At 41.7% G+C, this 56,992-nt stretch carries 55 protein-coding genes, 2 tRNA genes and 2 pseudogenes; 8 read left to right on the top strand and 51 right to left on the bottom strand.

Annotated elements, in window-relative coordinates; translation table 11 throughout:
- The 15 genes and pseudogenes from SORDD15_RS10415 to gyrA form a co-directional block, all read right to left on the bottom strand.
- Positions 1-135: AAA family ATPase (locus tag SORDD15_RS10415; protein ID WP_231097639.1), on the bottom strand; the 135-nt coding region annotated here is incomplete at its 3' end.
- Positions 136-141: 6 nt separating this feature from the next.
- Positions 142-573 carry an arginine repressor gene (locus tag SORDD15_RS02025; RefSeq protein ID WP_001034390.1) on the bottom strand — a complete coding sequence of 144 codons (432 nt, stop codon included), beginning with the start codon at positions 571-573 and terminating at the stop codon, positions 142-144.
- Positions 566-1,381 (bottom strand): TlyA family RNA methyltransferase, encoded by an 816-nt coding sequence (locus tag SORDD15_RS02020; RefSeq protein ID WP_061413890.1) that lies wholly within the window; start codon positions 1,379-1,381, stop codon positions 566-568. Before SORDD15_RS02020 ends, SORDD15_RS02025 begins: the two co-directional genes overlap by 8 nt.
- Complete coding sequence (locus SORDD15_RS02015; protein WP_061413889.1) at positions 1,374-2,249, bottom strand: polyprenyl synthetase family protein; 876 nt, start codon at positions 2,247-2,249, stop codon at positions 1,374-1,376. The genes SORDD15_RS02020 and SORDD15_RS02015 overlap by 8 nt, the downstream gene beginning before the upstream one ends.
- A complete protein-coding gene (locus tag SORDD15_RS02010) occupies positions 2,246-2,458 on the bottom strand; it encodes an exodeoxyribonuclease VII small subunit (RefSeq protein WP_061413888.1) in 213 nt (70 codons plus the stop codon). Before SORDD15_RS02010 ends, SORDD15_RS02015 begins: the two co-directional genes overlap by 4 nt.
- Positions 2,436-3,775, bottom strand: a pseudogene (gene xseA / locus SORDD15_RS02005) (exodeoxyribonuclease VII large subunit). Before xseA ends, SORDD15_RS02010 begins: the two are co-directional and overlap by 23 nt.
- A gap of 128 nt (positions 3,776-3,903) precedes the next feature.
- On the bottom strand, positions 3,904-4,542 hold the full coding sequence (udk, locus tag SORDD15_RS02000; RefSeq protein ID WP_001181376.1) for a uridine kinase: 639 nt from the start codon (positions 4,540-4,542) through the stop codon (positions 3,904-3,906).
- Between the two features lie 114 nt (positions 4,543-4,656).
- A complete protein-coding gene (truB, locus tag SORDD15_RS01995; protein ID WP_061413887.1) occupies positions 4,657-5,535 on the bottom strand; it encodes a tRNA pseudouridine(55) synthase TruB in 879 nt (292 codons plus the stop codon).
- A 3-nt stretch (positions 5,536-5,538) separates the two neighbouring features.
- Positions 5,539-6,342 carry an alpha/beta fold hydrolase gene (locus SORDD15_RS01990; RefSeq protein WP_061413886.1) on the bottom strand — a complete coding sequence of 268 codons (804 nt, stop codon included), beginning with the start codon at positions 6,340-6,342 and terminating at the stop codon, positions 5,539-5,541.
- Positions 6,343-6,388: 46 nt separating this feature from the next.
- Positions 6,389-6,817, bottom strand: coding sequence for a GNAT family N-acetyltransferase (locus tag SORDD15_RS01985; protein WP_061413884.1), 429 nt, complete (start codon positions 6,815-6,817; stop codon positions 6,389-6,391).
- A gap of 9 nt (positions 6,818-6,826) precedes the next feature.
- Positions 6,827-8,101 carry a DUF2130 domain-containing protein gene (locus SORDD15_RS01980; RefSeq protein WP_061413882.1) on the bottom strand — a complete coding sequence of 425 codons (1,275 nt, stop codon included), beginning with the start codon at positions 8,099-8,101 and terminating at the stop codon, positions 6,827-6,829.
- A 94-nt stretch (positions 8,102-8,195) separates the two neighbouring features.
- Complete coding sequence (locus SORDD15_RS01975) at positions 8,196-9,476, bottom strand: O-acetylhomoserine aminocarboxypropyltransferase/cysteine synthase family protein (RefSeq protein ID WP_061413880.1); 1,281 nt, start codon at positions 9,474-9,476, stop codon at positions 8,196-8,198.
- Between the two features lie 150 nt (positions 9,477-9,626).
- Positions 9,627-10,424, bottom strand: a complete 798-nt coding sequence (locus tag SORDD15_RS01970) for a formate/nitrite transporter family protein (RefSeq protein ID WP_061413878.1) — start codon at positions 10,422-10,424, stop codon at positions 9,627-9,629.
- Between the two features lie 202 nt (positions 10,425-10,626).
- Positions 10,627-11,373 (bottom strand): class A sortase, encoded by a 747-nt coding sequence (locus SORDD15_RS01965; RefSeq protein WP_061413876.1) that lies wholly within the window; start codon positions 11,371-11,373, stop codon positions 10,627-10,629.
- Entirely contained in the window at positions 11,373-13,841 is a 2,469-nt protein-coding gene (gyrA, locus tag SORDD15_RS01960) for a DNA gyrase subunit A (RefSeq protein WP_061413874.1), read from the bottom strand. The genes SORDD15_RS01965 and gyrA overlap by 1 nt, the downstream gene beginning before the upstream one ends.
- Before the next feature lie 193 nt (positions 13,842-14,034).
- Here gyrA and SORDD15_RS01955 point away from each other — a divergent pair, with 193 nt between their 5' ends.
- On the top strand, positions 14,035-15,021 hold the full coding sequence (locus SORDD15_RS01955) for an L-lactate dehydrogenase (protein ID WP_000204722.1): 987 nt from the start codon (positions 14,035-14,037) through the stop codon (positions 15,019-15,021).
- 133 nt (positions 15,022-15,154) lie between these two features.
- Here SORDD15_RS01955 and SORDD15_RS01950 read toward each other — a convergent pair whose 3' ends face one another.
- Positions 15,155-15,430 (bottom strand): HU family DNA-binding protein, encoded by a 276-nt coding sequence (locus SORDD15_RS01950; RefSeq protein ID WP_001284636.1) that lies wholly within the window; start codon positions 15,428-15,430, stop codon positions 15,155-15,157.
- Between the two features lie 107 nt (positions 15,431-15,537).
- Entirely contained in the window at positions 15,538-16,374 is an 837-nt protein-coding gene (locus SORDD15_RS01945; RefSeq protein ID WP_061413872.1) for a DegV family protein, read from the bottom strand.
- A gap of 141 nt (positions 16,375-16,515) precedes the next feature.
- Here SORDD15_RS01945 and SORDD15_RS01940 point away from each other — a divergent pair, with 141 nt between their 5' ends.
- Positions 16,516-17,364 (top strand): YitT family protein, encoded by an 849-nt coding sequence (locus SORDD15_RS01940; protein WP_061413870.1) that lies wholly within the window; start codon positions 16,516-16,518, stop codon positions 17,362-17,364.
- A 22-nt stretch (positions 17,365-17,386) separates the two neighbouring features.
- Here the strand turns inward: SORDD15_RS01940 and SORDD15_RS01935 are convergent, their stop codons facing one another.
- The 20 genes and pseudogenes from SORDD15_RS01935 to parE form a co-directional block, all read right to left on the bottom strand.
- A complete protein-coding gene (locus SORDD15_RS01935; protein WP_061413868.1) occupies positions 17,387-18,784 on the bottom strand; it encodes an APC family permease in 1,398 nt (465 codons plus the stop codon).
- A 210-nt stretch (positions 18,785-18,994) separates the two neighbouring features.
- Positions 18,995-19,510: a hypothetical protein gene (locus SORDD15_RS01930; RefSeq protein WP_231097638.1), complete on the bottom strand. Its 516-nt coding sequence runs from the start codon at positions 19,508-19,510 to the stop codon at positions 18,995-18,997.
- Positions 19,511-19,583: 73 nt separating this feature from the next.
- A complete protein-coding gene (gene sufB / locus SORDD15_RS01925) occupies positions 19,584-20,996 on the bottom strand; it encodes a Fe-S cluster assembly protein SufB (RefSeq protein ID WP_061413865.1) in 1,413 nt (470 codons plus the stop codon).
- A gap of 57 nt (positions 20,997-21,053) precedes the next feature.
- Entirely contained in the window at positions 21,054-21,494 is a 441-nt protein-coding gene (gene sufU / locus SORDD15_RS01920; protein ID WP_061413863.1) for a Fe-S cluster assembly sulfur transfer protein SufU, read from the bottom strand.
- On the bottom strand, positions 21,481-22,707 hold the full coding sequence (locus SORDD15_RS01915) for a cysteine desulfurase (RefSeq protein WP_061413861.1): 1,227 nt from the start codon (positions 22,705-22,707) through the stop codon (positions 21,481-21,483). The genes sufU and SORDD15_RS01915 overlap by 14 nt, the downstream gene beginning before the upstream one ends.
- A 10-nt stretch (positions 22,708-22,717) precedes the next feature.
- Entirely contained in the window at positions 22,718-23,980 is a 1,263-nt protein-coding gene (gene sufD / locus SORDD15_RS01910; RefSeq protein WP_061413859.1) for a Fe-S cluster assembly protein SufD, read from the bottom strand.
- Between the two features lie 27 nt (positions 23,981-24,007).
- Positions 24,008-24,778 (bottom strand): Fe-S cluster assembly ATPase SufC, encoded by a 771-nt coding sequence (gene sufC / locus SORDD15_RS01905; protein WP_000114489.1) that lies wholly within the window; start codon positions 24,776-24,778, stop codon positions 24,008-24,010.
- A gap of 151 nt (positions 24,779-24,929) precedes the next feature.
- Entirely contained in the window at positions 24,930-25,124 is a 195-nt protein-coding gene (locus SORDD15_RS01900; RefSeq protein WP_061413857.1) for a DUF3272 family protein, read from the bottom strand.
- A 27-nt stretch (positions 25,125-25,151) separates the two neighbouring features.
- Positions 25,152-26,810: a DNA polymerase III subunit gamma/tau gene (gene dnaX, locus SORDD15_RS01895; RefSeq protein WP_061413855.1), complete on the bottom strand. Its 1,659-nt coding sequence runs from the start codon at positions 26,808-26,810 to the stop codon at positions 25,152-25,154.
- Entirely contained in the window at positions 26,810-27,307 is a 498-nt protein-coding gene (locus tag SORDD15_RS01890) for a GAF domain-containing protein (RefSeq protein ID WP_061413853.1), read from the bottom strand. The genes dnaX and SORDD15_RS01890 overlap by 1 nt, the downstream gene beginning before the upstream one ends.
- Positions 27,308-27,389: 82 nt before the next feature.
- Entirely contained in the window at positions 27,390-28,592 is a 1,203-nt protein-coding gene (gene rpsA / locus SORDD15_RS01885) for a 30S ribosomal protein S1 (protein ID WP_001001617.1), read from the bottom strand.
- 162 nt (positions 28,593-28,754) lie between these two features.
- A tRNA-Gln gene (locus SORDD15_RS01880) sits at positions 28,755-28,826 on the bottom strand.
- Between the two features lie 8 nt (positions 28,827-28,834).
- A tRNA-Tyr gene (locus SORDD15_RS01875) sits at positions 28,835-28,915 on the bottom strand.
- Positions 28,916-28,964: 49 nt separating this feature from the next.
- Entirely contained in the window at positions 28,965-29,195 is a 231-nt protein-coding gene (locus tag SORDD15_RS01870) for a DUF2969 domain-containing protein (protein ID WP_000037105.1), read from the bottom strand.
- A gap of 112 nt (positions 29,196-29,307) precedes the next feature.
- Entirely contained in the window at positions 29,308-30,345 is a 1,038-nt protein-coding gene (locus SORDD15_RS01865) for a branched-chain amino acid aminotransferase (RefSeq protein ID WP_330996575.1), read from the bottom strand.
- A gap of 115 nt (positions 30,346-30,460) precedes the next feature.
- Positions 30,461-32,941: a DNA topoisomerase IV subunit A gene (gene parC / locus SORDD15_RS01860; protein WP_081102340.1), complete on the bottom strand. Its 2,481-nt coding sequence runs from the start codon at positions 32,939-32,941 to the stop codon at positions 30,461-30,463.
- A gap of 205 nt (positions 32,942-33,146) precedes the next feature.
- Positions 33,147-34,001 (bottom strand): aminoglycoside 6-adenylyltransferase, encoded by an 855-nt coding sequence (locus SORDD15_RS01855; RefSeq protein WP_061413847.1) that lies wholly within the window; start codon positions 33,999-34,001, stop codon positions 33,147-33,149.
- Entirely contained in the window at positions 33,991-34,503 is a 513-nt protein-coding gene (locus SORDD15_RS01850) for a hypothetical protein (protein WP_061413845.1), read from the bottom strand. The genes SORDD15_RS01855 and SORDD15_RS01850 overlap by 11 nt, the downstream gene beginning before the upstream one ends.
- Positions 34,504-34,585: 82 nt before the next feature.
- Positions 34,586-34,705 (bottom strand): annotated as a pseudogene (locus tag SORDD15_RS10410) (cell filamentation protein Fic); the annotation flags it as partial.
- 691 nt (positions 34,706-35,396) lie between these two features.
- A complete protein-coding gene (gene parE / locus SORDD15_RS01840; RefSeq protein ID WP_061413843.1) occupies positions 35,397-37,340 on the bottom strand; it encodes a DNA topoisomerase IV subunit B in 1,944 nt (647 codons plus the stop codon).
- 135 nt (positions 37,341-37,475) lie between these two features.
- Here parE and plsY point away from each other — a divergent pair, with 135 nt between their 5' ends.
- Positions 37,476-38,117 (top strand): glycerol-3-phosphate 1-O-acyltransferase PlsY, encoded by a 642-nt coding sequence (gene plsY / locus SORDD15_RS01835; RefSeq protein WP_061413841.1) that lies wholly within the window; start codon positions 37,476-37,478, stop codon positions 38,115-38,117.
- A gap of 34 nt (positions 38,118-38,151) precedes the next feature.
- Here plsY and SORDD15_RS01830 read toward each other — a convergent pair whose 3' ends face one another.
- From SORDD15_RS01830 to SORDD15_RS01790, 9 genes are all read right to left on the bottom strand, one after another.
- Positions 38,152-39,108 (bottom strand): ABC transporter permease, encoded by a 957-nt coding sequence (locus SORDD15_RS01830; protein WP_061413839.1) that lies wholly within the window; start codon positions 39,106-39,108, stop codon positions 38,152-38,154.
- Positions 39,109-39,110: 2 nt separating this feature from the next.
- Complete coding sequence (locus SORDD15_RS01825) at positions 39,111-40,169, bottom strand: ABC transporter permease (RefSeq protein WP_061413836.1); 1,059 nt, start codon at positions 40,167-40,169, stop codon at positions 39,111-39,113.
- Complete coding sequence (locus SORDD15_RS01820; RefSeq protein WP_061413834.1) at positions 40,162-41,697, bottom strand: ABC transporter ATP-binding protein; 1,536 nt, start codon at positions 41,695-41,697, stop codon at positions 40,162-40,164. Before SORDD15_RS01820 ends, SORDD15_RS01825 begins: the two co-directional genes overlap by 8 nt.
- Before the next feature lie 136 nt (positions 41,698-41,833).
- Complete coding sequence (locus tag SORDD15_RS01815) at positions 41,834-42,886, bottom strand: BMP family lipoprotein (protein ID WP_061413832.1); 1,053 nt, start codon at positions 42,884-42,886, stop codon at positions 41,834-41,836.
- Positions 42,887-42,976: 90 nt separating this feature from the next.
- Positions 42,977-43,366 carry a cytidine deaminase gene (locus SORDD15_RS01810; protein WP_061413830.1) on the bottom strand — a complete coding sequence of 130 codons (390 nt, stop codon included), beginning with the start codon at positions 43,364-43,366 and terminating at the stop codon, positions 42,977-42,979.
- Positions 43,353-44,015, bottom strand: a complete 663-nt coding sequence (deoC, locus tag SORDD15_RS01805) for a deoxyribose-phosphate aldolase (protein ID WP_061413828.1) — start codon at positions 44,013-44,015, stop codon at positions 43,353-43,355. The genes SORDD15_RS01810 and deoC overlap by 14 nt, the downstream gene beginning before the upstream one ends.
- 19 nt (positions 44,016-44,034) lie before the next feature.
- On the bottom strand, positions 44,035-45,312 hold the full coding sequence (locus SORDD15_RS01800) for a pyrimidine-nucleoside phosphorylase (RefSeq protein WP_061413826.1): 1,278 nt from the start codon (positions 45,310-45,312) through the stop codon (positions 44,035-44,037).
- Entirely contained in the window at positions 45,309-45,899 is a 591-nt protein-coding gene (locus SORDD15_RS01795; protein WP_081102339.1) for a class I SAM-dependent methyltransferase, read from the bottom strand. Before SORDD15_RS01795 ends, SORDD15_RS01800 begins: the two co-directional genes overlap by 4 nt.
- Positions 45,900-46,129: 230 nt before the next feature.
- Positions 46,130-46,513, bottom strand: coding sequence for a hypothetical protein (locus SORDD15_RS01790; RefSeq protein WP_061413821.1), 384 nt, complete (start codon positions 46,511-46,513; stop codon positions 46,130-46,132).
- Positions 46,514-46,692: 179 nt separating this feature from the next.
- On the opposite strand from SORDD15_RS01790, the gene coaA reads away from it, so the two are divergent.
- The 3 genes from coaA to SORDD15_RS01775 all read left to right on the top strand — a co-directional run bounded on the left by coaA (position 46,693) and on the right by SORDD15_RS01775 (position 48,503).
- A complete protein-coding gene (gene coaA, locus SORDD15_RS01785) occupies positions 46,693-47,613 on the top strand; it encodes a type I pantothenate kinase (RefSeq protein ID WP_061413819.1) in 921 nt (306 codons plus the stop codon).
- Positions 47,614-47,680: 67 nt separating this feature from the next.
- Positions 47,681-47,917 carry a 30S ribosomal protein S20 gene (gene rpsT / locus SORDD15_RS01780; protein ID WP_001274000.1) on the top strand — a complete coding sequence of 79 codons (237 nt, stop codon included), beginning with the start codon at positions 47,681-47,683 and terminating at the stop codon, positions 47,915-47,917.
- A gap of 52 nt (positions 47,918-47,969) precedes the next feature.
- A complete protein-coding gene (locus tag SORDD15_RS01775) occupies positions 47,970-48,503 on the top strand; it encodes a DNA topology modulation protein (RefSeq protein ID WP_061413817.1) in 534 nt (177 codons plus the stop codon).
- A gap of 16 nt (positions 48,504-48,519) precedes the next feature.
- Here SORDD15_RS01775 and metG read toward each other — a convergent pair whose 3' ends face one another.
- The 4 genes from metG to SORDD15_RS01755 all read right to left on the bottom strand — a co-directional run bounded on the left by metG (position 48,520) and on the right by SORDD15_RS01755 (position 53,783).
- Positions 48,520-50,517 carry a methionine--tRNA ligase gene (gene metG, locus SORDD15_RS01770; protein ID WP_061413816.1) on the bottom strand — a complete coding sequence of 666 codons (1,998 nt, stop codon included), beginning with the start codon at positions 50,515-50,517 and terminating at the stop codon, positions 48,520-48,522.
- A 135-nt stretch (positions 50,518-50,652) separates the two neighbouring features.
- Entirely contained in the window at positions 50,653-51,912 is a 1,260-nt protein-coding gene (locus SORDD15_RS01765; RefSeq protein WP_061413814.1) for an ABC transporter permease, read from the bottom strand.
- Position 51,913: 1 nt separating this feature from the next.
- Positions 51,914-52,615, bottom strand: coding sequence for an ABC transporter ATP-binding protein (locus SORDD15_RS01760; RefSeq protein ID WP_061413812.1), 702 nt, complete (start codon positions 52,613-52,615; stop codon positions 51,914-51,916).
- Complete coding sequence (locus SORDD15_RS01755; RefSeq protein ID WP_061413810.1) at positions 52,599-53,783, bottom strand: efflux RND transporter periplasmic adaptor subunit; 1,185 nt, start codon at positions 53,781-53,783, stop codon at positions 52,599-52,601. The genes SORDD15_RS01760 and SORDD15_RS01755 overlap by 17 nt, the downstream gene beginning before the upstream one ends.
- A gap of 266 nt (positions 53,784-54,049) precedes the next feature.
- Here SORDD15_RS01755 and gor point away from each other — a divergent pair, with 266 nt between their 5' ends.
- Both gor and SORDD15_RS01745 read left to right on the top strand, forming a co-directional pair.
- Positions 54,050-55,396, top strand: a complete 1,347-nt coding sequence (gor, locus tag SORDD15_RS01750) for a glutathione-disulfide reductase (RefSeq protein WP_061413808.1) — start codon at positions 54,050-54,052, stop codon at positions 55,394-55,396.
- A 143-nt stretch (positions 55,397-55,539) separates the two neighbouring features.
- Entirely contained in the window at positions 55,540-56,076 is a 537-nt protein-coding gene (locus SORDD15_RS01745; protein ID WP_061413806.1) for a biotin transporter BioY, read from the top strand.
- A gap of 220 nt (positions 56,077-56,296) precedes the next feature.
- Here the strand turns inward: SORDD15_RS01745 and SORDD15_RS01740 are convergent.
- Positions 56,297-56,992: Cna B-type domain-containing protein (locus SORDD15_RS01740; protein WP_155718775.1), on the bottom strand; the 696-nt coding region annotated here is incomplete at its 5' end.

Genomic DNA, 56,992 nt, shown 5'->3' with positions numbered 1-56,992 from the left:
CATGAGATTCATAGCGTCGATAATGATAGACTTTCCAGCACCCGTTTCTCCGGTCAAAACAGTCATACCCTTTTCAAAATTGAGGGAAATCGCCTCAATAATGGCAAAGTTTTTTATCGAAATTTCAAGTAACATACTGACCTACCATTTTTTGACTTGTTCAACAATTTCTTCAGCTGCCTCTGCTGTTCTAGCTACAATTAAGATAGAATCATCATCAGCTAGACAGCTAAAAATCTGTTCAGAAAATGCTTCAACCAACTGACTCTTCACAAAAATGGTATTTCCAGGAATGACAGCAAGGTTGATCATATTTCCCATTAACTCAGAACTCACAATATTGTCCTCAGCCAACTGCAAACTTTTGACAATTGATTTCGGCAACTCATAGATATAGGTGTTGTTCTTCAAAGGAATTTTAACAATACCAAGCTCCTTGATGTCCCTTGAGACAGTGGCTTGAGTAGCAGAAATACCTGCTTCCTTCAAATGCTCAACGATTTCTTCCTGAGTCCCGATTTGATAATCCGTAACAAATCTTCTAATTTTTTCAAGTCTCTCTTTTTTATTCATCTTTAAATTCTCTATGCGCTCTCTCTACAACTTTTTCTATTTCAGGGGCAACTTGATTACTTGCTCCCTCTTCCTTTTTCAAATATGCCAGAAATTCGATGTTTCCATGTCCACCTTGGATGGGAGAAAAGTCCAAACCAAGGACTGAAAATCCTTCCTCTACTGCCATAGCTGTGACAGATTCAAGGACAGTTTGATGAACCTTGGCATCACGAATAATCCCATTTTTCCCAATCTGCTCACGACCTGCTTCAAACTGGGGCTTAACCAGAGCCACCACCTGCCCTTGATCTGCCAAGACACGGTGCAAGGCAGGTAGAATCAGACTGAGGGAAATGAAACTCACATCAATACTGGCAAAGATCGGTTCCGGCTCAAAATCAGTCTTTTCAGCATAACGAAAATTAAACTGCTCCATGCTGACAACCCGTGGGTCTTGGCGTAATTTCCAAGCCAACTGATTGGTACCAACATCGACTGCAAAGACCAACTCAGCACCATTTTGCAACATGACATCAGTAAATCCTCCAGTGGAAGCCCCAATATCAATCGTGGTTGCTCCATCCACTGATAAATCAAAGATCTGCAAGGCCTTCTCTAGTTTTAGACCACCTCGACTGACATACTTGAGTTTTTCACCCTTGAGTTTTAACTCGGTGTCATCTGAAATTTTCTCTCCTGGCTTGTCAAATCGTTCTCCATTGAGGACTGCTACGACAAGCCCAGCCATGACACCGCGCTTGGCCTGTTCTCGCGTTTCAAACAAGCCCTGTTTGTAAGCTAGTACGTCCACTCTTTCCTTAGCCATTGATTCTCAAACTTTCTACTACTTTCACAATCGGCGCTGTTTCAAAGCTGACTTGCTGGGCAATTTCTTCTAATTTAGCCTCGGCTTGATCCAGAGTTTGGTTACAAAAGGTAATAGCCTCTTCCAAGCCCAACAAGGCAGGATAGGTTGACTTTTCAGCTTGTAAATCCTTTTGTGGTGTTTTGCCGATTTCCTCAAAACTAGCTGTCACATCCAGTACATCATCTCGAACTTGAAATGCCAGCCCAATCAACTCACCAACAGTTTTCAGTTTTACCTGCATTTCAGGAGCCAACTCAGCTATGATAGCAGCTGCTTGAAAGGGATAAGCTAGCAATTTTCCAGTCTTATTGGCATGAATGGTCTGAAGTTCTTCCAAAGACAAATGCTGGTGTTCGCCTTCCATATCTAAAACCTGCCCGGCAACCATGCCTAGACTCCCTGAAGCAAGCGATAAGTTGGCAATCAAGTCCACCTTGATCTGACTTGGCAAATCCGCCTGCGCTATTAAGGCATAGGGATCTAGGAACAAGGCGTCTCCTGCCAATATTGCCATCGCTTCGCCAAATTTCTTATGATTGGTTAAACGCCCTCGACGGTAATCGTCATCATCCATAGCAGGAAGGTCATCGTGAATCAAGCTCCCTGTATGAATCATTTCCAAGGCCGCGGCCACCTGCGCGTGAGCAGGTTTAATAGCGACCTGCAAGGCTTCCAGAACTTCTAACAAGAGAAAAGGCCGAATACGCTTGCCACCAGCATGAATGGAATAGAGAACAGACTCTCGTAAACTAGAGGCAAACTGCTGGTCTCCATAAAAATCTTCCAAAGCCGATTTAACAAGAGCTAATTTTTCTTGCTTCTTCATTCAAAATCACTTTCTGTTCCGTCTTCTTGCATGACCTTGACCAAGGTTTTTTCAGCCTTGTCCAGCGTCGCTTGGAGCTCTTTTGACAAGACCATGCCCTTTTGAAAGGACGCAATCGCATCTTCCAGAGCGATTTCCCCATTTTCCAAACTTTGGACAATGGTTTCCAGTTCTGCTAGATTTTCCTCAAATTTCTTTTGTTTTGACATCTTTAACCTCTAATTCTACTTGACCATCTCGCATCAAAAGCGTCACTTGGTCTTTTTTCTTCAAACTCTCAACTGAATCTACTACGGACTCTTCCTTTTTGACAATAGCATAACCACGCGCCACGATTCGACTGGTATCCAACATCAGTAGAGCTTCTGAAAGTCTCTTGACTTCAGCAACCTTGGCATCATAAACCAGCGCCATTTGGCTACGTAGGAGCTTGTCCAACTGACCTAAACGGTCTTGAGAACGCTGGATTTTGGTTATAGGTGATAATTGGACTAGTTGATGCGTCCTTGCTTGGACTAGCTGTTTATTATCAGAAATCCGTGTTCGCAAACTTTGTTTTAATCGCAGTTGTAGTTGATCTAACCGTTGCAAATATCCATCGTACAAGCGCTCTGGTTGTCTAAAGATGACTGACTGACTGCATTTTTTCAAAGCTTCTTTTTTCTTGACAGGACATTCTGAACTGCTGTTGCCATCCGCTTTTCTTGATTTTGCAAATGAGTTAACACATCCAACTTGGTCACAGGCGTTGCCAGTTCAGCTGCAGCTGTTGGCGTTGCAGCCCGTCTATCTGCCACAAAATCCGCTAAGGTCACATCCGTCTCATGACCAACACTAGAGATGATGGGCAAACGAGATTCAAAAATAGCCCGTACCACAATTTCTTCGTTAAAGGCCCAGAGATCCTCGATGGAACCACCACCGCGACCAATGATGAGCAAATCTAAATCGTCACGTTGATTGGCACGCGCAATATTTCGAGCAATTTCCTCCGCAGCTCCATCACCTTGTACCTTAGTCGGATAGAGAAGGATATCAACACCTGGAAAGCGCCTGCTGACGGTCGTGATTATATCACGAATAACAGCTCCACTGCGACTGGTTACCACACCAATTCTCTTAGAAAACTGGGGAAGAGGTTGCTTGAATATCTCTTGAAATAAACCTTCTTCCGTCAATTTTTTCTTGAGTTGTTCAAACTGAATCGCGAGCGCCCCAACCCCATCAGGCTCAGCCTTTTCAATGATGATAGAGTAGCTCCCACTGGGTTCATAAACCTGCACACGCCCAATTACATTGATCTTCATACCTTCTTCCAGGTCGAAACCTAATTTCTGATAGATCCCTGACCAGATGGTCGCTTGAATAACTGCATGGTCATCTTTTAAGGAGAAATATTGGTGAGTAGGTCGTTTACGAAAGTTGGAAACTTGACCAGTTAAATAGACCCGTTCCAAGTAAGGGTCTTTATCGAATTTCATTTTCAGATACTTGGTCAAAGTTGTTATTGATAAATACTTTTCCATCTCCACCTACTATACATTTTCTTGCTTTTCCATGGGTATTATTATACCAAAAACATGCTTAAAAATCACCTTTTTCCTACTGAAACTAAAGGAAAAATAGAAAAAGGAGGCAAGGCCTCCTCATCTGATTATTTACTGTTTCGCGCTTCTTCCAAAATCTTTGCAATTTTTGTCGTCAAAAGGTCGATAGCAACTGTATTGCTGACCCCTTCAGGAATGACGATATCGGCATACCGTTTGGTCGGCTCGATGAACTGGTGATACATAGGTTTTACCACACCAAGATATTGGTCAATCACACTATCCAGACTACGACCACGCTCTTCCATATCACGCTTGATACGACGAATAATGCGCACATCATCATCCGTATCCACAAAAATCTTGATGTCCATCAAGTCGCGCAAGCGCTTGTCCTCCAAGACCAGAATCCCCTCAACGATAAAGACATCCTGAGGCTCCTGACGATAGGTCTTGCTACTCCGTGTATGCTCTGTATAGTCATAAGTTGGAATATCCACCGGGCGCCCTGCCAACAATTCCTTAATCTGCTCAATCATCAAGTCTGTATCAAAGGCAAATGGATGGTCGTAGTTGGTTTTGACCCGCTCTTCAAAGGTCAAATGAGACTGATCCTTGTAGTATGAATCATGCTCAATCATGGAAATCTTTTCATCAGGAAAGTGAGATAAAATGGCTCTTGAAACACTGGTCTTACCACCACCAGAACCACCTGTCACTCCGATAATGATTGGTCTATTTTGCATGCTATCCTCCGTTTTTTTATCCGTCGTCTATTCTATCACATTTTTTGCAAAATTTATAGTCTGATTTTGGATAGTCTAGGGGAAACATCAATCTATCCCCACAATCTAGTTAAACTAGCTAAAAACCTTTCTCGGTTTGTAGAAATTGTCCCTTTTTTCTAAAATGGCAAGCAATTTATCACCTTCAAAAGCAGCCAATTCTTGTTCTGTTTGGTCTAGCTCGATAAAACGACCAAAGCGCACTTCTGTAGCTTGTTCTGGAGTTAGGATAACTTTAACAAGGTCACCTGTACCAATCTCTAAAGGATGGAGAAAGTCCAGCTGACCAGCCTCCATTTTTGCAGCAATTTCGTCCAAGGTAAGAGCATCTTCTAGCTGCAAACCTGCAGCACTCATTCGAATCAGATGGGACATATGGGCCGCATAACCAAGCTTCTCTCCCAAGTCAACTGACAAGGTACGGATATAAGTCCCCTTACTGCATTTCACACGAAAGGTAAAACGCGCAAGTTCGCTCTCATAAGAAATCGGACTTGTCCGCTCAAATTGATAAATGGTCACCTGACGTTCTGGACGTTCCGCTTCCTGACCAGCACGCGCATACTCATAGAGCTTGCGACCATTAACCTTGACAGCCGAGTACATAGGCGGAATTTGAGTAATAGGCCCAGTCAGACTAGCAATCGCTTCATCGACAATGGTTTCATCCAAGGGCGACAAAACAGGGGTCTCTGCGACCACTTCTCCACTGGCATCCTCAGTCGTCGTTGAATAACCAAGAGTGATTTCCCCCTCATAGACCTTGCCCTCGTCCTGCATAAACTCGACCATGCGGGTCGCCTTACCAACCGCAATCGGCAAAACACCCACCACATCTGGATCCAAGGTCCCACCATGACCAATTTTCTTGGTTCCCAAAATCCTACGCAGCTTAAAAACCGCATCATGCGAAGTCATCCCCGCTTCTTTTTTTAAGTTGATAATACCGTTCATTCATTAACTTTCTAAAAATACTAAAACTCTCTTTTGGAAATCCTTATTCTGCTCATAAAGTGCATGGCCGCACTCTGGCAAAATAGTGAGCTGGCTATCTTTGATATGCTGATGCAATTCAAGTGAAGCTTCTACGCCTAGAACATCATCCTTTTCTGCTCCAATGATTAGCGTAGAACAGTTTATTTTTTCCAAAATGGTTAGGCTATCGTGTTTCAAACAAGATACAGCCTGAATAGCAATGCGTTGTTTATCTTTAATACGGCCAAAAATTCCCATTATTCGATAAAGGTATTTGAATTTTCCGAAGGATTTAGTTGTGTAAGAGTGACTAGCAATATCAACCATCAGTTCTTTATAAGTCCCTATTTGACTCAGGCTTAGCCAGCGTCTAATCCGCTCCATACCAAGCTCACTTAGTTTTGCAGTAGTAACAGCCAAAATCAAACTTTCAACCTTTTCTGGAAAATCTACAGCTACCCATTGAGCAATCATACCACCTTGGGAAATCCCCATGACGACAGAACTTTTTAAATTCAATACATCCATAGCTTCCGCTACATCAGCAGCCATATTTCGTGTTGTATAATTTTCTGGCAACTTATTGATGCGACTAAAAACATAAACTTTGTAACGTTCCGCAAGTATACGGTATATGATTGAAAGAGGTATAGCTATACCTTTCACGGTCTGAAGCCCATCCCCCAAGCCTGGTATAATTACTAGAGGATCCTTTCCTTTTCCAAATGTCACATAGTCCATGCTCTTTTCGTTAAAATGTAAGGTTTTCCATTTTGTTGAAGACATTACTTCGTTCCCTCTACTATTTTTTCATGATTTATTTATGTTGAATTTATAAATGCAAGGCAAAGCCAGCAGTCACTTTTTCAAATCCAACTGCCTGATAAAACTGATGTGCAGCATTTCGTTCAGCGGTTAATCCACTATTTAGAGCCAATGCCTTAACTCCTTCTTTTATCGCTTGTTTTTTCAATTCATCAATTAGCCTACTAGCAATTCCTTGTCGTCTTGTTTCTTTTGCAACTGACAAAGCTAAAATACGATAGTAAGATCCATCTGCTTCAAAAAAGAAGAGCTTTGCATAACCTAAGAAACCTAAAATTTCTCCGTTTCTTTCAGCTAGAAGACAACCATAATTTGGTTGAGAAAGAATTATTTCTAAACGTCGAGACAGCTTAGAAGCGGTCGTTGGATAGCCCAAATCTTCGTATAAAGACAGTAGGGCTTCAGCATCTTTCATGGTTGCTTTTCGTATCTGCATAGGATCCTCCTACTCCCCCTTCAACGCTTCAAACTTGGCTTTCATAGTTGGATTTTTTCGAGTCAATTTTTTGACTGAGACATCGTCCAACTTGTTGTTAGCCAAGCGAAGTTGGTTTTCAGATGTGGTTAGGAACTTTTTGACCTCTTCCATCCGCTTAATAGCCTTGTCGATTTCATCGATTGCTTTGCCAAAATTTGTCGAAGCAGACTTGTAGTTCTTAGCAAAAGCTAGTTTAAAGGCGTCCAAGTCTTCCTCAAAATGTGTAATATCGATATTCTGCTCCCGAACCAAGGCCAGTTCTTGCTTATACTGTAGCGAGTTAAGCGCTGCATTCCGTAGAAGACCAATCAACTGAATAAAGAATTGAGGACGAACCACATACATCTTTTCATACTCGTGGCTGACGTCCACAATTCCAGTGTTAAAGTAGTCGTTATCTGCTTCCAACATGGTCACCAAAACTGCATACTCACAGTTTTTCTCCCGCCGGTCCTTGTCCAATTCCTTGTAGAAGTCCGCATTCTTGTGCTTTTTCTCTGTTCCATCCGCTTCATTTTTCATCTCAAACATGATGGAAATGATTTCGACACCATTTTCATCACATTCACGGAAGATAAAGTCTCCCTTAGATCCACGCGCAGAGACCTTGTTATCCTTCTCAAAGTAGGCATTTGGAAAGGCAAAACTACGAACCTTGTTAAACTCACTCTCTGCATACTGTTCCAAACTTTCCCCGATAGCCTTGGTAGATTGTTGCGCTTTGAAATTCTTGTAAAATTCGACTTGCTCATTAGCCGCCTTGAGCTGGGCTTCGTAATTCTGCTTAACAGAAGCCAAAGACAACTCATTTTCCTTTTCTTGCAAAAGGAGCTGATTTTTGACCTGATCCCGTTCTTTTTCAAGGTCAGAAAGGGTCTTTTGCAGTTGATTTTCATGCTCCAAACGCAAGGTAGTCAATTGGTTTTCCAAGGCCTGCACTTCCTTGTCCTTAGCCAATAAGGCCTGGTGGCTTGTCTGTTCAACTTCTTTCTTGGCCAATTCCTTCTCTGTATCAAAGTTTTGGATTTGACTCTGCAGTTGCGCAATTTCTTGATCCTTCTGAGCCAGTTTAGACTGTTGATCATTCATGGCCTTCTGCTCAGCCAAGGCCAGTTCCTGCTTCATTCGATCGTGCAATTCCTTATCAAACTCTGCCGTTCTCACTTGAGACAAGAGTTCGGCATACTGACTTTCATTTACTGTAAAGACTTCCCCACAGTTGGGACATTTGATTTCGTTCATATCTTTCCTCTTTCTAGACTTCTTTAACCATTATATCATGCCTGAGGGAAAATCAAAAACAGCGAGTCGAAACCCACTGTTTATATCTGTTACTTTAAATTTTTTCCAAGGCCAAGCGCAAATCTTCAATCAAATCCTCTACATTTTCAAGACCGATAGATAAACGGATTTGGTTTGGTGTGACACCTGCAGATTCTAGGTCTTTTTCTGACAACTGACCGTGAGTGGTTGTCGCAGGATGGACAACAAGAGATTTGGCATCTGCAACGTTTGCAAGGTCAGAGAAGATTTCCAAATTATCAATCACCTTGCGAGCTTCTGCCTCTCCGCCTTTAACATGGAATGTAAAGATTGAACCAACACCTTTTGGCAAATATTTCTCAGCCAAGGCATGATAAGGACTGTCAGCGAGTTTTGGATAGTTGACCTTCTCTACCTTAGGATGGTTGACAAGAAAATCAACAATTTTCTCTGCATTTTGCACATGGCGTTCGACACGAAGAGAGAGAGTTTCAAGCCCTTGGAGCAAGAGAAAGGCATTAAATGGCGACAAGGCCGCACCTGTATCACGGAGCAATTGAACACGAACAGCGATAATAAAGGCTGCTACACCCACATCACGAGTATAGCTCAAGTTATGGTAACTTGGGTCTTCCTCAACAAATTGAGGGAATTTCCCTGAAGCTGCCCAGTCAAAACGACCACTGTCCACGATGACACCGCCAATAGTTGTACCATGCCCACCGATAAACTTAGTTGCTGAGTGAATGGCAATATCTACACCGTGAGAGAAGACGTTAATCAAATATGGTGTGGCAAAAGTGTTGTCTGAAACGAGAGGAATCTGGTATTTATGCGCAATCTCAGCCAATTTTTCCAAGTCAGGAATGTTAATCAAGGGATTCCCCAAGGTTTCAATCAAGACAAGCTTGGTATTGTCATTGATAGCTGCTTCTACTTCCTCCAAATTATCCACATCGACAAAGGTTGTTGTAATCCCATAACGAGGAAGGGTTTCTTTCAAGAGGTTGAAGGTCCCACCGTAAATAGTTGATGCCGCCACCACATGGTCACCTGCGTGAGCAAGCGCCAAAATAGTGTAGGTTACAGCAGCCATACCTGATGCTGTCGCTAGCGCTCCAACACCACCTTCAAGAGCAGCGATTCTTTCTTCAAAGGCTGCTGTTGTAGGGTTGGTAATACGGGTATAGATATTCCCCGGTTTTCTCAAGGCAAACAAATCGGCACCTTCTTGCGTGTCATCAAAAACGAAGGATGTTGTTTGATAAATCGGTACTGCACGAGACTTGGTCGCTGGATCAACTACTTGCCCAGCATGTAATTGTAGAGTTTCAAATTTAAAATCACGAGTCATATGACGACCTCCAAATAGCTTCATTAGGGATATTGTATCATCTTGGACTAGTCTTTTCCAATACCATTTTTCTATATTTTGATATAAGGAACAACTATGACTAGTCTTTCACATCAAACAAAAAAGCACGATTCACTCGTGCTCATTTCTTTAATCGACATAAGTATCTTCATTTTTATTGAGGAAGGCGTATGGCAAGCCCATCAAGAGACCTCCTCCGATAAAGTTTCCGACAAAGGTTACACCCCAGTGACGAAGAATATTAGGTATGTCAAAATTAGCAATTGAATCTGCTGCAACACTAAACTTAACAATCGCAAAAGAAGCAAAGTTCGCAGCAATGTGTTCGTTTGTTAAGAATACAAACATGTAAATTGCTGATAAGACAAGCCAAAGTTTGGCGCCTCCGTCTTTCACCAAAACAAATGAAAGAATGGCAATGTTTACAAAGATATTGGCTAAAATACCTTCAAGTAAGACTAACTCATTTGAACGACCTAACTTCATCTCTACAACCCCTGAAATGAAGCTATCATGTGTTAGATTTGCATAGGCTGCTGAGTGGGCAAAGCCCCAACCTGCTATCAAGGCTCCGATGAGATTGAACAAGGTACAGTAAAGTAAAATCTCAGCTGTTTTTCTCCAAGAGATTTTTTTCAAGAAACTACCAGCTGTTAAAAACATCATATTTGAAGTTACCAACTCGGCATTCAAGAAAACAATGTAGGCCAATCCCCAAGCAAAAACGAATGGGAAAAGGAAGCGACCACTACCTGGAGCGATCTTATTAATCAAGTCAGCCCCAACTGCACCCGCAGCTGTACTAAATGTTAGAAAGGCACCTGCAAACATGGAACGAATCGCATACTTGAATTTGCTTTGGCTATAAAGACCTTCTTTCTTCTTGCAAGCAAATTCAATCTTTGAAATAAATTCTGAAGAGACCATAAAAAACTCCTAAAACTTTTATTTGTGATAATTATAACATATTTCTAGTTTTCTAGAAAGCGTTTTCTGTAAGAATCTAAAAATTTTGTTTCAACTATTTCAGATATAATACTCCTCATCCTTTCGTTTATAGCTTTTCCAACATCTACTTTTCTTTACATAAAAACCAGTAAAACAAATAGTTTCACTGGTTTTTTCAAACTTAATAACGTTGTCTATACGGTTGATTAAAGGCCTTCAAAATATCCTCAGAAGTATCTGAATAAGTTTTTGATTCTTTAAAAATTCCCTTAACAATTATACGCTCAGTCTCATTATAATCAACACAGGTAACCAAAGTGATCTCCTTTACTCCATCACGATCTTCGATTTCATCTACTCGATCCGGAGTAACGTGTTTAACTTCCGTAATCTCATAAGTATAAACCTTATCCTTATCGGTCAGGTAAATTTTCATACCCGCTTTAGCGTTAACTAAAGGTGAAAAGAGCATTTGACTGGCATTTTCAGCAGTAAAGATATGGTGACTCGCTAGAGAATAGTTGCCCTCTCCCATTTTTTGGTCTGGTTTCATGGTTCCTGCTCCGTAGAACAAGTTTACATTATCCAACCCTTTGAAAATCGGCAAGTTAATCTCCACTTCGGGAATAGCAATTCCTCCAATAACGGGAAGCTTCTGAGCGTCCCACTGAGCGGCTAGAACTGCTTCAGATGAAATAGATTTAACCGAATCAAAATCAAAATTTCCTTCCGTTTTGAGATTTTCATCTATATTTTCTTTAGTAACCTGATTGACTTGGTATTTATTGGTATTCCACACCATAAAGAGATCTCGAATCTTTGAATTAAAAATCAAAGCTAAGGATAAAAGAATTAAGAAAACCGCTAAAATATTGAGAAATAGATTCCTACGCTTATTCTTCTTACTTTTCGTTTTTTTATGAGACATTATGCTTTACCTTCTGTTTCGTTTTCAGTCCCAACTTCTTCTTTTTCTACCGCATCAACCGTTGTAAAGGTCACAATCTTGGCATCCTGGTCTAGACGCATCACTTTAACTCCCATAGTTGAGCGTCCTGTTTGTGAAATATTGGCAACATTTGTTCGAATCATGACACCTGTATCCGTGATAATCATCAGGTCTTCATCTCCTTTAACAGTGAGGAGACCTGCAAGAGGGCCATTTTTCTCAGCAACATTGGCTGTCTTCATTCCTTTACCACCACGACCTTTTGTTGGATATTCAGTTGCAAGAGTACGTTTACCATACCCTTTTTCAGTGATGATAAGGACCTCGTCCTGGTCAGTGATGACACTAGCACCAACTACAGTATCTCCTTCACGAAGGTTAACTCCTCGGACACCTGTCGCGATACGGCTCATGCCACGAACGGCTGATTGATTAAAGCGAACGGCATAACCAAATTTGGTACCAATGATGATATCTGTGTCTTCTTCTGTCAGCAAGACATTAATCAATTCGTCTTCATCCTTGAGATTCAAGGCTTTAAGTCCATTTTGACGAATATTAGCGAACTCTTTAACACTGGTTCTCTTCACAATACCGTGACGAGTTGTAAAGAAGAGATAGGCGTCATCACTACGTTCAGACTCAACGTTGATGATGGTCTGAATACTCTCACCTTCGTCCAACTTCAAAAGATTGACAACTGGCAAGCCCTTAGCGGTACGACCGTATTCAGGGATTTCATAACCTTTCAGTCGATATACGCGTCCTTTATTGGTAAAGAAGAGCAAATGATCATGGGTGCTGGTTGAAACCAACTCACGCACAAAGTCATCATCCTTAACTCCCGTACCTTGAACTCCACGGCCACCACGTTTTTGAGCAGTGAACTCACCTTGGTCCAAACGTTTGATATAGCCCTTGTTAGATAGGGTAATCAAGACATCCGTTTCTTCAATCAAATCTTCATCTTCAAGAGTTAAGACTTCTCCGATCATCAACTCCGTACGACGCTTGTCACCAAACTTGCGTTTGACTTCGTCCAATTCCTCTTTGATGATTTGCGCCACGCGCTCAGGTTTGGCAAGAATATCAGCCAAATCTGCAATCAAGGCAATTAATTCATCATATTCAGACTGAATCTTATCACGTTCCAATCCTGTCAAACGACGAAGACGCATATCAAGGATAGCCTGACTTTGACGCTCAGAAAGCTTGAACTTGCTCATCAATTCAGCTTGGGCTTCCGCATCTGTTTCACTGGCACGAATGATACGAATCACTTCGTCAATATGGTCAAGTGCAATTAAAAGACCTTCTAAGATGTGCGCACGCGCTTCTGCTTTTTCCTTGTCAAAACGAGTACGGCGAACAACCACTTCTTTTTGGTGCTCGATATAAGCATCCAAAATTTGACGAAGGGACAAGATTTTTGGCACGCCATTTTGAATCGCCAGCATGTTGAAACCAAAGTTGGTTTGCATCTGGGTCATCTTGAAGAGGTTGTTAAGGATAACGTTGGCAGACGCGTCGCGTTTAACCTCGATTACAAAGCGAACGCCTTCACGGTTGGACTCATCACGTACGGCTGTAATGCCCTCAATTCGTTTTTCCTGAACCAAGCGAACAATATGCTCATGCACCTTGGTTTTATTAACCATATAAGGGAATTCCGTTACAACGATGCGCTCACGACCCGTCTTAGTGGTTTCAATCTCTGTACGAGAACGAAGGACAATGGAACCTTTACCAGTCTCATAGGCCTTATGGATACCTGATTTCCCCATGACAAGGGCACCAGTTGGAAAATCTGGACCAGGCAAGACTTCCATCAAGTCCTTAGTCGTCACTTCAGGATTATCCATAACCAACTTCACTGCATCAATGGTTTCACCCAAGTTGTGAGGTGGAATATTGGTTGCCATCCCAACGGCGATACCTGTTGCTCCATTGACCAAAAGGTTTGGAAAACGAGCTGGCAAGACCAAGGGTTCACGTTCGTTAGCATCGTAGTTATCTACGAAATCAACTGTATTTTTATTGATATCACGAAGCATTTCAAGAGCAATCTTGCTCATACGTGCCTCAGTGTACCGCTGCGCGGCAGCACCGTCCCCATCCATAGAACCAAAGTTTCCATGCCCATCAACAAGCATGTAACGGTAGCTCCACCATTGAGCCATACGAACCATGGCTTCGTAAATAGAGGAATCACCATGTGGGTGGTATTTACCCATAACATCCCCTGTAATACGGGCTGATTTTTTATGAGGTTTGTCTGGTGTAACACCTAGTTCATTCATTCCGTAAAGAATACGACGGTGAACAGGTTTTAAGCCATCTCGAACATCAGGAAGGGCCCGCGCGACGATAACGCTCATGGCGTAGTCGATAAAGCTGGTCTTCATCTCCTTTGTCAGATTGACATTCACTAAATTTCTATCCTGCATTCATAAATGCCTCATTTCACTATTAGTAATTAGATATATTATACCATAATTTGTCCTTCATTTCAGTCTTTGAAAACCACTAAAACGTTTACATCGATAACCGAATAGAATATTCGTGACAAAGCTTTTCAAAAGTGATAGAATGAAATTGTCTGGGGATTCCCCTAAAAAAAATGAAGGAGATGTTTAGATAATGACTTCAACTAAACAACACAAAAAAGTGATCCTTGTTGGTGACGGTGCCGTAGGTTCATCTTACGCTTTCGCACTTGTTAACCAAGGAATTGCACAAGAGCTTGGAATTATCGAAATTCCACAATTACACGAAAAAGCTGTTGGTGATGCGCTTGACCTTAGCCACGCCCTTGCCTTCACTTCACCTAAAAAAATCTACGCTGCTCAATACTCTGACTGTGCAGACGCTGACCTTGTTGTTATCACTGCAGGTGCTCCTCAAAAACCAGGTGAAACTCGTCTTGACCTTGTAGGTAAAAACTTGGCTATCAACAAATCAATCGTAACACAAGTTGTTGAATCAGGTTTCGATGGTATCTTCCTTGTTGCAGCTAACCCAGTTGACGTTTTGACTTACTCAACTTGGAAATTCTCTGGATTCCCTAAAGAACGTGTTATCGGTTCAGGTACTTCACTTGACTCAGCACGTTTCCGTCAAGCACTTGCTGAAAAATTGGATGTTGATGCTCGTTCAGTTCACGCCTACATCATGGGTGAACACGGAGATTCTGAATTTGCGGTTTGGTCACACGCTAACATCGCTGGTGTAAACCTTGAAGAATTCCTTAAAGACACTCAAAACGTTCAAGAAGCTGAATTGATTGAATTGTTTGAAGGTGTTCGTGACGCTGCTTACACAATCATTAACAAAAAAGGAGCTACATACTACGGTATTGCAGTGGCACTTGCTCGTATTACAAAAGCAATCCTTGATGACGAAAATGCAGTACTTCCACTTTCAGTCTTCCAAGAAGGTCAATACGGTGTTAAAAACGTCTTTATCGGTCAACCAGCTGTTGTTGGTGCACACGGTATCGTTCGTCCAGTAAACATCCCATTGAACGACGCTGAAACTCAAAAAATGCAAGCATCTGCTAAGGAATTGCAAGCTATCATTGATGAAGCATGGAAAAACCCTGAATTTCAAGCAGCTTCTAAAAACTAATGAAAAGAAGGTTCTCATCCATGGGAATCTTTTTCTTTTTGCAAAGAATCATAACATCAACTTCTCAAATAAACAAAAAAAAAGCCTACTGACCAAGCTAAGTAGCTTGATACAATAGGCTTTTATAAATTCATTATTTAACAGCGTCTTTAAGAGCTTTACCAGCTTTGAATGCTGGAACTTTAGAAGCTGCGATTTTGATTTCTTTACCAGTTTGTGGGTTGCGACCTTTACGTGCAGCACGCTCACGAACTTCAAAGTTACCGAAACCGATCAATTGAACTTTTTCACCAGCTGCAAGGTATTCAGTTACTGCTGCAAATACAGCGTCAACTGCTGCTGCTGAATCTTTCTTAGTCAATTCTGTAGCTTCTGCTACTTTAGCGATTAAATCTTGTTTGTTTGCCATGTTAACAAATCCTCCAAATAATTTCTAATTAACAAATATAATCATATCCTAAAATCGGCTATAGGTCAAGTCAAAAACACTATTTTGACCATTTTTTCTCTATTTTTTTAGGAATTGTAACGAATTAGAATCGCCCAAGCATTCTCTCCAGTATGAGTTTGAATAATAGAGCCAGTTTCCAATACAGAGATTGGTTTCTCAACATAAGGTTGCAATAATACCTTCATCTCATTCGCCCATTCGTTCGTTCCAGCATAGGAAATTCCAATTTCTGCAACTGATTTTTGGGAAAGAGTATTGGTTAATTCCTCAAGCCACTTTTTGAACGTTTTCGCTCCACGTCCTTTGACGATTGGTTGAAGTTCGTGGTTTTTCATCTGCATTACTACACGAATGTTCAAGAGTGAGCTTAGTAATCCTGTCACACGTCCAATACGACCACCCTTAACTAAGTTTTCTAGCGTCGAAACACCGATATAGAGTTCTGTATGATTTTTGACGTCCTCTACATGAGCTAAGATCGTTTCTAAATCTTTACCTTCTTTAGCAAGTTTTGCGGCTTCAACAACTTGGAACTTCATCGCTTGATCTGTAAAGGAACTATCAATAACCGTTACATCAGCAGTTGAGAGACTTGCCCCTTGGCGAGCAGCTTCCACAGTTCCAGACAAGGCATGGGACATGTGAATGGCGATAATTTGACTGCCGTCTTTACCTAGTTCCTCAAAGACCTCAGCAAACACTCCCACAGGTGGCTGACTTGTTTTAGGCAGATTCTTACTTTGTTGCATAAGATGAAGGAATTCTCCCTCTTTCAAATCTGCATCCGAATAAAGCACACTATCAATCATAACTGATAGAGGGACAACAGTGATATTTAATTCTTTAACTACTTCTGGTTCGATAGTAACAGAAGAGTCCGTTACAATTTTTACTTGTGTCATAATTCAATCTTTCTATTCTTCTCGATAGGATTGGGATTTTCTCCTTTATTATATCAAAAAAATGATAAAAAATCATAAGTGATCCGATGAAAAGAACTGAATTTTTGGTATAATCTATCTATAGAAAAGTGAGGAACAGCCATGATTCGAAAACTTCAACCGATTATCACCATTATTCTTGGAGCCGCTATCTATGCCTTCGGTCTTACCTACTTTGTTGTTCCTTATCATTTATTTGAGGGAGGGGCGACAGGTATTACCTTGATTACCTACTATCTTTTTAAGATTCCTGTCTCATTGATGAACCTCTTGATTAATATCCCTTTATTTATCCTGGCTTGGAAGATATTTGGACCTAAGACCCTATACTCCAGCCTTCTAGGTTCCATTTCTCTTTCCGTTTGGCTAGCAATCTTTGAGCGCATTCCTTTGCACATCGACTTGCAAGGAGATCTCATCATTGTCGCTTTAGTCTCAGGAGTCTTACTAGGGGTTGGTTTAGGAATTATCTTTAATGCTGGTGGAACCACTGGTGGCTCTGATATCGTTGCCCGTGTCCTCAACAAATACACTAATATTTCGATTGGTAAATTGCTTTTTGGGATTGACTTTTTTATCCTAATGTTGATTTTGATTATCTTCCAGGATCTTCGTCTGGTCACCTATACCCTCTTATTTGACTTTATCATCGCTCGTGTTATCGACTTGATCGGCGAAGGAGGTTATGCTGGTAAAGGATTTATGATTATTACCCAATATCCTGATCAATTGGCCAAAGAGATAAACGATGAACTCGGACGTGGCGTTACCTTTATATCTGGTCAAGGCTACTACAGCAAAAAGGATTTAAAAATTATCTACTGTATCGTCGGTCGAAACGAGATCGTAAAAATGAAAGATATGATTCACAAAATTGATCCTCAAGCCTTTATCACCATCACTGAGGCTCATGAAATTCTGGGTGAAGGATTTACTTATGTGAAAGATTAAAAAAGCTGGGAATTCCCAGCTTTTATTCTTCTTCTGCGAGCGTTGAATGGCGGAACCCGTAAGTAAAGTAAATGACTAGACCAACTAGAAGAGCGATACCAAAGGCAATCCAGGTATCTAGACTATATTGAAGCATAAAGGAAACACATATAAGAATGGAAAGAATTGGCAAAAGTGGCACCAAGGGAGTTTTAAACTCTCCCTCTTTTGGCATCCCCTTATCCTTTCTGAGTTTTATTATTCCATAGGCTAGCAAAATGAGATAAGCTAAGGTACAGATATTTAAGAAGGCTGCAATACTGGCTAGAGGAAACACTCCTGCAGCAATGGCTGAAGCAACTCCTGTTAAGAGGGTTGCATTTTTAGGAACGCGACTGGTCTTGCTTAATTGTTTAAAACTTTTAGGTAAAAGTCCATCACGTGCTAAGCTATATATCATTCGAGACAAAGCATAAGTCATGGAAATACATACCGTTATCAGGGTTAGAATGGCTACAAGCGAAACATAGTTGGCCGCCCAGCCGATACCAATGCTCCGTAATGAAAAGGCTACTGCATCGTCCACATTGAGCTTAGTGTAGTGAACAATCCCTGTCAATACTAAGGTTACCAAAGCATAGAGAATGGTGACGATTGTCAGAGAAAGGACGATCCCACGAGGAATATTTTTTTGCGGACTTTGAATTTCATCAACTGCCATGGAAATAGACTCAAATCCGAGAAAACCAAAGAACATCAAAGATGCGCCCGCCATAATCCCAGTACTTCCACCATATAGTTGACCAAAACCAAATGGAGCAAAATTTGTCCAATTTTCAGGTTTGATGTACCAAATACCAACTAGGATAAATAAGGCAAGAGCTGAGAATTTCAAGACCACCAAAAGCGAATTAAAGCGCAAGGCTGCCTTGGAATTTAACAAGACTAATCCTGTCACCAAGACAATCACTAAAATAGGTAAAATATCGATATAGCTACCTTGTTCGGGGTTAAAGGTTCCATTCAAGGCTTGAGGTATGGAAATACCATAATGAATGAGTAAGCCCTTAAAATATGCTGCCCAGCCAGAAGCTACGCCAGAAATAGCCGTCATGAATTCCATGATGGTCAACCAGCCAGCAATCCAGGCTGGCAATTCTCCCAAAATCGCATAGAGATAACTATAAACACCACCTGTTGCAGGCACACGAGAGGCAAATTCTGCAAAAAAAAGAGCTGATAGAGAAACACACAGGGCAGAAATCACGATGGAAACCACTAGTGATGGACCGGCAAGTGTTGCTGCTGCTGTTCCTGTAATGGTGAAAATCCCCGTCCCTACCATGGCACCAATCCCTAGTAGAATCAAATCCCATAATTTCAAATGACGACGCATTTCAGTACGTTCTAGACTAACATTTTTTATTCTAAAAATATTCATCACTCATCTCCGCTAAACATAATCGTTTTATTTTATCATATAAAATGATTTTTGTGAATATTTATTAGACTATTTTTTAAAAAATTCTGAACAGAAAGGATTTCTGTTCAGAATTTACATTTTTACCCACTGATTCTTTCAATTAGTTACTCATCAAGCGAGTAGGCTCAACAGTATACTCCATTGAAAGTTTTTTGGGGATTTGGGATTTTAAACTTCAAAGTAAGGGAACGGACGGTCACTATCTAAAGGACGATTTGGAACTTCTTGTTCCAAAATAGCGCGCCAACCAGATACCAATTCTTCAAAAGTCAATTGGGCTTCTGGAGAAGCTGTTGTCAGCTTCCGACCAAACCAAGCCATGGTTGCAGTTTCAAACTGAAGCATAGCGTACTGGATTACTGGTACATTTGCCTCTTCATAATTTTCATTTACTGCACGCGCTACTTCTGCCGCTTGCGGAAGGAGTTGATTGCTGATTTTATCAACAACAGTCGCATCCATCTCTCTCCATGAAAGAAGTTGACCATTTACCTGATAAAAGAGCTCAAAGGTTTCTTGATTTTCCTTGAAATTAGCAAGAACAAAAGCACGTTCCACGACCTCAGGACCACCAACGCCTTTTACAGCGTTTATCAAGAGGTTTTGTTCCATTTGTCGCCAATAATCATCTGCTTCTTCTACTAAATCAACTGTAAAAGGTGGAACAATTTCCTCAGCAGGAATTTCGCCTTTATTCGCTTTTTCAACATTACCAAATCATTTTTTAAAAAATCCCATTTGCTTCTCCTTTTTGGATTTATCCGACTGAACCTTCCATTTCATAGCTAATCAAGCGGTTCAGCTCAACTGCGTATTCCATTGGAAGTTCTTTTGTGAAGGGTTCGACAAATCCCATGACAATCATCTCGGTTGCCTCAGATTCTGACAAACCACGACTCATGAGGTAGTAGAGTTGTTCCTCTGAAATCTTAGATACTTTGGCTTCGTGCTCCAAAGCAACTTGCGAGTTGTGAATTTCATTAAACGGAATGGTATCTGACGCTGATAAGTCATCCATGATAATGGTATCACACTCGATGTGAGAAACAGATTTCTTAGAGTTCTTGTTAAAGGTTACTTGTCCACGGTAGTCCACCTTTCCTCCGCCTTTCGCAATGGATTTAGACACGATAGACGAGCTTGTATGTGGAGCGTTGTGGATCATCTTGGCACCAGTATCTTGGTGTTGCCCTGCATTGGCAAAGGCAATGGAGAGCATAGTCCCACGCGCCCCTTCTCCATCAAGGTAAACAGATGGGTATTTCATGGTTGTTTTGGCACCCAAGTTTCCATCAATCCACTCAACAGTCGCAGCTTTCAAAGCTTTGGCACGTTTTGTTACCAAGTTATAGACATTATCGGACCAGTTTTGGATGGTCGTATAGCGCATATAAGCACCATCCAAGGCAAAGATTTCAACAATAGCCGCATGCAGGCTGTTGCTAGAATAAGTCGGTGCTGTACAGCCTTCTACATAGTGGACACTCGCTCCCTCGTCAACGATAATCAGGGTACGTTCAAACTGACCTGTATTTTCGTTGTTGATACGGAAGTAAGTTTGAAGCGGAATATCTACCTTGATCCCTTTTGGCACGTAGATAAAGGTTCCTCCAGACCATACTGCTGAGTTGAGGGCTGCCAACTTATTATCAGTCGGCGGTACCAACTTGGCAAAGTATTGTTTAAACAAGTCTGGGTATTCCTTGAGGGCAGAATCCGTATCTGTAAAGATAATACCCAATTTCTGGAACTCTTCCTTCATGTTGTGGTAAACCACTTCTGACTCGTACTGGGCAGAGGCACCGGCTAGATAAGCACGCTCAGCTTCTGGAATCCCGATACGTTCAAAGGTTTCTTTGATTTTTTCAGGAACTTCATCCCAAGAACGGGCTGGTTTATCAGATGGTTTTTGGTAGTATATCAAGTCATCAAAGTCAATCTCTGACAAGTCTGCTCCCCAGGTTTGCATGGGCATTTTTTTGAAGGTTTCATAAGATTTCAAACGGAATTCTAACATCCACTCAGGTTCACCCTTAGCAGCTGATAATTCGCGAATGACTTCTTCGTTCAATCCTTTTCCTGTCGATAGGACAGGCTCTACATCGTCATGGAAACCAAATTTATATTCACCAAGGTCAATTGGTTTTGGTTCTACTCTTTCTTCAGCCATAATATCCTTTCTTTCATTCTATATTTCTACTGATTCATAAGACAAAAGAAACTTGTCTTACTTGTTATCTTGATTTTCAATTGTTTTCTTAAGGGCATTCCAAGCCAGGGTTGCACACTTGATTCGTTGCGGAAATTTGGCCACACCTGACAAGAAGGCGCCATCACCGAGTTGCTCTTGACGGTCATCCTTTTGACCTTGAACCATTTCAGAAAAGATGGTTGCAAGTTCTAGAATCTCTTGTTTGGTCTTGCCCAAAACAGCATCTGTCATCATGCTAGCAGAGGCAGTTGAAATCGTGCATCCTGAATTTAGAAAAGCAATCTCTTCCAAACGGTCCTCTGCATCAAACTTGACAGAGAGGTTGATAACATCCCCACAGGTTGGATTATTGAGACTGATTTGCTCAGCGTCTTCTAACTTCCCTTGGTGATGTGGATTTTTCGAATGGTCTGCCACCACTGCCATATAAAGGCTATCTAGTTTAGAAAGTGCCATTGAAAAACTCCTTTGTCTTTTGTAGAGCATCGACTAGCTTGTCACAATCTGCCTTGGTATTGTAGATATAAAAACTTGCACGAGCTGTTGCTGGGACTTCCAAATACTGAAGCAAGGGTTGGGCGCAATGGTGACCAGCACGAACAGCCACTCCTTCATAATCCAGAGCCGTCGCAAGATCGTGGGGATGAAGATCCCCTAAGTTAAAAGCAATGACACCCGAACGTTGAGCCAAGTCCTGCGAACCATAAATGGTCAAACCTTCAATGGCCTGCAATTTTGGATAGACATATGCGATCAATTCCTGTTCATGAGCTTCAATGGCATCCATACCAATCTTTTCCAGATAATCCACTGCTGCAGCAAGTCCAATAGCGCCTGCCATATTTGGCGTTCCAGCCTCAAATTTCCAAGGCAATTCCTTCCAACTAGCAGTTTGCTCATAGACGAAATCAATCATCTCACCGCCAAATTCAATTGGTGACATTTGTTCAAGATAATGTGCTTTGCCATAAAGCACACCGATACCAGTCGGACCAGCCATCTTGTGCCCTGAAAAAGCAAAGAAGTCCACATCCAAGTCCTGGACATCAATCTTCATATGGGGTGTAGATTGAGCACCATCCACCACCATGATGGCTCCAACTTGGTGGGCTAATTGAGTGATTTCTTTGATCGGATTGACCACACCAAGAACATTGGAGGCGTGAGCTAGAGAGACAAACTTGACTCTATCAGTCAATTTAGCGCGCAAGTCATCCATATCCAGAGCTCCATCCTTGAGATAAACATAGACAAGCTCTGCTCCAGTCTTACGGCAAGCTTCCTGCCAAGGAATAATATTAGAATGGTGTTCCATGATAGAAATCAAGACCTGGTCTCCCTCAGTCAGTATTTGCTCAGCGAAGCGAGCTACCCAGTTAAGACTGGTTGTCGTTCCTCTGGTAAAGAGAACTTCCTTTTTAGAGCCTGCATTGATAAACTTACGAATGGTTTCACGAGCGGCTTCATAGGAAGCTGTCGCACGCTCCGCCAAGGTATGAACCCCACGGTGAACATTGGCATTGTCTTGCTCATAGTAGCGGTTGATTGTTTCCAGAACTGCTTGTGGTTTTTGTGTCGTCGCAGCATTGTCCAGATAGACCAGAGGTTCATCGTTGACAATCTGGTCTAAAATTGGAAAATCCTTGCGAATCGCTTCTACATCTAACATAGGCTTCCCCTTAGCGTTTTGACAATTTTTCTTCGATAGTTGCAATCATTTCATCACGAACTTCTTTGACTGGAATCTCAACAATTACGGAGCCAAGGAAACCGCGAACAACCAAACGCTCAGCAGTCGCCTTATCCAAACCACGGCTCATGAGGTAGTACATATCTTCTGGATCCACCTGACCGATAGAAGCCGCGTGACCTGCAGTGACGTCATTTTCATCAATCAAAAGAATTGGGTTGGCATCTGAACGTGCTTGATCTGAAAGCATAAGAACACGACTCTCTTGCTGCGCATCTGCTCCCTTGGCACCCTTGATAATGTGGCCAATACCATTGAAGGTCAAGGCAGCCTTTTCAAGGATAACCCCATGTTGAAGGATATTTCCGATTGAGTTGCAACCATAGTTAGTCACTCGAGTGTCAATCCCTTGTACCTGACGGCCACTGGATAGGGCAACGACCTTCATATCGGCGTGACTCCCATTTCCAAGTAAATCACTATCAAAGTCTGCAACGACATTTCCTTCATTCATGACTCCAATAGCCCAGTCGATACTAGCATCGTTGCCTAGTTTACCACGGCGGCTAATGTAGGCAGTGACATTTTCACCTAAACGGTCAATAGCCGCAAATTTCACTTGAGCACCAGAGCGGGCGATGACCTCTACTGTGATATTTGCAGTTGCCTTAGCACTACCTTCACCACGCGACTCTAGACGTTCTAGGTAACTAATCTTAGAGTTTTTACCAGCAATGATAAGGATATGCTTGTTAAATGGCACATCGCTATCGCTATCTTGGTAGAAAATTCCTTCGATTGGCTCTGTAATCTCAACGTTATCAGGAATGTAGAGAACAGCACCACTGTTAAAGTAAGCTGTATGGTAAGCTGCCAACTTGTCGTCATCATACTTAACTGATGACATGAAGAATTCCTCAATAAGCTCTGGAATTTCTTCTAAAGCTGAGTGGAAGTCTGTAAAGACTACTCCTTGTTCAGCCAATTCAACTGGAATTTGTTCAAAAACAGTCTGCGTTCCTACTTGCACCAACTTCAAGTGGTTATCTAAAGCAGTGAAGTCAAGAACATTTGCTGACGGTTCACTTTCTGTGATGGTACCATCCCCCAGATTCCAACGGTGAAATTTCACACGCTCAATAACTGGTAATTCCAAACTCTCAATCTTATCAAAAGCTTTTTGACGGAGGTCAGCCAACCAGCTTGGTTCAGCGTGCATTTCTGAAAAAAGTTTAATAGTTTCTTTAGTCATTTACTTCTCCTAAAAGATACGAGGGAATTACAATTCTTCCTTGTAGTCGTAGCCAAGCTCTTCAGCCAGTTTTGCGTATCCTTCACGCTCCAAACGCGCAGCCAATTCTGGACCACCAGAAAGGACAACACGCCCTTCCATCATCACGTGTACCACATCAGGTGTGATGTAGTTCAAAAGACGTTGGTAGTGAGTAATGATCATAGCACCAAAGCCTTCGCCACGCATGGCATTCACACCTTTAGATACAACTTTAAGGGCGTCAATATCAAGACCAGAGTCAATCTCATCCAAAAGGGCAAAAGTTGGTTCCAACATCAAGAGTTGAAGAATTTCATTACGTTTTTTCTCACCACCAGAGAAACCTTCGTTGAGGTAGCGCTCTGCCATTTCTTCTTTCATGTTGAGCAATTCCATTTTTTCATCCAATTTAGTGATGAACTCTCGAACTGAAATTTTTTCGTCATCTTCTTTACCAGCATTCATGGCTGCACGAAGAAACTCAGCGTTAGTAATTCCAGGAATTTCTGATGGGTATTGCATAGCAAGGAAAAGTCCCATACGCGCGCGTTCGTCCACTTCCAATTCAAGGATGTTTACGCCATCAAACAAGACCTCACCTTTGGTAACTTCATAGTTTGGATTTCCCATGATAGCGGCGGAAAGAGTCGATTTACCAGTACCATTTGGTCCCATGATAGCTGCGATTTCTCCTGTTTTCAGAGTCAGATTGACCCCTTTCAAAATTTCTTTTCCTTCAATCTCAACGTGAAGATCTTTGATCTCTAATACTGACATGATAATTCCTTTCTTTTTCAGGCCTATTTTCTTTATCCTTTGAGAAATCACTTACATTTCTCTAAAAATACAAGAAAAGGTCCATAAATATACTCTACTAGTATAACAAAAAAAAGCCTAAAAGGCTTTGATTTTGTTTAGAAGCTAGTGACTAATCCTTGCGGTTTAGGTGCTGATCAATGGCATCTACTATTTTCCCCATCACGTAACTTAACCTAAAATTTCGAAAGAGTAGAATGGCCCAAAAGGCTGCCATGAAATAACGCCCGGTCATCCAGGCTTCATTGAAAAAATAAGTCTCAGCAGCCGTAAATAACGCTATCATAATAAATTGTTGTCTATTCATAAACTTATTGTATCATGAAATCTTTCTTTAGTCTTCCTCTACCTTCACTTTATCAGCCAAAAATTCAAATCCTTCTGGAATCAAACTCTCTTCTTCCACCTCTTGATTGGTTTGAGAAGACTTGTTTTTAGCTGAAAATGCTGCTCGAACCTCTTTCCATTCCACCATGGAAATGGCTAAAATCTCAGGTGAAAAACCTGCTGCCTGACTGAGGATGTTGCCAAACATGGTGTTGAGATTGTCCCGTTTCATAGTTTGGCCTGCATTGAAATTAGATTCAAAAGCTAAAATAGCATGGTGTTCGTTGGCTGCAACTGGTTGAGAACCAACGAGAAGAGCCTTATCCGGACCAGCTAAACTTTCAATCACTTCTCCCCACGCATTCTGTAGGCGAATCAAGTTTTGCCGTGCCAATTCAGGATTTTCAACAGCTTCTTGTAGGATAGCCTGAACCTTATTACGGTCTACTCGATAGACTGTCTTGGAAGTGTCTGGACGGCTAGGGACTGGCGCCACTTGTTTAGGCACTGTTCCAACATTAGCAAGTTCTTGTTTAAGACGAGCGACTTCCTGTCTCAGTGCAGAAATTTCACTTTCGACAGCTTCTGAAAGCATTGGTTCAGGCTTAATCTCCGCTAAACGAATGGTCATCATCTCAGCATAAATCTTAGGTTGTAGACTAGCTTTCATATCCGCCAAGCTCACAGTCGCTATTCGAATCATTTCAAAGAGACTTTCTTGAGAAAGAGCTAGATTGTCCATAAAAACTGGACTATGATGAGTATTTTCGCCACCTGTCTGAACAACTAGTAAATCACGCAAATACTGCAAGAGGTCCGTCACAAAACGAGTCATGCTCTTGCCATTTTCAAACAAAAGATTCAAAGAATCAAGAGCTTTTGGAACATCCTGCTGAGATAAGGCAGCTACATAGTCATCAAGCGCTGATAGACTAATGGTGCCTGTAATCTCCTCAGAGATAGCTGTGGTTAAAGCATTCCCTTGCGTCAAACTTAAAGCTTGGTCCAGAATAGACAAGGCATCCCGCATCCCACCTTCAGCTCGTCTGGCAATGATTTCTATAGCATCTGGTTCAGAACTGATATTTTCTTTTTCTAAAATATGATGAATATGTGCTGTGATATCTTGCGTTCGAATCGACTTAAACTCAAAACGTTGGACACGCGATAAAATAGTTGCTGGAATCTTGTGCAATTCGGTGGTCGCTAAGATAAAGACAACATTTTGAGTTGGTTCTTCTAGAGTCTTTAAAAGCGCATTAAAAGCTCCAGTAGACAGCATATGAACCTCGTCGATAATGTAGACCTTATAACGTGCCAAACTAGGTGCATAGGTGGATTTATCACGAATTTCACGGATTTCATCGACTCCATTATTCGAAGCCGCATCCATTTCGATAACATCTTCTAAGCTACCTTCTGTCACAGCCTGACAGATATAGCAGTTATTACATGGTTCTCCGTCTACTTGGTTCGGACAGTTCATAGCCTTGGCAAAAATCTTAGCTACACTGGTCTTCCCTGTTCCACGAGGGCCCGAAAAAAGATAGGCATGACTAATCTTTTCCTGCTCGACCGCTTGTTTTAGGGTTTTAGCCACAACTTCTTGTCCGACCAATTGTGAAAAAGTTTGGCTTCTATATTTTCGATAAAGTGCTTGATACATTAGGCTTTCTCCTCAAACATCGTAAAGTCCCATTCTGTCTTCTCAAGCAAAATAGCGACAAATTGTTCCAAGTAATCGCGGTCAATTGCATTATAATCATCAATAAGTGAAGAATCCAGGTCTAAGACACCCAGCAATTGACCATTCTTGAGCATGGGAACCACGATTTCACTCTTGGCCATACTATCACAAGAAATGTAGTTTGGATAGGTGCTCACATCGCCAACTAAAACAGTCTCTTGAAACTCAGCAGCTTCTCCACAAACGCCTTTCCCAAGCGGAATGCGAATACAAGAAACACCACCCTGAAAAGGCCCTAAAACCAACTCGCTACCATCAAACAGATAAAACCCTGCAAATACAGTATTCGGAAAGCGAGATTTTAGGAGGGCACTAGCATTCGAAAGATTGGCAAGAACATTGCTCTCACCGTCAAGCAAATAAGAGAGTTCCTCATTTAACAATTGATATTGTGATTGTTTTTCTGAATCTAACATAGAACTATTATATCAAAAATGGGAAAGAGACAAAAGAAAAATCCCTTGTTTTAAACAAAGGATTTTGTGATTATCAATTTGATTAAAGTTCGATATCACCGAACAAGTCAGCCATTGAGAATCCTGTTTGTGTTTCTGGAAGTTCGAAATCACGTTTTTCTTGACGTTTTGGACGACGTGGACGAGCAGCACGTTTTTCTTCTTTTTGTCCTTCTTCTTGAGCTGGACGTTCTTCAAGAGCTTTGATAGAAAGTGATACACGTTCTGCGTCAGCGTTAACATCAAGGACTTTAACAGTAACTTCTTGACCAACAGTAAGAGCTTCTTTTGGATTTTCGATGCGTTTGTGTGAAATTTGTGATACGTGAACAAGTCCATCGATACCTGGCAATACTTCTACAAATGCACCGAAGTCAGTCAAACGTTTAACTGTTCCTTCTACTACATCACCTTTAGCCAATTTTTGCTCAACGCCATCCCATGGTCCAGGTGTTGTTGCTTTAAGTGAAAGGGATACGCGTCCTTCTTCTTCGTTAAGATCAAGGATCTTCACTTCGATTTCTTCACCAACAGTTACAACTGATTTAGGTGATACGTTACGTTCGTGTGACAACTCAGTCAAGTGAACCAATCCATCAACACCACCAAGGTCGATGAAAGCACCAAAGCTAGTGATACGAGCAACTTTACCAGTTACGACATCACCAACAGCCAATTTACCGAATACTTCAGCACGAGCTGCTGCAGTAGCTGCTTCAACAACTTCACGACGTGAAAGGATGAAGCGGTTTTCTTTAGGATCAACTTCTTTGATTTTAGCATCAAATTCTTGACCTACGAAACGCTCAGTGTTACGCACGAAACGAGTATCCAACATTGAAGCTGGGATGAATCCACGAACACCTTCAAATTCTACTGAAAGTCCACCTTTAACGGCACGAGTTCCTTTAACAGTAACAACTTCTTCTTCGCGTCCTACAAGTTTGTCCCATGCTTTGCGAGCTTCAAGGCGTTTTTTAGATACAAGGTATGTAACTGTATCAGTATCTTTACCAACTACTTGACGAAGTACAAGAACATCCAATACTTCTCCTACTTTCACAAAGTCATTGATATCTGCATCGCGATCGTTTGTCAATTCGCGAAGAGTCAAGACACCTTCAACACCAGTCCCAGAGATTGCAACGTTAGCTTGAGTCGCATCAACTGTCAATACTTCAGCACTAACAACATCACCAGGCTCAACTTGGCTAACGCTATTTAGCAAATCTTCAAATTCGTTCATCTAAAAAATCCTCCAACAATCAAGTCTTTCCAAACTTGACATACTTATAATTTTTTTCCTAAGCACCCGCAAAGACATGTTCACATCGTTCACGCCTTTCAATTATAAAAATAAAATACCCTAAGATATTTTTCTTTTTATCTTGAACTTATTACCTAAGAACTGGGGTAGCTGGATTCGAACCAACGCATGAGGGAGTCAAAGTCCCTTGCCTTACCGCTTGGCTATACCCCAATGATGAATGGAGAGAGAGGGATTCGAACCCCCGAACCCGAAGGAGCGGATTTACAGTCCGCCGCGTTTAGCCTCTTCGCTATCTCTCCAATGTTCAACGAAGACTATTATATCATGAAATTTTCAATAAAACAAGTATTATTTTGTCAAATTATAGTTTTCAATTAAAATTTCCACAGCTTTTTCAAGTTTTTTATAAAAACTATCGACATTTCCATTCTTTATGATGGCAAATTGGTTATCTAATTCGGCAATTTCGCCAATGACCTTTTTCCCGATTGTCAAAACGTATCCTTCATAACTGTCTTTGCCAACAGTCACTTTAGCATCTGTTAATTGAATTTCAATTTTCTTATCTTTTTTACTCATACTGTACCTCTTTTCACTTTTTCTATTGTACAAGAAAATACTCAAACTAGCAAGAAAAAACTCCATTTCAGCTATTACAACTGCTATGGAGTTCTTCTTTACTTCGTGTCTTTTAATCCACTTTCACAATCCATCCCTCTGGTGCTTCTACATCACCAAATTGGATACCAGTCAATTCATCGTAGAGTTTACGTGTAACAGGACCTACCTCTGTTTCACTATAGAAAACATGGAAATCATCGCCATGTTGGATACCTCCAATTGGCGAAATGACCGCTGCAGTACCACAAGCTCCTGCCTCTACAAAACGCTCTAAATTATCGATTGGAACATCGCCTTCAATCGGTGTCAAGCCCAAGCGGTGCTCTGCCAGGTAAAGCAAAGAGTACTTGGTAATGGATGGCAAGATGGATGGACTCAGTGGTGTTACAAATTCATTGTCTGCCGTGATTCCAAAGAAGTTGGCTGATCCGACTTCTTCAATCTTTGTATGTGTAGATGGGTCTAGGTAGATAACATCTGAGAATTGGCGTGACTTGGCCATTTTACCTGGGAGGAGACTAGCAGCATAGTTTCCACCTACCTTGGCCGCACCTGTACCATTCGGAGCTGCACGGTCGTATTCATCCTGAATCAAGAAGTTGGTTGGGACTAAACCACCTTTAAAATAGTTACCAACTGGCATAGCAAAGATGGTGAAAATATACTCTTCTGCAGGTTTTACCCCGATAATATCCCCAACACCAATCAAAAGTGGCCGAAGATAAAGGGTTCCACCTGTTCCATATGGTGGGACGTATTCTTCATTTGCACGCACAACTGCTTTACAAGCTTCTACAAACATTTCTGTCGGAACTTGTGGCATCAAAAGACGGTCACAAGTACGTTGCAAACGCTTGGCATTTTCGTCAGGACGGAACAATTGAACACTGCCGTCCTTGGTACGATAGGCTTTCAATCCCTCAAATGCTTGCTGTCCATAGTGGAGACTTGGAGAAGACTCTGAAATATGCAAGGTTGCATCCTCTGTCAATTCTCCTTGATTCCATTGACCATTTTTGTAGTGAGCGATATAACGGTAAGGTAATTTCATATAAGAAAATCCAAGATTTTCCCAATCAATTGCAACTGTCATGTGTTTCTCCTTTATACTATTCAAATTATGTTTTCTATTCTACACTTTTCTAGTAAAATTTCAAGTATTATTTGTAATTTTCTGAAAATTTTTTCAACATAAAGAAATCAGCCCTCTGGACTGATTCTTTTTACGAACTCGCTTTATCCTCTCTAAAGACTTCTTTGAGGTAAGCATCGAAAACTTCTTCATCTGAAATCGTGTCTGAAATAAAGCTTCCATTACTAGTACGTTCTGACAAGTTGAGGTCTTGCAATCGGCTTTCATAGATTGTTCCCTTGTTAGATTGGACAAGCAGCGTTTGGTCGTTTTCTTCTACTTCTGTACTAAAGAGATCACCAACGAAACCTTGCTCTGTAACTGCTCCAGCCAAGAAGACTCGGTGCGGTTTATTTTTCAACTCACGCAAGACTTGTAGGCCTCGTTTGGCACGGCTGGTCGCTGGAATTTCCTCAATGGAAACGAGTTTCAAGCTTCCACGTTGGGTCAAGAGGTAGAAGGATGAGGTGTTACAGATAAAGGCTGCCTGAAGCGCATCATCTGCTTTCAGGTTCATAGCCTTGACACCTGCAGCCTTGGCACCAACAACCGGAACCTCTTCGATATTGAAACGAAGGGCATAACCGTTTTGACTAATCAAAAGAACATCATCTAGTTTAATCGGAGCCACTGCTACAATTTGGTCTGTCTCGTCTTTGAGCTTAGCGTACTTGACAGATTTAGACTTGTAGGTCCGCCATGGAGAGAACTCTTTGCGTTCTACACGCTTGATTTGACCAAGGCGAGTCGCTGCAAAATAAGTTGTCGCATCATTAAACTGATCCACTACTTCTGCATAGAGGATTTCTTCGTTAGTTTCAAAGTTTGTAATGGTCTGGCTCAGATGCTCTCCGATATCCTTCCAGCGAATATCTGCCAATTCATGGATTGGTCGATAAATGACATTCCCAAAAGTTGTGAACATCAAGAGGTGCTGGGTTGTCTTGGCAGTTTGTACAAAGATCAAACGATCATCATCACGTTTGCCAATTTCTTCCAGAGTGGATGCTGCAAAGGAACGTGGACTGGTACGCTTGATATAACCTGCCTTAGTCACGCTGACATAGGTATCTTCCTCGGCAATCAAACTAGCTGTATCAATCTCGATTGCTTTCGCAGTATCTTCCAAAGTACTCAAACGTGGTGTCACAAATTTCTTCTTGACCTCACGAAGCTCTTTCTTCATCAGATTGTACATAGTCCGTTCGTCACCAATGATAGCCGCAAGCATGGCAATTTTCTCACGAAGTTCTGCTTCTTCTTCCTGCAAGACAACCACGTCTGTATTGGTCAAACGGTAAAGTTGCAAGGTAACGATAGCCTCAGCCTGCTCTTCTGTAAACTCATAGCTGACCTTGAGGTTTTCCTTGGCGTCAGCCTTATTCTCAGAAGCACGGATAAGGGCAATGACTTCGTCCAAAATCGAAATCACGCGAATCAAACCTTCAACGATATGGAGACGTTTCTCAGCCTTTTCCTTATCAAAACGGGAACGTGCCAAAATCACTTCACGACGGTGGGCGATGTAGCTAGACAAAATTGGGACAATCCCGACCTGACGAGGTGTGAAATTGTCAATCGCCACCATGTTAAAGTTGTAATTGATTTGTAGGTCGGTGTATTTGAAGAGATAGTTGAGCACGAGCTCGGTATTCGCGTCTTTCTTAAGTTCAATAGCGATACGAAGACCGTCACGGTCAGACTCATCACGAACCTCAGCAATACCAGCCACCTTGTTATTGACACGAACATCATCGATTTTCTTGACGAGATTAGCCTTATTGATTTCATAAGGAATCTCAGTGATAACGATTTGTTCCTTACCACCTTTTAGCTTTTCAATCTCCGTCTTAGAACGAACGACCACGCGCCCTTTCCCAGTTTCATAGGCCTTCTTGATTTCATCACGCCCTTGGATGATAGCCCCTGTAGGGAAGTCTGGACCAGGTAAGAATTCCATGAGCTTGTCCACCTTGGCTGTTGGGTGATCAATCATGTAAACCGTCGCATCAATGACCTCAGCCAAATTATGGGGAGGAATGTCTGTGGCATAACCAGCTGAAATCCCAGTCGAACCATTGACTAAGAGGTTTGGAAAGGCTGCTGGCAAAACCGTCGGCTCTTTCTCGGTATCGTCAAAGTTCCAAGCAAAAGGAACTGTCTTTTTCTCTATATCTTGAAGAAGATAACCAGCAATCTCAGACAAGCGCGCCTCAGTATAACGCATTGCCGCAGGCGGATCTCCGTCCATAGAACCGTTGTTACCGTGCATTTCAACTAGAATCTCACGGTTTTTCCAGTCCTGAGACATACGAACCATAGCATCATAGATAGAAGAATCACCGTGTGGGTGGAAATTCCCCATGATATTCCCGACTGACTTAGCAGACTTGCGGTAACTCTTGTCAAAAGTATTGCCATCCTTATTCATAGAATAAAGAATACGACGCTGAACCGGCTTCAATCCATCCCGAATGTCTGGCAAAGCCCGGTCTTGAATGATGTACTTGGAGTAGCGACCAAAGCGCTCTCCCATGATGTCCTCCAGGGACATGTTTTGAATATTACTCATATAGGATACAGAGCCCGTAAAATACAAAGGAAATTTATCTTTTTCACACAGTATTTAGGGCGTGTTCAACTCCTTTCAAAGAATGTAGAGTAGGTTTTTATAGAATAAGGGATAATTTACAGAAATTAGTCCCGTGTTCAGTTACTATATATAACTAAACTATCTTTTCTGTAGTTTAATCTTTTAAATTATATACTTTATTTAGTTAGTGATTTGAAAGTCTCTCCTCAGCATACTGAATCATCTTCTCAGCTACTTCTTTATCGTAGTTAAATCCCATTTTTTGAGCAAGGGACTGAGCCTCTTGGTGGAAAAGGTCCATCGTAGCAAACAAAGATTGAGTGATTTTGTCACTACTTGAAAAATCAAGTAGATTTGAGAATTCCTTCTCTTTCTCAGCAGGCAAGTAGCTAAAGAGATACTTGTAGTTCTTGCCAACATCAACCGTGCCCCTATCACTTGCTACCTGCCAAGCCAATACCTTCAAGAGTTCTTGGTGACAAATGCCATAGAGATGATCAGTCGCATAGAAGACTTGCTTGCGACAGATTCCCTTGACTACGTAGGCTGACACCCACCAAAATTCATTGCAGGCTTTTTCAAAATCAATCGGCCTAGCTGGGTTCGTCCAGTAACGCTGAGAATTTGGAGAATAAGGCGTAAACAAGTCCTTAGTGTCCTCCAGCACCGTGAAATCAGCTTCGCTATCCACCCACTCTTGAATGTGCTCTTTGGGGCAGAGTGTTAAATCAATCCGATTGCCATCTTCAAAGAGCATAAGATAGAGATGGCGATGGTCAAGTACGTTATACTGCTCAATGATGCGCTTGCCAAACTGATCCAACCAAGTCAGGTCAGCTAACAGACCATCCAAACTCTCCACAATGTAGACCACATCATAGTCTTGAAATTCATCTTTCGGTGCTTTTGTATCAGTCCGTGAACCAGACATAGCAACAGCCTCGACTTGTAAAGATTTAGCAGTCTGTGAAATCAACCTCAGCATTTGCTCTTGACTTCTATATTTTCTGCACCTATCTTTTACAGAGTTATTTTTCATAACTATCTAGCTCCTCTTGTTTCTGAAGGACTCGTATTCTTTTCTTCTCAAGTTCTCCTACGATTAATTGGATAGTTGAGCAAATTCCTAAAACGATTAAAATAAAATAAAACAAATTAATATCGTTTCTATGATATATTTGAAAGCTTCTCCATAATACAAAAGTATTTACTAATGAAAGAAGGAAAAGTAAAATAGCATTGAATAGGAGTGTTATAGTAAACTTACTCTTAAAATACCTATAATGTTTTCCAATCCGATAGAGGGTATATAGTGAGAAAACAATCATCAAAGGTGTGAAGGCAAGTGCATAAAATAAGATAAACCCTATTCCTGAGTATGGTTTACTTTCCATTGGTAGATCTAATAGACAGATACCAATAGTGAGGATGTTCAATATAAACAAGGATACTGTGCGAGCACACTCTTTTCTACCTTTACTGGTCGTAAAATCATATATAATTCCAAAAATGGCTAGAAGAACAAGGAAAAAAGGCAACATTAATAACGTAATCAATACTGCACCTCCAATAGTTTTAGCGATTGTTTACATACAAAAGATGATCGTCACCTTTACTTGAACTTTACAACTCCCCTGTCTGGTAAAGGTTATACCCTTCGTAATAATATGAAGCATCCATACCCTTAAAGAAACGGGTTTGAGTAAGGTCATCCGTCAGATTATTGAGGAGGAGATACTTGAGTTATTACCAGCGTCAACTTTTAAAGTTTTAACTGTCCCTAAAATCAGTCCAAGTATTTCCTGATCAGTTCTCATATTTCAATTCTTCATCACTTAGAGCTGTTTGAAATTGTTTTTCATTATAATAAACCGTAAACCATTGGCCATCTCTGACATAATCTAAGCAATTAATCACTATACCCAACCAAAAAGTATTCTATGTCTTACTGATTTCGTTTAGTGTAATGGAGATAGAGAGGAGGAAGATAGGAAACTAGAATCATCAAAATCATTACCAAGAATGTCAACAGATGGATCTGAACTAAATTTACCACATACCATCCCAGAATACCTACAGATAGGGGGCCTAAAACATAGGATAGGAAAATCAAAAAAGCCTTCCACCGTTTCTCCGGATAGACGTAACACAATCGAATAAGTGTGTAGACTAAGGCTCCTGCTATCAAAGGAAAACCAATAAACAGCATAATAGCAGTCGCTACTAAAGCACTGGATTCTGAGGAATCCATATTGAATAAAAGCATCAAGATCATAAATAAAGTAAATACAATAGGTGCATATAAACCTTGGAAACTTTTTTTTCGACTATTAATGTAGAATGCAAGAATAGCCGAGGGTAAAGAAACTAAGAAAATCAAACCCAAGTAACTACCAAAAATCGAATGTCCTGAATCAACCATTATTCATGCCCCTTAAAACACTGTCGCTTCTTCCAGCGTAAACTTGACATTATCTTCAATCCACTTGCGACGTGGTTCAACCTTATCTCCCATGAGGACATTGACACGGCGTTCAGCGCGTGCGAGGTCTTCGATTGTGACACGGATAAGAGTGCGGGTTTCTGGATTCATGGTTGTTTCCCAGAGCTGGTCCGCATTCATCTCACCAAGACCCTTGTAGCGTTGGAGGGTAGCGCCTTTGCCGAACTGCTTGCGGAGTTCTTCTAGCTCTCCATCCGTCCAAGCATAGGCCACTTCTTCTTTTTTTCCTTTGCCTTTGGACATCTTGTAAAGAGGCGGAAGGGCGATATAGACATGTCCTGCCTCAACTAGCGGACGCATGTAGCGATAGAAAAAGGTTAAAAGAAGAGTTTGAATATGGGCACCGTCGGTATCGGCATCGGTCATGATAATGATCTTGTCATAGTTAGCATCTTCAAGGGAGAAGTCTGCTCCAACCCCTGCCCCGATGGTATAAATCATGGTGTTGATTTCTTCATTTTTGAGGATATCCGCCATCTTGGCCTTAGCCGTATTGATGACCTTCCCACGAAGAGGCAAGATAGCCTGAAACTTGCGGTCACGACCTTGCTTGGCAGAACCACCGGCAGAATCCCCCTCGACTAAGTAGAGTTCGTTCTTTGCTGGATTTTTAGACTGGGCTGGGGTTAATTTACCTGAAAGCAAGCCCTTGTCTTTCTTGTTTTTCTTACCATTTCGGCTCTCATCACGCGCCTTACGTGCCGCCTCTCGAGCGTCACGAGCCTTGATAGCCTTGCGGATTAGATTGGAAGCTAGTTCTCCATTTTCCATGAGGAAGAAAGTTAATTTTTCTGCGACAATGCTATCAACAATAGGGCGAGCTAGTGGGCTTCCAAGTTTGTCCTTTGTCTGACCCTCAAACTGAAGGTGCTCTTCAGGAACCAGAATAGAAAGAACGGCTGCTAGTCCCTCACGATAATCTGAGCCTTCAAGGTTTTTATCTTTTTCCTTGAGAAGTCCCGTCTTACGTGCATAGTCGTTCATGACCTTAGTAATGGCTGACTTGAGTCCTGTCTCATGTGTTCCACCGTCCTTGGTACGGACGTTATTGACAAAGGATAAGATGTTATCTGAAAAACCATCATTGTACTGAAGAGCAACTTCCACTTGGAAACCATTCTCTTCGCCTTCAAAGTACAGAACTGGTGTCAAGGTTTCCTTGTCTTCATTGAGGTAAGAAACAAAGTCCTGAACTCCATTTTCATAATGGTATTCAATCGCTTCATCTGTTCGTTTGTCTGTCAGAGACAAGGTCACATTTTTTAAGAGAAAGGCTGACTCATTGAGACGTTCTGAAATGGTATTGTATTTGAAGTCAGTCGTAGAGAAAATCGTCGCGTCAGGCATGAAGGTAACCTTGGTACCTGTCTTAGACTTAGTAGCTGTCCCAACCTTTTCAAGAGTTGTTCCTGGCTTACCACCATTTTCAAAACGTTGCTTGTAGACTGTACCGTCACGAGTAATTTCAACTTCTAACCAGCTTGATAGGGCATTAACGACTGAAGATCCCACCCCGTGGAGACCACCAGAGGTCTTGTAGCCCCCCTGACCGAATTTCCCTCCAGCGTGAAGAATGGTAAAGATAACCTCAACTGTTGGAATCCCCATAGCGTGCATACCAGTTGGCATCCCACGCCCATGGTCTTGAACCGTTAAACTACCGTCTTTATTAATCGTCACATCGATGCGATCACCAAATCCAGATAAGGCTTCATCGACTGCATTGTCGACAATTTCCCAGACTAGATGATGGAGACCAGCACCATCGGTCGATCCGATATACATCCCTGGACGTTTACGGACCGCATCCAACCCTTCTAGCACCTGAATGGCATCATCATTATAATTGTTAATATTGATTTCCTTTTTTGACACAAGGAACCTCCTATTTGTTCATCTTTTCTATTTTACAGGTTTTCTAGGGATTTTGCAAAGTTTTTCCCTTTCAGCCGTCACAATTTCACAGGAAATTCTCTGACTTTCTATACCATTTCATGGTATAATAGGACTATGATGACATTTGTATTATTAATTTTAGCTTATCTGCTAGGTTCTATTCCGTCTGGTCTTTGGATTGGACAAATCTTCTTTCAAACAAACCTGCGTGAACATGGTTCTGGAAACACCGGAACAACCAATACTTTCCGAATTTTAGGTAAGAAAGCGGGTATGGCAACCTTTGTGATTGACTTCTTTAAAGGAACCTTGGCCACTCTGCTTCCAATCTTTTTCCATTTGCAAGGAATCTCACCTCTCGTCTTTGGACTTTTGGCTGTCATTGGACATACTTTCCCTATCTTTGCAGGCTTTAAAGGCGGTAAGGCTGTCGCAACCAGTGCTGGAGTGATTTTCGGATTTGCGCCTATCTTCTGTCTCTATCTAGCAATCGTATTCTTTGGAAGCCTCTATCTCGGTAGTATGATTTCACTGTCTAGCGTTACTGCTTCTATCGCAGCCGTTATCGGAGTTCTCCTATTTCCACTATTTGGATTTATCCTGAACAACTATGACCCTCTCTTCATTTTGATTATCCTAGCACTTGCTAGCTTGATTATCATTCGTCACAAAGATAATATCACACGTATCAAAAATAAAACTGAAAATCTCGTCCCTTGGGGATTGAACCTAACCCATCAAAATCCTAACAAATAAAACGCCAGTTTAAACTGACGTTTTTTTTGTATGCTTATTTTGATTTGATGTAGTTGATACCGTCTGCCTTAGGCGCAACTGCTTTTCCAAAGAAGGCTGCCAAGACAAGAATGGTCAAGACATAAGGGGCGATTTGAAGGTAAACCGCTGGCACTCCTTCTAGGAAAGGTAATTGAGAACCGATAACTGCCAAACTTTGTGAAAGTCCAAAGAAGAGACTAGAAAGCATAGCACCGATTGGGTTCCATTTACCAAAGATCATTGCCGCAAGGGCGATAAAGCCAGGTCCAACAATAGTTGTCACTGAGAAGTTAACTGAGATTGATTGAGCATAAATTGCTCCCCCAATTCCACCTAAGAATCCTGAAATAATAACTCCAAGATATCGCATCTTGTAGACATTGATCCCCAAGGTATCCGCTGCCTGAGGGTGTTCACCAACAGAGCGAAGACGAAGACCAAAACGTGTCTTAAAGAGAATAAACCAAGCAAGGAAAGAGAAGGCAATCGCGATATAACCTAGTAGACTGGTTGACTTGAAGAAGATATCTCCAATCACTGGGATATCAGCCAAAACTGGGAAATCAAAACGTCCAAAAGTCTGGCTTAAGTTATCCGTTTGCCCTTTGTTATAAAGAACTTTAACCAAGAAAACCGCTAGGGCAGGAGCCATCAAGTTCAAAACCGTACCGCTGACAACATGGTCTGCACGGAAATGAACTGTTGCTGCTGCGTGGATGATGGAGAAGAGTCCCCCTACCACTCCTGCTACAAGCAAAGATAGCCATGGAGTTGCTGCTCCAAATTGTTCTGCAAATTCAAGGTTAAAGACCACTCCAGAAAAGGCTCCCATAACCATAATTCCTTCAAGGCCGACGTTTACCACACCACCACGTTCAGAGAAAACACCACCGATACTTGTAAAGATGAGGGGAGCTGAGTAAATCAGCATAGAAGACACCAAGAGGGTGAGCAAGGTTGTAATAGACATCTTTACTTACCTCCTTTAACTTGTTTTTTCGGTTTGACAAAGCGTTCGATAAGGTAATGAACACTGACAAAGAAGATAATAGAAGCTGTTACAATGCTGACAAGCTCAGACGGAACTTGCGCAGCGTTCATACCCGGTGCTCCTACTTGCAAAACTCCAAATAAGAAGGCTGCAAAGAGAATTCCAATTGGTGAGTTTCCAGCAAGCAAACTAACTGCCATCCCGTTAAATCCGATAGCTAATGATGAACCTTGAACGTAAACGTTTTGGAAGGTTCCAAGACCTTCGACCGCTCCACCAAGACCAGCCAAAGCACCAGAGATGATCATTGATAGAATGATTGTACGTTTTGCTGAAATACCAGCATACTCTGAAGCATGGGAATTGAGCCCAACTGCACGGATTTCAAAACCGAGAGTCGTTTTCTTGAGCAAGAACCAAATCACACCAACAGCAATGATGGCGAAGAAGATCCCGATATTCATACGAGAATTACCAGTCAACTCAGATAACCATGGTGTTTGATAAGTGGCATTGGCACTCACACGAATCGTTGAGTCCGTGCTTTGCATAAAGTCTTTCGGAAAAGAATGAATAAAGGCGTTCCCTACGTACAAAACAATGTAGTTCATCATGATGGTTACGATAACCTCTGATGTACCTAAATAGGCTCTGAGAATACCTGGAATCGCACCAACAATTCCACCTGCGATCAAAGCAATGATCACTGTTAATGGAACCAACACGAGACGTGGCATATCTGGATTTGATAAGGCAAACCAACCACTGAGAATCCAGCCTGCAAGTGCTTGACCAGGAAGTCCAACGTTGAAGAAGCCTGCTCGACTGGCAACTGCGAAACCAAGACCTATCAAGACAAGAGGACCCATGGCACGGAAAATTTCTCCAATCCCACGGAGGCTACCAAAAGCTGTATAGAACAACTCCTCATAGCCCCAGATAGCATCATATCCGAAGATCCACATGACAATGGCTCCGAGCAAGATTCCTAAGAATACGGAAATCAAGGGAACCGAAATTTGTTGTAATTTTTTAGACATCACTCTTCTCCTTTCCCAAGTTTCCACCAGCCATCAAGACACCAAGTTCTTGTTTATTAGTCGTTTCTGGCGATACAATACCTTGAATCTTACCATCGTGAATAACAGCGATTCGGTCTGAGACATTTAAAATCTCATCCAATTCAAAGCTGACAACAAGGACAGCCTTCCCGTTATCACGTTCTTCAATCAAACGTTTGTGGATATATTCAATGGCACCAACATCCAAACCACGAGTTGGTTGGCTGACGATAAGGAGATCAGGATCTCGATCAATCTCACGAGCGATAATCGCTTTTTGTTGATTTCCTCCTGAAAGAGCTGCTGCTGGAACAAACTCGCTCGCCGCACGGACGTCAAATTCTTCCATTAGCTTTTTAGCATACGAAGTAATATTTGAATAGTTCAAAATTCCATTTTTACTATGTGGTTCTTTGTAGTAGGTTTGAAGGGCAATATTTTCAGAAATCATCATTTCTAAGATCAAGCCATCACGGTGACGGTCTTCTGGAACGTGCCCAACACTCAACTCTGTAATCTGACGTGGGTGCAAGCCTACAATTGAATCTCCTTTTAGCTCAATGATACCAGATTCAACCTTGCGAAGTCCTGTGATTGCTTGAATAAGCTCAGATTGACCATTGCCATCAATACCTGCAATACCGACAATCTCACCAGCACGAACATCCAAAGATAGATTTTTCACAGCTGGAACACCGCGGTTTTCATTGACCACCAAGCCTTTGATAGACAAGACCACTTCTTTTGGTTGTGGTGCCTGTTTTTCCGTTTTAAAGGAGACAGAGCGTCCAACCATCATTTCTGCCAAGTCCGCATTTGTTGCCCCTGCGATTTCTACAGTTTCAATTGATTTCCCACGACGGATAACTGTAACTCGGTCAGAAACTGCTCGAATCTCATCCAACTTGTGGGTAATCAAGATAATTGATTTTCCTTCTTTGACAAGATTTTTCATAATAGCAATCAACTCATCAATTTCTGATGGAGTCAAGACCGCCGTTGGTTCGTCAAAGATAAGGATATCAGCCCCCCGATAAAGGGTTTTTAAAATTTCTACACGTTGTTGGGCTCCAACTGAAATATCTGCCACCTTGGCAGAAGGGTCAACAGCTAAGCCATAACGTTCAGAAAGAGCCTTGATTTCTTTGCTAGCTCCAGAGATATCTAGCACACCATTTTTAGTCAATTCACTCCCTAAAATGATATTCTCAGCTACTGTAAAAGCCTCTACCAACATAAAATGTTGGTGAACCATTCCGATTCCCAAGCTAGCTGCTTTAGATGGTGAGTCGAGGTTAACAACTTGACCGTTGACCGCAATTTCACCACTGGTTGGTTCAAGAAGCCCTGCTAACATGTTCATTAGCGTGGATTTCCCAGCCCCATTTTCTCCTAAAAGTGCATGAATTTCACCTTTTCGTAGGTGCAGGTTGATTTTGTCGTTGGCAACAAATTCACCAAACACCTTGGTAATATCCCGCATCTCAATGACATTTTCGTGTGCCATATGCTCTTCCTTTCAGAGGTTTATTTTATTTCAATAAAACCTGCTAATCGCATTAACAAGCTCTATTGAGACAAAAATTGCCTCAATTCTTAAAGAAGCGGCCGAGGGCCGCTTCCTAAGAAATGACTTCCATCCATTATTTTTCAGGAACTTTTACGCTTCCGTCAAGGATTTTAGCTTTTGCGTCTTCAACAGCTTTTTTACCTTCTTCTGAGAGGTTTGTTGGTACCAAGTCAACCCCTTTATCTTTCAATGAGTAGACAATAACTTGTCCGCCAGGGAATTCACCTTTTTCTGTTTTGTTGGCAATATCTTTTACAGTTGTACCAACTTGTTTCAATGTAGATGCAAGAACAAAGTTTGATTCCTTGCCATCTTTAGAAGTGTATTTACCTTCCGCCGCTTGGTCACGGTCTACACCGATAACCCAAACTTTTTCATTTTCAGGACGGCTTTCGTTGAGTGATTTTGCTTCTGCAAAGACACCAGCACCTGTACCACCAGCTACTTGGTAAACAATGTCTGCACCAGCTGCGTATTGTGCTGCTGCAATTGTTTTACCTTTAGCAGCATCACCAAATGAACCAGCATAGTCAACTTGTACCTTAATAGAAGGATCTACTGACGCAACACCAGCCTTGAAACCTGCTTCAAAACGAGAGATAACTTCTGACTCCATACCACCTACAAAACCAACTTGTTTTGTTTTAGTTGTTTTTGCTGCAGCCACACCTGCAAGGTAACCTGATTCATTATCAGCAAATCTTACGCTCGCAACATTATTTTGACCTTCAATCACATCATCAATCAAGACATAGTTCAGGTCAGAGTGGTCTTTTGCTGCTTCCTCAACTGCATTGTGAAGGGCAAAACCAACACCGAAGATCAGGTTGTAACTTCCAGCCGCTTGTTGCAAGTTGTTAGCATAGTCTGCTTCACTTGTTGATTGGAAGTAAGTGTAACCTTTATCTTTAGAAAGATTGTGTTCTTTACCCCAGTCTTGCAAGCCTTCCCAAGCTGATTGGTTGAATGATTTATCATCGACACCACCAGTATCAGTGACGATTGCTGCTTTAGTCTTCACATCAGAAGATGAAGCTGCGTTACGAGAAGAGCGGTTACCACATGCAGCAAGTCCAACTGCTGCCACTGCAACTAGACCAAGGCCTAGCCATTGTTTCTTGTTCATTACTGAACCTCCTAAATAAGATGTGCAACGATGTTGCAAGTATGGATTAGTTGGTCACACAGACCACAGCCACTACAAGAGTGGCCCAGACTAATTTAAGTCTGTAAAAGAGTATGGAAGTAACTCCCCGACCGTCATCTCGACCGTCGATTTATCTTCAGCGACTAAGGTCACTTTTAGATCTTGTTCAAAAAACTCAACCATGACCTGGCGACAAGCACCACATGGCGAGATGGGTTTTTCAGTTTGTCCATAGACAATCAACTCTGAAAACTCCCGTTGCCCCTCCGAAACTGCTTTAAAAATAGCAGTACGTTCTCCACAATTAGTCAAGGGATAGCTAGCATTCTCGATGTTCACACCCGTATAAATACTACCATCCTTGGCTACTAAAACAGCTCCGATGGGAAAGTGAGAATAGGGTACATAGGCTTGTTTGCTGGTTTCAATTGCTAGTTCAATTAACTCAGTAGTCGCCATCCGCTAATTCTCCTTTTAAAATTGCCACACCAGCTGATGTTCCAATACGAGTAGCGCCTGCTTCCACAAAGGCAAGAGCATCTGCATATGAGCGAGCTCCACCAGCAGCCTTAACTCCCATATCTGGTCCGACCGTTTTACGCATCAACTGAACATCCTCTATAGTGGCACCACCAGTTGAAAATCCAGTTGATGTTTTGACAAAGTCAGCGCCTGCTTTCTGGGATAATTGGCAAGCTACAACCTTTTCATCGTCTGTCAACAAGCAAGTTTCAATAATGACCTTAACCAACTTGTCACCACTTGCTTCTACGACAGCACGGATGTCCGATTCAACCAAATCCAGATTGCCTGATTTGAGGGCACCGACATTGATAACCATATCAATCTCATCTGCACCATTTTGGATAGCTTCCTTCGTTTCAAAAGCTTTTACAGCTGAAGTTGTCGCTCCCAAAGGAAAACCAACTACTGTACAAACCTTTACATCTGAGCCTTCAAGTCCTATTTTCGCATGTTTTACCCATGTGGGATTGACACAAACACTGGCAAAGTCATACTCACGCGCTTCAGATAGCAAACGATCAATTTGTTCTTGGCTTGCATCTTGCTTTAAAAGCGTATGATCGATATATTTATTTAATTTCATATTCGGATTCTCCCTGGTTTTATGAGATAATTTCTATAATTTCTCGTAAACTTTGCACTCCATCATTTATTTTAACATATTTTTGAAATTCTGTAACTAGTTCCGAAGAAATTTTTCCATTTGTATAAACTTTTGCAACAATTTCCCCTTTTTGAACGGAGTCTCCAACTTTCTTTTCAAAAACAATCCCTGTTTCATAGTCCAAGTCATCAGACTTGACTGCACGACCGGCTCCTAGTCTCATGGCATAGAGCCCAAATTCCATAGCTGGAAGGGCTGAAATAACACCTGTATCTTGAGCTGGAATTTCCACCACATGGTCAACTTTGACTGGGCGATAGAGATCTTCTAAATCACCGCCTTGAGCTGCTACCATTTCTTCAAACTTAGCCAGTGCTTGGCCGTTTTCAAGGTGTTGACATACTTCTTCAACCGTCTTCTCGACATTTGCCAAATCAAGCATAATCTGAGCTAGCTCACAAATAAAGTGACTAATATCTTCTCGGCCTTTTCCTTGAAGGATTTCAATTGCCTCTAGGATTTCGAGACGATTGCCAATGGCTCGCCCCAAGGGTTGACTCATATCGGTAATAACCGCTACCGTCTTTCGACCAACAGCCTTACCAAGATCCACCATGGTTTGAGCCAATTCACGTGCATCATCAACCGTCTTCATGAAGGCACCCTCACCGACCGTTACATCTAGCAAAATAGCATCCGCCCCAGCAGCAATTTTCTTGCTCATGACAGAACTAGCAATCAAAGGAATCGTGTCGACAGTTGCTGTCACATCACGGAGGGCATAGAGAAGCTTGTCTGCTTTAACCAGCTGATCGGACTGCCCAATGACAGATACACCAATGTCCTGTACCTGACGAATGAAATCTTCTTGACTACGCTCAACTTGATAGCCCTTAATGGACTCCAATTTATCAATTGTCCCACCAGTATGGCCGAGACCACGACCACTCATTTTAGCTACGGGAACGCCGAAACTTGCTACTAAAGGAGCTAAAATTAAGGTCACCTTATCTCCAACTCCACCAGTAGAATGCTTATCAACTTTAACCCCATCAATGGCTGACAAGTCAAACTCTTGACCCGTTTTGACCATATTCATCGTCAGATCAGAAATCTCACGTGTGGTCATTCCTTTAAAATAAACAGCCATAGCAAAAGCTGACATCTGATAGTCTGGAACCGTTCCAGCCACATAGCCTTCAACCAACCATTTGATTTCAGCTGCAGTCAGTTCTTGACCATCTCGTTTCTTTTGAATTACATCAACTGCTCTCATTCTTTCACACTCCTCAAGATATAATAGCCTTTATCTTTCTTGATAATCTCACAATTTCCAAAAACGTCTTCCATCTTACTTTTAGCACTTGGAGCCCCTTGTTTTTTCTGAATGACGATGGTTAAATCTCCTCCGTCATTCAAGAAATCTCTGCTCTTTTCGATAATCTCATGAACAACCTGTTTGCCCGCTCGAATCGGCGGATTGGAAATAACATGGTCAAACTTCCCTTCAACTTGTTCATAGATATTGGATTGGAAAATCGTTGCTTCTACTTTATTACGTTCAGCATTTTGTCGCGCTAGGTCCAAGGCACGATTATTGATATCGACCATGGTCGCCTGAACTCCATAAGCCTTGGCCAATGACAAGCCCAATGGCCCATAACCACAACCCACATCAAGGACCGTCTCTCCTTCATTTACCTCTAGACACTTGAGCAAGAGCTGACTCCCAAAGTCAACCATTTTCTTGCTAAAAACACCCGCATCCGTCAAAAAGGTCATGTTTTCTCCCAACAACTCCACTCTCAACTCATGAATGTCGTGAGCAGCATCAGGATTTTCTGCATAATACATTTTACTCATAAAACTATTTTACCATAATTTGTCTTGAATTGTAAATCGTTTACAAAGTGATAATCAAATGAAAAAGACTGAAGAATCCTAGTCAAAAAACCTTTTCTTCAATCTCTTTCAATTATTCGAAACGAATGACCAGTCATTAGGAACTATAAGATCTCCCAGTCAGGATGAAACAACAAATTTATTAACTATAATCAGGCATATCTTGATTATAATTACTTAACCTTCAAATGCTAGATTATCAACAGGATTCCCAATATGATGTTTAGATAAAAACCCAACTGATAAGTTTGTGTCAAGATTTCCAAACTTGTCCAAAGTCGTATCAAATCTTCTAGTGACATACGGAATAAATAACCCTCTGTAGCAATCCACAAAATCAAAAATAGATAACTACCAGCAGCAAGCCATTTCGTCCACCGTTTTTTTAGTATGAAAGCAATCAAGAGCGAACAGATAAAGGCAACTGTTACAATAGCATGTTCCATCAAAAAAGTAAAACCGTAATAGGTTTCCACAAAACGTCTACCATTATCCGCATTCGCTCCTTTTATAAAAGGTAAGGCAAAACTGAGAATAAAACAGAGTTCCAATAAATAGCTTTTGAGAGTCTTCATAGCATTCCTCCGATTACCATTGTCTAAAACTAGATGGCTAATACAAATATTCGCGCTTCCTGTTACTAACAAACTCTAAACACTTTTAGTATACACCAATAAGTTGGTAGTCATCAAGAAACCGCTTTATTTTTTTAGCCTTTTATGATATGATAAATAAACTATCCAGGAGAAATGAAATGTCCAACGAATTTTTACATTTTGAAAAAATCAGTCGCCAAACCTGGCAATCTTTGCATCGAAAAACAACCCCTCCCTTGACAGAAGAGGAATTAGAATCCATCAAGAGTTTCAATGACCAGATTAGTCTGCAGGACGTAACGGATGTCTATCTTCCCCTAGTCCATCTTATCCATATTTACAAGCGCACTAAGGATGATTTGGCATTTTCAAAAGGAATTTTTCTCCAACGTGAAAGCAAATCTCAGCCTTTTATCATTGGGGTTTCTGGTAGTGTTGCTGTGGGGAAATCGACTACTAGTCGCTTGCTTCAGATTCTACTATCACGCACTCTTCCAGATGCTACTGTAGAATTGGTGACAACTGACGGTTTTCTCTATCCCAATCAAACCTTGATGGACCAAGATATCTTAAATCGCAAAGGTTTTCCTGAAAGCTATGATATGGAAGCCTTGCTGAATTTTCTTGACCGCCTAAAGAATGGGCAAGATGTCGATATTCCTGTCTATTCTCATGAAGTGTATGACATCGTTCCTGGAGAGAAACAACGTGTCAAAGCTGCTGATTTTGTCATTGTCGAGGGCATCAATGTCTTTCAAAACCCTCAAAATGAGCGCCTTTACATCACTGATTTCTTTGATTTCTCCATCTATGTGGATGCAGCAGTTGAGGATATTGAAAGTTGGTATCTGGATCGTTTCTTGAAACTGCTCAGCTTTGCCCAAAATGATCCCAACAGCTACTACCACCGCTTTACGCAAATGCCAATTGGAGAAGTTGAAGCCTTTGCACATCAGGTTTGGACCAGTATTAATCTCACAAATCTACAAAACTATATCGAACCGACAAGGAATCGCGCCGAGGTCATTCTCCACAAGACTAAAAACCATGAAATCGATGAAATTTACCTAAAAAAATAATTTCCCCTTGTCAAAACCTAAGTTTTCATATATAATGGTATAGTTAGTAAATATGGAGGTAAGAACATTGGCAAACATTAAATCAGCTATCAAACGCGCTGAATTGAACGTTAAACAAAACGAAAAAAACTCAGCTCAAAAATCAGCTATGCGTACTGCTATCAAAGCTTTCGAAGCAAACCCTTCTGAAGAACTTTTCCGTGCTGCTAGCTCAGCTATCGACAAAGCAGAAACTAAAGGTTTGATTCATAAAAACAAAGCAAGCCGCGATAAAGCTCGTCTTTCAGCTAAACTTGCTAAATAAGAAACAGTCCACAGAGGCTGTTTTTTTGTCCTCTAATCAGAAAAGGAAGAAAATGAAAATAGCAATCATCGGATATTCTGGAGCCGGCAAGTCAACTCTAGCTGAAAAGTTGTCAAACTACTACTCCATCCCCAAACTGCATATGGATACACTCCAATTTCAACCTGGTTGGCAAGACAGTGACCGCGAATGGATGTTGGGCGAGATGAAAAACTTTCTCACAAAGCACGAAGCTTGGGTCATCGACGGCAATTACTCTTGGTGTTGCTATGAAGAAAGAATGTTGGAAGCTGACCAAATCATCTTTCTCAATTTTTCACCATGGACTTGTCTCTTTCGAGCCTTTAAACGGTATCTCACATACCGAGGCAAGGTCAGAGAAAGTATGGCTGCAGGTTGCCCTGAACGATTTGACTGGGACTTTATCAGATGGATTCTCTGGGATGGGCGGACAAAGAATGCTAAAGTACGCTATCAGCAGGTTCAAAAAACCTACCCTGATAAAGTAATTGTCCTCAAGTCGCAAAAGGAGATGGATTACTTCTTAGAAAATCTCGTACATAACAAGAAAAACCAACGTGTCTAACGTTGGTTTTTTGCTATTACCCAATCACACTTCCGTTTGGTACAGCTGGATCAACTGTGAGAAGGGTTAATTGTCCATCATGTTCAGCTGAGAGGATCATTCCTTGGCTGACATATTTTTTCATCATCTTGCGTGGTTTAAGGTTGGCAACGATTTGGACTTTCTTGCCGACCAATTCTTGTTCGTTTGGATAGTATTTAGCTATTCCTGAGAGGATTTGACGGTCTTCGCCACCACCAGCATCTAGGCGGAATTGGAGCAACTTATCAGAACCTTCCACTTTAGACACTTCTTTGACTTCTGCGACACGGATTTCGACCTTATCGAAGTCTTCAAACTTAATTTCATCCTTGTTGAGTTTGGGTTCAACTTCATCTGGATTCCATTCTTTTTCGACGGCTGGTTTGTTGCCTTCCATTTGTTCCTTGATATAGGCAATCTCTTCTTCCATGTCGAGACGTGGGAAGATTGGTGTTCCTTTGGCAACAACAGTCACACCTGCAGGGAAATCAGCCAAGCTCAAGTTTTCTAGGCTAGAAACTTCTGCTAGACCAAGTTGTGCCAATACAGCACGGCTAGTTTCCATCATAAATGGCTCAATCATGTGAGCTACGACACGAAGGCTGGCTGCCAAGTGGCTCATGACACTTGCCAATTGGTCACGGTGCTCTTCATCCTTAGCCAAGACCCATGGGGCTGTCTCATCGATGTATTTGTTGGTACGAGAGATAAGGGTCCAGACTGCTTCAAGGGCACGTGGGTAATCAACGGCTTCCATGTGTGTATGGAAGTCAGAGATAGATTGCTCTGCTACTTGAGCAAGAGCATTATCAAATTCAGTCACACCCTCTACATAGGCAGGGACTTGCCCATCAAAGTACTTGTTAATCATGGAAACCGTACGGTTGAGGAGGTTTCCGAGGTCATTGGCCAATTCATAGTTGATACGTCCTACATAGTCTTCTGGAGTAAAGGTTCCGTCTGAACCGACTGGAAGGCTACGCATGAGGTAGTAACGAAGCGGATCCAGTCCATAACGCTCTACCAACATTTCAGGATAGACGACATTCCCTTTAGACTTAGACATCTTGCCGTCTTTCATGACAAACCAACCGTGGGCAATCAAGCGGTCAGGCAATTTCATATCCAACATCATGAGAAGGATTGGCCAGTAGATTGAGTGGAAACGAAGGATGTCTTTCCCTACCATGTGGAAGACCGTTCCATTCCAGAACTTGTCGTAGTTAGCATGATCGTCTTGACCGTAACCAAGAGCAGTCGCATAGTTGAGAAGGGCATCAATCCAAACGTAGACAACGTGTTTTGGATTGGATGGGACTGGAACTCCCCATGTAAAGGTTGTACGTGATACTGCTAAATCTTCCAAACCTGGCTCAATAAAGTTTTTCAACATTTCATTGAGACGACCATCAGGAGTGATGAAGTCAGGATGTGATTTGAAAAATTCGACCAAACGGTCTTGGTATTTGCTGAGGCGAAGGAAATAAGACTCTTCTGAAACCCATTCCACTTCATGTCCTGATGGAGCGATACCGCCCGTCACATTTCCAGCTTCATCACGGAAAACTTCCGCAAGCTGGCTTTCTGTAAAGAATTCCTCATCTGAAACTGAATACCAACCAGAGTATTCACCCAAGTAGATATCATCTTGAGCAAGCAAGCGTTCAAAGACTTGAGCTACTACTTTTTCATGGTAGTCATCAGTTGTACGGATAAATTTATCATATGAGATATCGAGTAATTTCCAGAGTTCTTTGACACCAACTGCCATCCCATCAACATAGGCTTGTGGTGTGATGCCAGCTTCTTCCGCTTTTTGCTGGATTTTCTGACCATGTTCGTCAAGACCTGTCAGATAAAAGACATCGTAGCCCATGAGGCGTTTATAGCGAGCTAGGACATCACAGGCGATGGTTGTGTAAGCAGAACCGATATGAAGTTTACCAGATGGATAGTAAATCGGTGTTGTAATATAAAAATTCTTTTCAGACATAATTTTTCCTTTCCAGGCAAATGAAACCTGTTTTTCTAACACTTCATTATATCATATTTTTAGTGATTTTCGATAGGAAAATCCATACAAAAACAAGACAGACAAATGTCCATCTTGTTTTTTCTGCTCTATATCTTATTCATAACGAAGAGCTTCAATCGGATCAAGCTTAGACGCTTTATTGGCTGGCAAGACTCCAAATATCATCCCAACACTTGCTGACACAGCCAAGCTAAAGAGAGCGATTGGAAGGGAAACCCCAACCTCAATACCTGCAATCATGTTTTGAAGCAATACTCCAGCTAACATGGTCATTCCAGCAGCAATCCCAAGACCGATGACACCACCTAGCAAGGTCAAGATCATAGACTCAATCAAAAACTGTACCAAGATATTAGCCCGAGTAGCTCCGAGAGCTTTCCGCAGACCAATCTCCCGCGTGCGTTCTGTCACCGAAACCAGCATGATATTCATAACACCAGTTCCCCCGACAAAGAGAGAGATTCCTGCGATGGCACTGATAATGGTTGTCATAAAACCAAATAGTTGTTGTACCTCTTGGAAGGCGGCAGTTGCATCCGCAACTTGGTACTCTCCTTGCTGAAGACCTGCAATCTCAGTCAGTTTTCGAGCCAACTCTGGACCCAAGGTCTGCGTTAGACTAGTATCATTGACACGAAAGACGATGTTCGAGATTTCATCAGTATTAAAATTGGCTGCGAGAGAAATATTGGTCGTAATTGGAAGACCACCAATCCCAAAGGCTTTAGCAGTTTTAGCTTCATTGCTAGTATAAACGCCAATCACACGGTAACTAAATTCATTAACAGAGATGATTTGATTAACCGCAGCTTCGGGACTATCAAACAAACTCTTGGCTAGTTCTTCGTCCAGCAAAATCACACTGGCAAATTCCTTGTAGTCTTGCGGTCTTAGACTTCTACCCGCAACGATTTCATTTTCAACTGCGCTCATGTAGGTGCTATTTCCGCCTGTCAGAGTCGCTCGTTCAACCTTCTTATCCTTATAAGATAGGGTGACGTTAGTCGAGTTGGTGACATAGTAACTGTCTACTCCTTTGAGTTTGGCGGCCTCCTTGACCCAAGACTCCAGTGGTTTTGGTGGTTCAACATGAACATCCTCTTCTTTCCCACTGACTGTCAAAGCGGATTGTTTCTGCGTAAAGGAACCGTCCTTGCTTTTGATAGGAGAGAAAAAGACATGGATATCCTTCTGTGATTTGGTCATGTTTTTATTAACCTGACGAGACATGGAGTCTCCCAGAGCCATGATGACGACGACAGACGAAACTCCGATGATAATCCCAATCATGGTCAGGAAGGAACGCATCTTGTGGGCCATGATGGATGAAAAGGCAAATTTCAGATTCTGCATCTTAGTTTTCCTCCTTTTCTACCTGAGTACTGTCTGATGAGATGACCCCATCACGAATAACAATCTGGCGTTTGGCATAGGCAGCAATCTCAGGCTCATGCGTGACCATAATAATGGTTTTTCCTTCCTTGTTTAACTCCACCAACAGTTGCATGATTTGATTTCCCGTCTTGGTATCCAAGGCACCTGTTGGTTCGTCTGCTAGGATGATAGAAGGATTATTTACCAAGGCACGCGCAATCGCTACACGTTGCTTTTGACCACCAGATAACTCAGAAGGCAAATGATGACTGCGCTCCGTCAGATCAACCTTTTCCAGAAATTCCTCCGCCAATTTCCGACGCTTTGAAGCCGAAACACCAGCGTAAATCAAGGGCAATTCAACGTTTTGAAGTGCATTGAGCTTGGACAAGAGAAAGAACTGCTGAAAGACAAAGCCGATTTGCTGGTTACGAACCTTTGCAAGTTGTTTCTCTCCAAGACCTGCCACTTCTTGACCTTCAAGATAATACTCTCCACTGGTTGGTGTATCCAACATTCCGATGGTATTCATCAAGGTAGACTTACCAGAACCAGACGGTCCCATAATGGCAACAAACTCACCTTCATGAACTTCTAGATTGATATTTTTAAGGACCTGCAGTTCTTGGTCACCATTTCGATAACTCCTGCAAATATTTTTGAGACTAATTAGTTTCTTCATCAGCCTTCACCTCTTTTCCTTCTTCCAAGGAAGATGTTGGATTACTGATGACCTTGGCTCCGTCTGTCAAACCTGAAGTAATTTCTTGGTTGTCTGCGTCCGCATTCCCCAAAGTAACTTCTACCTTCTTCACTTTTTTCTGGTCGTCAACAAGCCAGACATAGTTCTTGTCATTTTCGGTAACAACACTTGTTAAAGGAACAAGGATGGCTTTACTCTTGTTTTTGACTTCCACACTGACTGAGAAGCCTTGTTTCAACTCACCGATATCGCTGGTCACATCAACAGTATAAGGGTACTTAGATCCAGTATTCCCTCCAAGGGCTGCATTTGCTGCTTCTCCGTTGTTTTTAGGATAATCAGAAATATAGCTAATTTTTCCTGTCCAGCTCTTATCTTGGTAAACCTTCGAAGTAAAGGTAACTTCTTGCCCAACAGAAAGGTTAGCAAGGTTGTATTCAGACAACTCCCCTTTGACTTGCAAGTTTTCATTACTTACGACATGTACTACCACTTGGCTATTACCTGTTGGCGATTTGGAAACATTATGATTAACTTCAACTACAGTCCCTTCTAGTGTACTGAGGACAGTTGCAGCATCTAGCTGAGCTTGAGCCTTGTTGAGCTGAGCCACAGCATCTGCACGGTTATCCTTGGCATCACTGATTTGAGAATCAATAGAAGATACGGAAGAAGTCCCTGCTTGCGCTTGTTCTGGGAATCCTGCTTCTGTTGGAACTTGTGGGGAAGCTGGTACAGCTGATGCATTCTCACGAGCCTTGTTTAACTCCTCGATATGACGGTCTGCCTTTGCAACTGCACGATCAGCCGCATCATAGGCAGCTTGAGCATCTGCACTGCTGTATTTGACCAAAGCTTGCCCTTCTTCGACCTTGTCCCCAACCGAAACGAGAATTTCATCTAAATCTCCCTTACTAGCATCAAAATAAACGTATTGTTCATTTTTTGCTGTAACCGTACCTGACAAGAGAACCGATGAAGCAACAGAACCTTCCTTAGCAGTAACGATATGAGAGGTTTCCTCCTTGACTGCTGACTGGGAAGGTTGTCTAAAAATCAGAATCCCCGCAGCACCGATAACAATAGCACTGGCAACACCAATCGCTGTGTATAATTGCCATTTTTTTGCCTTCTTATTTCTTTTCATTTTTAAGCTCCTTTATTCTTTTGCCTTACAAAAACCATTATATCAGAAATACCGAGACCAAACAATGACAGTTCAGATGGAAACAATGACAATTCAGGATCATTATTTCGTTCGGTATTCGTTTATTGGATTATTGTGCTAGATATATAATACAATATCTTTTTGAATTTGGCAAGCGTTTTTATAATTTTTTTATCGTAGCAGATTTTTGCATTCAAAAAATAAAAACGATAGAATATGACTATCAAAGCTATAAGGAGTTTTCTATGAGAGAATATGATATCATCGCCATCGGTGGAGGAAGCGGCGGCATTGCCACTATGAACCGAGCTGGCGAACACGGGGCTAAAGCAGCTGTTATCGAGGAGAAAAAATTAGGCGGAACCTGCGTCAATGTCGGCTGTGTTCCTAAGAAAATCATGTGGTATGGAGCTCAAATCGCTGAAAGCTTCCACCACTACGGCCCTGACTATGGTTTTACAAGTTCAGATGTTCAATTTGATTTTGCTAAACTTCGTCAAAACCGTGAAGCCTACATCGATCGTGCCCGCTCGTCTTATGATGGAAGTTTCAAGCGCAACGGGGTTGATTTGATTGAAGGTCGTGCTCATTTTGTTGATTCCCACACCGTCAGCGTTAATGGTGAATTGATTCGTGCCAAGCATATCGTGATTGCGACTGGCGCTCGTCCAAGCATCCCAGCTATTCCTGGAGCTGAACTCGGTGGTAGCTCAGACGATGTCTTTGCTTGGGAGCAACTTCCTGAATCCGTTGCGATTCTTGGAGCTGGTTATATCGCTGTTGAATTAGCAGGTGTTCTCCACGCACTAGGAGTAAAAACGGATTTATTTGTCCGTCGTGATCGTCCCTTGCGTGGTTTTGACAGCTACATCGTTGAAGGACTTGTCAATGAAATGGAAAAAACAGGTCTACCTTTGCACACGCATAAGGTACCCGTCAAGCTCGAAGAAACGGAGCAAGGTACTACCATTCATTTCGAAGACGGCTCTAGTCACACTGCAAGCCAAGTTATCTGGGCTACCGGTCGCCGTCCAAATGTAGATGGTCTAGAGTTAGAAAAGGCTGGAGTTACACTCAACCAACGTGGATTTATCCAAGTAGATGAATACCAAAATACAGTTGTAGATGGCATCTATGCTCTTGGAGACGTTACTGGTGAGAAGGAACTGACCCCGGTAGCCATCAAGGCAGGACGTACCTTATCTGAACGCCTCTTCAACGGGAAAACAAATGCCAAGATGGACTACACGACTATCCCTACTGTTGTCTTCTCACACCCAGCAATCGGAACGGTTGGTTTAACTGAGGATCAAGCGATCAAAGAATACGGCCAAGATAACATCAAAGTTTACAAGTCAAGCTTTGCATCTATGTACTCTGCCGTTACAAGCCATCGTCAAGAATCTCGCTTCAAACTCATCACCGCCGGTGCTGACGAAAAAGTTGTTGGACTTCACGGACTTGGTTACGGAGTGGATGAGATGATTCAAGGATTCGCTGTTGCCATCAAGATGGGGGCTACCAAGGCAGACTTTGATGCTACAGTAGCTATCCACCCAACCGCCTCAGAAGAATTTGTAACCATGCGCTAATTATCGCAAGAGACCTCTTGAGGTCTCTTTTTACTTGTAAAATCGGCTGTTACAAAATTGTTACCTTGATTTTAAAAATAGGTTGACTTTTCTTTCTAAATCAGTATAATAGTTACTATAATTTTGAAAAGAGGTTAACAGTTTTGAAAAAAGCTCATATCTATGCCATTCCTGCTATCGGTGCTGCTCTCATCGCCGTATTAGCACAAATCAGTCTCCCTATCGGTCCTGTCCCCTTCACTCTGCAAAACTTTGCAATCGGTCTGATTGCCACTGTTTTTAGACCTAGGGAAGCTGTTTTATCTGTAGCTCTCTATCTCCTACTGGGAGCTATTGGTCTACCTGTCTTTGCAGGGGGTGGTGCAGGATTTCACGTTTTAGTCGGTCCAAGTTCAGGCTATCTTTGGTTTGACCTTGTCTATGCAGGACTTACATCTTATCTCATCCATCAAAATAGTGGCTATATTCGCATTTTCTTAGCCAACCTCTTGGGTGATTCCCTCGTCTTTGTCGGAGGTATTCTCAGCCTCCACTTCCTTGCTGGTATATCACTTGACAAAGTACTCGCTGTTGGTGTTCTTCCTTTTATCCTTCCTGATCTTGGTAAGATTATTGCCATTAGTTTCATTAGTCGTCCCCTACTCGAACGATTGAAAAGCCTTCCATATTTCTCAAGATAAAAAAATGAGGCTGGAACAAAAGTCTAACCTTAAATATAAAAAGCGAACAAAACGAGTTATCTGACATTCAGAATTCGGTCTTGTTCGCTTTTTTGTCTAATCTATCGATTTTAAAAATTTAGAATAAAGAATTCCTAAAATCAAAATCTTTTTGTTCCAGCCTCATTTCCTTTCCAATTACTTCCTAAGAACTAACTGAAAATCAACTCTCATCTAGAGATTATTTATTTTTACGGCTTACAAAGTATAATCCACCAGTTACTGCCATCAAAGCAAGTCCTGCAACTACTGCTACGTTAGATGCTTTTTCACCAGTGTTAGGAAGTTGAGGTTTTGGACCTGGTTTTCCTGGTTCATTTGGTTTACCAGGTGTTGGTTTTTCTGGAGTATGTGTATTTGTGATATTGAAGCCTTCTACTTCAGATGTATAACCAGCAACTGGAACCTCTACTACAGAGTACTTGAATTCTGTACCTTTAGTATCTTTATAACGCTCAAGTTCTGTGAACTCATAAGTCCAATCAGTTGCTTCTGAGGCTACCGCAGTCTTACCAGTGTCTTGACCATCGGCAAGAAGTTTCACTGTGATAGATGCTGGACGGATACCGTCTTTGTTCTCTTCATCTTTCCAGATCTTACGACCTTTTATAGAAGTTTTTTCTGGTGTGTATTCATTGGTAACTGTGTACTTACCATCTTTGTCTGTAGTAACTGTTGAGGTATATTCTTTCACAGCTACTTCTTTGACAGTGTACTTGATTTCTGTACCATTTTCATACTTAGGAAGTGCTTTTGATTCGAACTTCCAACCAGTTGCTTCTGAAACTTCAATTTCTTGAACGAGTTCAGCTTTTTCGCCTTCACCCTTAAAGATTTGAACTTTCACTTTATCTGCACGTTTGCCGCTTTGGTTGTT

This window comes from Streptococcus oralis, assembly GCF_001578935.1.
GTDB classification, from domain to species: Bacteria; Bacillota; Bacilli; order Lactobacillales; family Streptococcaceae; genus Streptococcus; species Streptococcus oralis_R.
Note: the sequence above shows the minus strand (reverse complement) of the source record. Positions and strands in the feature narration are given on the sequence as shown.

Bases quoted from the DNA above. Each gene is read 5' to 3' on its own strand.
- SORDD15_RS02025 (WP_001034390.1), bottom strand. From the start codon at position 573: ATGAATAAAAAAGAGAGACTTGAAAAAATTAGAAGATTTGTTACGGAT.
- SORDD15_RS02020 (WP_061413890.1), bottom strand. From the start codon at position 1,381: ATGGCTAAGGAAAGAGTGGACGTACTAGCTTACAAACAGGGCTTGTTT.
- SORDD15_RS02015 (WP_061413889.1), bottom strand. From the start codon at position 2,249: ATGAAGAAGCAAGAAAAATTAGCTCTTGTTAAATCGGCTTTGGAAGAT.
- SORDD15_RS02010 (WP_061413888.1), bottom strand. From the start codon at position 2,458: ATGTCAAAACAAAAGAAATTTGAGGAAAATCTAGCAGAACTGGAAACC.
- udk (WP_001181376.1), bottom strand. From the start codon at position 4,542: ATGCAAAATAGACCAATCATTATCGGAGTGACAGGTGGTTCTGGTGGT.
- truB (WP_061413887.1), bottom strand. From the start codon at position 5,535: ATGAACGGTATTATCAACTTAAAAAAAGAAGCGGGGATGACTTCGCAT.
- SORDD15_RS01990 (WP_061413886.1), bottom strand. From the start codon at position 6,342: ATGTCTTCAACAAAATGGAAAACCTTACATTTTAACGAAAAGAGCATG.
- SORDD15_RS01985 (WP_061413884.1), bottom strand. From the start codon at position 6,817: ATGCAGATACGAAAAGCAACCATGAAAGATGCTGAAGCCCTACTGTCT.
- SORDD15_RS01980 (WP_061413882.1), bottom strand. From the start codon at position 8,101: ATGAACGAAATCAAATGTCCCAACTGTGGGGAAGTCTTTACAGTAAAT.
- SORDD15_RS01975 (WP_061413880.1), bottom strand. From the start codon at position 9,476: ATGACTCGTGATTTTAAATTTGAAACTCTACAATTACATGCTGGGCAA.
- SORDD15_RS01970 (WP_061413878.1), bottom strand. From the start codon at position 10,424: ATGGTCTCTTCAGAATTTATTTCAAAGATTGAATTTGCTTGCAAGAAG.
- SORDD15_RS01965 (WP_061413876.1), bottom strand. From the start codon at position 11,373: ATGTCTCATAAAAAAACGAAAAGTAAGAAGAATAAGCGTAGGAATCTA.
- gyrA (WP_061413874.1), bottom strand. From the start codon at position 13,841: ATGCAGGATAGAAATTTAGTGAATGTCAATCTGACAAAGGAGATGAAG.
- SORDD15_RS01955 (WP_000204722.1), top strand. From the start codon at position 14,035: ATGACTTCAACTAAACAACACAAAAAAGTGATCCTTGTTGGTGACGGT.
- SORDD15_RS01950 (WP_001284636.1), bottom strand. From the start codon at position 15,430: ATGGCAAACAAACAAGATTTAATCGCTAAAGTAGCAGAAGCTACAGAA.
- SORDD15_RS01945 (WP_061413872.1), bottom strand. From the start codon at position 16,374: ATGACACAAGTAAAAATTGTAACGGACTCTTCTGTTACTATCGAACCA.
- SORDD15_RS01940 (WP_061413870.1), top strand. From the start codon at position 16,516: ATGATTCGAAAACTTCAACCGATTATCACCATTATTCTTGGAGCCGCT.
- SORDD15_RS01935 (WP_061413868.1), bottom strand. From the start codon at position 18,784: ATGAATATTTTTAGAATAAAAAATGTTAGTCTAGAACGTACTGAAATG.
- sufB (WP_061413865.1), bottom strand. From the start codon at position 20,996: ATGGCTGAAGAAAGAGTAGAACCAAAACCAATTGACCTTGGTGAATAT.
- sufU (WP_061413863.1), bottom strand. From the start codon at position 21,494: ATGGCACTTTCTAAACTAGATAGCCTTTATATGGCAGTGGTGGCAGAC.
- SORDD15_RS01915 (WP_061413861.1), bottom strand. From the start codon at position 22,707: ATGTTAGATGTAGAAGCGATTCGCAAGGATTTTCCAATTTTAGACCAG.
- sufD (WP_061413859.1), bottom strand. From the start codon at position 23,980: ATGACTAAAGAAACTATTAAACTTTTTTCAGAAATGCACGCTGAACCA.
- sufC (WP_000114489.1), bottom strand. From the start codon at position 24,778: ATGTCAGTATTAGAGATCAAAGATCTTCACGTTGAGATTGAAGGAAAA.
- SORDD15_RS01900 (WP_061413857.1), bottom strand. From the start codon at position 25,124: ATGAATAGACAACAATTTATTATGATAGCGTTATTTACGGCTGCTGAG.
- dnaX (WP_061413855.1), bottom strand. From the start codon at position 26,810: ATGTATCAAGCACTTTATCGAAAATATAGAAGCCAAACTTTTTCACAA.
- SORDD15_RS01890 (WP_061413853.1), bottom strand. From the start codon at position 27,307: ATGTTAGATTCAGAAAAACAATCACAATATCAATTGTTAAATGAGGAA.
- rpsA (WP_001001617.1), bottom strand. From the start codon at position 28,592: ATGAACGAATTTGAAGATTTGCTAAATAGCGTTAGCCAAGTTGAGCCT.
- SORDD15_RS01870 (WP_000037105.1), bottom strand. From the start codon at position 29,195: ATGAGTAAAAAAGATAAGAAAATTGAAATTCAATTAACAGATGCTAAA.
- parC (WP_081102340.1), bottom strand. From the start codon at position 32,941: ATGAGTAATATTCAAAACATGTCCCTGGAGGACATCATGGGAGAGCGC.
- SORDD15_RS01855 (WP_061413847.1), bottom strand. From the start codon at position 34,001: ATGAAAAATAACTCTGTAAAAGATAGGTGCAGAAAATATAGAAGTCAA.
- SORDD15_RS01850 (WP_061413845.1), bottom strand. From the start codon at position 34,503: ATGTTGCCTTTTTTCCTTGTTCTTCTAGCCATTTTTGGAATTATATAT.
- plsY (WP_061413841.1), top strand. From the start codon at position 37,476: ATGATGACATTTGTATTATTAATTTTAGCTTATCTGCTAGGTTCTATT.
- SORDD15_RS01830 (WP_061413839.1), bottom strand. From the start codon at position 39,108: ATGTCTATTACAACCTTGCTCACCCTCTTGGTGTCTTCTATGCTGATT.
- SORDD15_RS01825 (WP_061413836.1), bottom strand. From the start codon at position 40,169: ATGTCTAAAAAATTACAACAAATTTCGGTTCCCTTGATTTCCGTATTC.
- SORDD15_RS01820 (WP_061413834.1), bottom strand. From the start codon at position 41,697: ATGGCACACGAAAATGTCATTGAGATGCGGGATATTACCAAGGTGTTT.
- SORDD15_RS01815 (WP_061413832.1), bottom strand. From the start codon at position 42,886: ATGAACAAGAAACAATGGCTAGGCCTTGGTCTAGTTGCAGTGGCAGCA.
- SORDD15_RS01810 (WP_061413830.1), bottom strand. From the start codon at position 43,366: ATGGCGACTACTGAGTTAATTGAACTAGCAATTGAAACCAGCAAACAA.
- deoC (WP_061413828.1), bottom strand. From the start codon at position 44,015: ATGAAATTAAATAAATATATCGATCATACGCTTTTAAAGCAAGATGCA.
- SORDD15_RS01800 (WP_061413826.1), bottom strand. From the start codon at position 45,312: ATGAGAGCAGTTGATGTAATTCAAAAGAAACGAGATGGTCAAGAACTG.
- SORDD15_RS01795 (WP_081102339.1), bottom strand. From the start codon at position 45,899: ATGAGTAAAATGTATTATGCAGAAAATCCTGATGCTGCTCACGACATT.
- SORDD15_RS01790 (WP_061413821.1), bottom strand. From the start codon at position 46,513: ATGAAGACTCTCAAAAGCTATTTATTGGAACTCTGTTTTATTCTCAGT.
- coaA (WP_061413819.1), top strand. From the start codon at position 46,693: ATGTCCAACGAATTTTTACATTTTGAAAAAATCAGTCGCCAAACCTGG.
- SORDD15_RS01775 (WP_061413817.1), top strand. From the start codon at position 47,970: ATGAAAATAGCAATCATCGGATATTCTGGAGCCGGCAAGTCAACTCTA.
- metG (WP_061413816.1), bottom strand. From the start codon at position 50,517: ATGTCTGAAAAGAATTTTTATATTACAACACCGATTTACTATCCATCT.
- SORDD15_RS01765 (WP_061413814.1), bottom strand. From the start codon at position 51,912: ATGCAGAATCTGAAATTTGCCTTTTCATCCATCATGGCCCACAAGATG.
- SORDD15_RS01760 (WP_061413812.1), bottom strand. From the start codon at position 52,615: ATGAAGAAACTAATTAGTCTCAAAAATATTTGCAGGAGTTATCGAAAT.
- SORDD15_RS01755 (WP_061413810.1), bottom strand. From the start codon at position 53,783: ATGAAAAGAAATAAGAAGGCAAAAAAATGGCAATTATACACAGCGATT.
- gor (WP_061413808.1), top strand. From the start codon at position 54,050: ATGAGAGAATATGATATCATCGCCATCGGTGGAGGAAGCGGCGGCATT.